A 57,379-nucleotide genomic window follows, 5' to 3' on the forward strand; every position below is an offset into this window, starting at 1 on the left:
ACACTCACGTCATACTAGGTTCCTCATGCAACGGCCGCTTGAGGACGCCGAAAGGAAATCATGGCACAAAAGATTATTGCCGCTGACGGTTCTGTCTACGTTAAGAAGAAGCCTTTTTATCTCCGTTGGTGGTTTATCACTCTCGTTATTCTTTTTCTTCTTGGTGGTTGCGCTTCGATGATGGGCGGCGGATCCAGCAAGTCGACGAGTGCGAGCGCTTCTTCACCTTCGGTAGCTGCTGATTCTTCTGCTACTACTGAGGCTTCTCAGAAAACTGGTACTGAATCCTCTCCCGTAGCTGGGGCGGAATCCAACGCAAAGCAGAATGATAACAGCGTTCCCACTGAATATAAGTCTGCTTTGAAGAAGGCGGAGTCTTATTCTCGCACTATGCACATGTCCAAGCAGCGTATCTACGACCAGCTCACCAGTGAATTCGAAAAGTTCTCTCCTGAGGCTGCTCAGTACGCTGTAGACAATGTGAAGGCTGACTGGAACGCGAATGCCCTGGAGAGTGCAAAGAGCTACCAGAAGACTATGAACATGTCTCCTGAAGCAATCCGTTCTCAGCTGACTTCTTCCATTGAAGGTTTCACCGAGGAAGAAGCGGAGTACGCTATCTCTCACCTGAGCTAATTCAATAGATGATTCATAGAAGCCGCCCGGCATGGAACACATTCCATACCGGGCGGCTTCTATATGGTCAGCTTGAACCTAATCGTTCAGGTGCAGCAGCTTCAGCGAGTGCTCATACTTGATCATGAGGCAGGTACGAGTCGGTTCCTCCAGAAGCGCCAAACGCTGCGGGTCAGTATTATCCGCAATATCGGCAAGCTTCACTAGACGAGCCAAATCATTCACACGCACCCGGCTCAGATACGACTCACGCGACTCACCCGGGCGGCGGGTCAAGGCCTCAATCGCATCCACAATACGCGCCGAGAAATAACGCGCCAGATACGCGAGGGAAACGCCGGTATCCTCCACCGTGTCATGCAGCAGCGCCACGATCTGCGCTTCAGCCTTCAGCTCCTCCAAAGACACATCGGGGTCAGTGGCGGCAGCCATTTCAGACACAAGCTTGCGCGCACCAAGAGCCACACGGCGAGGGTGGGAGATATAGGGCCAGCCGTTACGGTCAGTCTGCCCCTCATGCGCCTTATCAGCGATGCTGTCTGCCAGGCGAACCATCTCTTTGTAGTAGTTATTCGACATGAGAACCTCCGTTGGTTTGAACTCCTGCGAGTTGATGGTCCCAGCGGCGTTTTCCGTACCAACGCGGCACGGGTGGTAGCTGGTACCAACACTTTACTCCAGCAGCTACGCGGCGGCGGCAGAACTCGCCCGAAAAACCCCTAATACGTCAAATATGACGCGCCGAAGAAGAAAAGAGGGTGTTTTTCTTTCTGAAATTGTGGGTTTGGTACCCTTTCTGCCGCGTATCTGCGGTTGGTAACAGGCATTCAGGAGGCGCCCGCCACCTCCGCGAAAGTGTCCGCCGAACCCTTTGGTACCACCCGGTGTAACTCGCCCAAAATCTCATATGGTGGCGAAAAATTTCTAACTTTTTCTAGCGAAAATCGGCGCGCAAACCGCCCAACACTAAGGCAGTTTAAGCGTGTTTAGCACACACCGATACACACTCATCAAACGAAAAAATCGCGCGCCCTCCGCGCCCTGCTAAAACATCCAAAAACCCGTATTTTTGCGCGAAAATACGCGATAAACTGGGGGCAACCAAACATCGGAGAACACCATGGCAGAGCTCTATGAGCGCTTCGTCGCCTTGTATCCCTACCCACACGAGCGAATCCGCCACGGCGCCCCACGAGCCGAACTTAACCGGCGATACCTCGAACACCTTTACGAGGGCAAGAACCGGGGAACAACCCCCATCGTGGTTGCCCTCGACCCGACCCTGCTCGGGACCATTGAGAATAACGTCTCCCTGCGTACTTCAACACCCGTGCAGGACATCACCGCTGACACCGTCGAGCGGTACGCACACGACCTCATCACCGACCATCACCATTACCTGGATCAAGTCGGTGTAGAAGTTGCCGCGCACGAGGCCTTCCGGCACCTGAACGAGAGCACCTACCTGCAGACCTACCGCCTCCTCATGGAAAACGGCGAACTCGGTGAAGACGATATCGCTATGCCGCTAAAAGCGGAGTACCCCTTCGAACTGACCGCAGGCATCATCAATGAGAAGGTCAAAGCCACCGACATTGACAGCGCCGCGGAACTGCTCATCATGGACCTGCCGCTGTGGGATGCTTCCGGCGTGTTCGCCTACCTGCCTTTCGGCGGATGGGACTCCAGCCCCAGCCCCGAGGCGATGCTGTCCATTGCCCGCTACTGGTTTGAACGCGATGACGCCTACCCGGCTGTTATCGCCTCGGACTTTATCGAGTTCTACACGCCTGTACCGGTCACAACCCGCCGCGACGCAGAGATTCTGGCGGTTGAGCATACGATGGTTTCCTCGGCGATGCCGGTGCGTGTCTACCGCGGCTTCGACAAGCTCGTGGAGGCGCTCTACGGCCAGCACGACTGGTACCTGTGGTGGGAGCAGCTGCCGGCGGCGCTCCTCATTGAAACGCCCTAAACCACCCGCCTAAGCTAGGCGAGGCAAAGCGAAGGGGGCGGGATGAACCTGCACGGTTCACCCCGCCCTTCTCGCGTATCTGCGCTATTTCAGCTCGTCCACGTGTCGTGCCCGCAAAGCACGAGCGGTCGCCGTCGCGTAATCAACCGCCTGCACCACCCACGGAATCAGCAGCCGCCAATACATGCGCTTGGGCAGATTACGCGCCACCGCCGCCCGGCGCAACGCACCCCAACGGTCCATGAGCGCCGGAATCGACCGGACCATCAACGCAATCAGCAGACCCAGACGCTCGGGAGAAAGACCCACGAAACGTAGCGGCGAACACAGCTTCACAAAGCCGTCAATCAGAACCGGCAGGGGAGTGCTCACCAGCAGGGTACGGGAAGCGTAGAAAGCCGTCAGCATGGTCGCGATAGCATCCGCGCCGGAAGCGTACTGGCCCGTAAACACGTAATAGGCGACCATGATCAACAACAGCAGAGACAGCGTGCGAACCACCAGCCACAGCTGGGAGGCGGGCACACCAGCCCACAACGCGCACAGCGTGGAGGCAACCAAAGCCACCAGCGCCACCTGCCAGCCAGTCACCGCCAATAACAAGAACAACCCAAAGAAGAGCGTGCCCTTGAGCCACAGCGGCGCCCGATGCACCGGCGTGTTCAACGGCTGGTAGAAACCTACCAGCAGAGTACCGGGGTTGAAATCCGAGCCCTGGCCGGCGGGGCGAGGATTCACGCGCGGCGTGTTAGCGCCCATGCGCGCCTCCTGCCGAATCCAGACCTTCGGTAGCGCCCTCGTTGGGGAACCCTTCGGCACACCACGTGCGGTACTGCTGCACCAGCTGCGCCGCATCCCCCTGAGCGAGCAGACGGCCGTCATGAATAATGACAGCTTCATCGCAGGAGGCCGCCAAATCCAGGTCGTGCGTGCTGAGCACCAGCATCTGATCCAGCGACTCCAAATGCTTCAGTAGCCGCGCGCGATTACGCAAATCCAGCAGGGTGGTTGGCTCATCGAGCAGAAGAATCTGCGGGCGCGCCGCCAGCACACTGGTGAGAGCGACCAGCTGCTTTTCGCCTCCCGAGAGGGTGAAAACGCTCTGGTCCTCCAGACGCTCGAGGCCGCGCTCACGGAGCAATTCACGAATCCGCTCGCGGCGCTGCTCACCGCTGAGGGCACTACCTTCAACGGCTGCGGCACGGCGCAGGCTCAGGTCAATATCTTCGGCAACGGTGGGCATAATCAGCTGCGCCTCCGGCTGGGCGAAGAGCATGCCCACACCCTCAAAAGCACCCTGCGAATTACCCTGAGCGCCCGCACCCTTCGAGCCGCGACTCGGCGCCTCCAGAGTGTCAACACCGTTCACGCGCACAATACCCTCATCCGGGTGGGTGAGCCCATTGAAAAGCCCCAGCAGGGTAGACTTACCGCTACCGTTCAGACCCAGAACCGCGGTGCGCTTCGCCGTGAACCGCAGGCTCACATCCTTGAGGATACGGCGATGCCCGCCTTCGGGCAGCTCGGTGAAAACACTCACCGATTCAAGCTCAAGGGCGGGCATGCTGGTAGAGGCGCTCACCGCCTGCTCGCCCTGCACCTGCTGCGGTGCAGGCTGGCGCGTGGAGCGGCGAAAAAACATAGCTATCCTCTCGTGTGGTACATCGTGTGGCTTTAACGCTGGGCAGAAGCCAGGGACGGGAAGGCGCGGCGTACCGACAAACCAACCAGAACCGCGATCGTGGACTTCACCAAATCCCAGGGAACGAACACCATCGCCGCGCTGAACGCGGCATCAAAAGTCATGTGGGCGTTCACCATCATACCGGCGATACCGCAGGCGGTCAGAACCACAAAACCGCAGAAGTTTGCGACCAGAGCCATGAGGAAGGTTGCACCAATCGAACGGGTGTTGCGGGTGAACAGGTAGGCGAGGGTACCGGCAATAGCGGCGAAGGGCAGGAAGCCGAGCAGGTAGCCGGCACTTGGGGAGGCGAGCGTACCCAAACCGGCGCCGCCCTTAGCGAAGATGGGCAGGCCAGCGAAACCAACCAGCAGGTACAGCGCCACGGAGGCGGTGGCACGCTTGCCGCCGAGCACCTGAGCGGTGATGTAAATGCCGAGGGTCTGGAAGGTGAAGGGAACCGCAACGCCGCCCAGGCTGACGGCGGGCATGATGGCGAGCGCGGCGATGAAGCCCGCGAACACTGCGATGAGAGAGAGGTCGGTGGCGAGGGAGGTCTTTGCCGCTACGTTACGGCGCGGTGCCTGGGATGCCGGGGAAGTCTGGGTTGCCTGGGCTGATTCGCGCGCGGAATCGGTCATTGAGGTGGTACTCCTTTGATACGTATTGCTCTGCAGATTTTTCTACAGAGTTGAGGGTAGCGGTGGTTGACTGCTTGTCACAACCCAGTTTTGAACAATGTTCTATGAATGGTGTCCGGTATGTATAGTACACCGCACACCACAAAAACAAAAGGTGCCCCACATGCGCACTCGGCACGCCTGCACTAAAATTGATGAGGTGCTCTGCGCGCTCGCCGCTTCTAACCCGGTGAATCCCGCCCACCGAGCACTATCAACCCACACACCAGACCGCCATCCGGAAAGGCACCCATGATTGCTGTACAGAACCTCGAATTGCGTGCAGGCGCGCGCCTGCTCATGGAAGAGGTCACCTTCCGCATCGATAAGGGCGACAAGATCGGTCTGGTGGGCCGCAACGGTGCCGGTAAGACCACTATGACTAAGGTGCTTGCCGGTCTGACCCTGCCCGCTGACGGTACGGTGACCCGCAGCGGCACTATCGGCTACCTTCCGCAGGACCCGAAGGTGGACGACATGAGCCAGCTGGCTCGTGACCGCATCCTCTCGGCGCGTGGCCTGGACGGTGTGGCGCGCAAGATGCGTCAGGCGCAGGAGGACATGGCGAGTGAGGACCCGGCGGTGCGTGCTAAGGGTATGCGCCGCTACGACCGCCTGGAGGCTGAGTTCATTGCCGGCGGCGGCTACGCGGCGGAGTCGGAGGCGGCGGTCATCACCTCCAACCTGGACCTGCCGGAGCGTGTGCTCGCCCAGCCGCTGTCTACTCTGTCGGGCGGTCAGCGTCGCCGTGTGGAGCTGGCGCGTATTCTCTTCTCCAATGCGGACACCATGCTGCTGGATGAGCCGACCAACCACCTGGATGCCGACTCGATTCTGTGGCTGCGCGATTTCTTGAAGAACTTCTCGGGCGGCCTGATGGTCATTAGCCACGATGTTGACCTGATGGAGCTGGTCGTCAACCGCGTCTTCTACCTGGACGCGAACCGCTGCGTGATTGACCAGTACAACATGGGCTGGAAGAACTACTTGCTTCAGCGTGAGCAGGATGAGCACCGCCGCAAGCGTGAGCGTGCGAATGCGCAGAAGAAGGCGAATGCTCTGATGGAGCAGGCGAATAAGATGCGCGCGAAGGCGACGAAGGCTGTTGCCGCTCAGCAGATGATTAAGCGTGCTGAGAAGCTTCTGCGCGGCCTGGAGGAGGAGCGTCAGAGCGATAAGGTTGCGGCAATTCGCTTCCCGGATCCGGCGCCGTGCGGTAAGACGCCGCTCTCTGCGCAGGGTCTGTCGAAGTCCTACGGCTCTCTGGAGATTTTCACGGACGTTGATTTGGCGATTGACCGCGGTTCGCGCGTGGTGGTGCTGGGCCTGAACGGTGCCGGTAAGACCACTCTGTTGCGCATGCTGGCTGGTTCCACTCAGCCTGATACGGGTGAGGTCGTGTACGGTCACGGCGCGAAGCTGGGCTATTTTGCGCAGGAACACGAAATTCTTGATGGTGACCGCACTGTCTTTGAGAACATGAAGTCCGCTGCGCCGGATCTGGACGACACCCGTGTGCGCACGATTCTGGGTTCGTTCCTATTCTCCGGTGATGACGTGGATAAGCCTGCCGGTGTGCTTTCCGGTGGTGAGAAGACCCGTCTGTCCCTGGCGACCCTGGTGGCGTCGAGTGCGAACGTGCTGCTGCTCGATGAGCCGACCAACAACCTGGACCCCGCCTCGCGTGAGGAGATTCTGAACGCGTTGAAGGCGTACCAGGGTGCCATTGTGATGGTTTCCCACGATGAGGGTGCCGTGGAGGCGCTGGATCCTGAGCGTGTGCTGCTTCTGCCGGATGCGGTGGAGGATTTGTGGTCGAAGGATTACCAGGATCTGATTTCGCTGGCGTAAAGGCTGGCGTAAAGCAGTATTCACCGACATAAAAGCATGGGGGAGGCTCCGGTGCCGTGTGGCGCCGGGGCCTCTTTGCGTGTATTGCTCGTTGTTTTATTGTCCGGGGCGTATCGTCCGGGGTGTATTTCTGTGTTCTGAAGATACGTTGCGGAAGATGTTGTCGGTATTTCTCTCGTGAATAGTGCCGAAAAATGTGACCTGACCCGTGGGGTTGTATTGTTTTCTGATCATATGTGGTGTTATTGCGTTCCCGTACATGGGAACTGTGGGTTATGACACACGAAACTCGTGCCGTATTTGACGGGAAATAATGTTGCCTTGTGGGTTTTCCCGAGGGAAAGAAAAGCTCTCAGGCGATATTTCAGGGGGTCTGTGTGGGCTTTTCGAATTTTTCATGTGTCTCTACATACATTGTGGGAAAAATAGTAGAAACCCAACATGCAGGGGGCGTAGACTTATAACTGTTCCCGCCATTGCGAGGACGCAAATGCGAAACATTAGGGCTCACTACCGATGGTGAGCTAACGCGGGGGAGAAGAGATTCCCGCCCGCTCACGAAGGAGAACTGCCAATGCACAACACTGAGTTCGAGAAGTACCCCACCTCCGGTGAAGAGAACGTTGAGGTTGACGTCTTCTGGCCCATCCAGGACGCTTAATCTCTCACCCCGATAGGTCGGGATAAGGATTAGAAAAGCGCCCCGCCGCTTCCGTAGGGAAGTGACGGGGCGCTTTGCTGTCCTCTTTGATGCTGTTCTCATGGAGGATTTGTATAACGTTATGCGGCGTGAATACCCAGTCCGAACATTTGCAGGGGGTATTCGGTAAAGCCCATCATGGCTGCCGCGTACCAGGCGACGTACCCGGTCAGTGCTAGAACGAGTGCCTTCTCGCGTACGCTGCCAGCATCACCCAGGATCGGGAGCGCCATGTAGCCGCTCTTTTTCCATAGGGGGGATGCCACCAGGGGCTTGATGACAATGGGGTAGAGGGGTAGCAGTCCGCGGGTTGTCAGCAGGTCGCCGATCAGGTGAATGGTGGCGCCGACCGAAATGGCCCAGGGGAGTAGTGCTAGCGAATCGGTCGTGTAGGCAGCGTACCCGAGGGCGACGGCACCGATCCATCCACCCGGCGCACCGAGCACACGTAAGGCTAGACCGCCCGAGAATGCGGCAAGAAGTAGCGAAGCCCAGGGGATTCCGTTGTAGCTCAGGTTGGCGCTGAAATAGGCAATCGCCCAGAAGGCTACCAGGCCCAAAATAGAGTGCGTTCCCTTGCGGTGTCCACCGCTGACTGCCCCGACAATGCGGGCTACCCAGCGTGAAATGGGTGGAATGGAGTTGGCGATACTGCCGTTGTGGTGGTCAATATCCGGCAGCATGCCCGCACCGGCGCACGCCAGGGTGGTCACGATGAGGGTGGGGGTATCGGGAACCTGCACCACTCCCGTCTCGACGAGCACTAGCCAGCCAGCTGCGGCGCTGACAGTGTGCGAATAGCCCATCATGGGGAGGTGCCTCCTTGGGTGTGATTGCCTAGTGAGCGTGATTGCCCGGCGTGCCGGGATGTTCACCCGAGCTCATTAGAACAAATATAGCATATATCGAAATTACTTTCGATATTCGGGGTTACACTTCAAACGGAGCTACCTCCCACGTGGCACTACCCTTCAAACGGAAGAGTCTGCTTCCAGAACTCACGCTCACGCAGGTAATTTTCCAGCCAGCCCACGTGTTCGGAGCATGCCAACCAGATTTTGCGGCGCTCGGGGGTGTGCACCTTCGGGTTGTTCCAGAGCAGCTGAAATTCTGCCGCCTGCTGGCAGCCCTTGCGGGAGCACTTGGCGTACTCGGGCTGTGCATCCTGAGAAAGTGAACCGAGTAGATCCATGTTTTCTTATCCTTACTATTGCGCCTCTACGTGCGGTGTTATTCCGTGCCCGCGCGAGCCCGCAGAAAGGGGGCGCGGGCTGTTCCGCTTCAGCTAGTGTACGCGCCCGATGAGGTATGCAAAAGAAGGGGAGTGGGTGTTCGGTGTTCAAGAGTGGAGTGTAGCCTGCGGCACCTTTGCGCTAAAACGCGGTAAAATAAGGTTTGTCTGTCCATCCGTCCATACCCCAACCGTGGAGCCGCTGCATCGGCTCTAATCGCGAGGGGTCGACTCATCAAGGAAGCTCATGAGCGAGAACACTCCCAAGACCGTGCTGGTCACCGGCGGCAACCGAGGTATCGGCTACGAAATTGCCAAGGAATTCCAGGCAGCAGGACACAACGTCTGCATCACCTACCGTAGCGGTGAAGCCCCCGAAGAATTTTTCGCCGTCAAGGCAGATGTACGCGATGCCGACAGCATTAACGAAGCATTCAAGGAAATTGAGGCAGAATTCGGCCCTGTGGAGGTGCTGGTCGCTAACGCAGGTATCACCCGCGACATGCTGCTGATGCGCATGAAGGAATCCGACTTCACCGACGTGGTCGACACCAACCTCACCGGTTCTTTCCGTGTGGTTCAGCGCGCCATCAAGGGCATGCTGAAGCTCAAGCGCGGCCGCATCATCCTGGTTTCCTCCGTGGTGGGCCTGTACGGTTCCCCCGGCCAGGTCAACTACTCCGCATCTAAGGCGGCACTGGTCGGCATGGCACGCTCCATCACCCGCGAGCTGGGCGGCCGCAACATCACCGCTAACGTGGTGGCACCGGGCTTCATTAACACTGCAATGACCGAGGTTCTGCCCGAAGAGACCAAGAAGAACTACCTGGCATCCATCCCGGCCGGTCGTTTCGCTGAGGCGGAAGAGGTCGCTCGCGTGATTCGCTGGCTCGCATCCGATGAGGCTAGCTACATTTCTGGCGCTGTCATCCCCGTTGATGGCGGCCTGGGCATGGGTCACTAACCCCCACCCGTACGGACTGCATGAAGCGCCCGAGCGTGGGCGTACCCTTTCTAGACTTAAGGACATAAAACTATGGCACAGCTGACCGGCAAGACCATCATCATTACCGGCTCCTCCCGCGGCGTTGGCGCAGACACCGCACAGATTCTCGCCGCTGAGGGCGCGAACATCGTGGTGAACTACCGCTCTAAGGCACCGCGCGCGAACAAGATCGTCAAGGCCATTGAAGAGGCTGGCGGCAAGGCAATCGCAGTGCAGGCTGACGTGACCAACAGCGAGGACCTGCAGAACCTCGTCAACACCGCCGTGGAGACCTTCGGCTCCCTGGACTACCTGATCCTGAACGCTTCGGGCGGCATGGAAACCGGCATGGGCGAAGACTACGCAATGCGCCTGAACCGTGACGCACAGCTGAACCTGGCACGCCTGGCCGCAGAGAAGATGCCCGAAGGCGCACGCATCGTGTTCGTGACCAGCCACCAGGCGCACTTCATCCGCGAGGTTGAGACCATGGATGAGTACAAGCCCGTCGCAGAGTCCAAGCGTGCCGGTGAAGATGCACTGATCGCCGAGATCCCCGCACTCTCCGAGAAGGGTATCTCCCTGGTCGTCGTGTCCGCTGACATGATTGAAGGCACCGTCACCGCAACCCTGCTGAATCGCCTGCACCCCGGCGCTATTGAGCAGCGCCGCGAGACCGCCGGCAAGCTCTACACCGTCAACGAGTTCGCGCAGGAAATCGCAAAGATGGTCACCGCAGACGTTGAGACCGGCCACGTTGAGCTGGTCGGCGGCGCACGCGGCTTCATCGACTAATAACTCTGTAGCTATAGGTGCCGTTGCGGATGCACCCGCACCCCTGACAAGGTACATCTGACAAGGTACATTTGATGAGGCGTGCCGTCTTCGACGTGGCGGCACCTATAGCCCCTGAGCTCCCTATAGCTCCTAGATTTTGCGCGAGGAACCCAATGTGGGGTGCCCGCGTACTATGTGCGCCAACCGCTCCGATAACCCGGCACGGGTTGCGGGGTGAGGGGCGCATCCCATCCATCTAACTCACTGGAAGAAGAACCATGAGCACCGTACTCAACCTTCAGAATGTCTCCGTGATTCGCGGCGGCCGCCCCATCCTTAACAACGTTTCGTGGACTGTGAACGAAGGTGAACGCTGGGTCGTTCTGGGCCCCAACGGCGCCGGTAAGTCCACTCTGCTTTCGATTGCGGCAGCCCGCCTGCACCCGACCAGCGGCGAGGTTGAAATCCTTGACGAGACCCTCGGCGCTGTTGACGTGTTCGACCTGCGCCCGCGCATTGGTCTGTCCTCCGGTGCTTCGGCTACCCAGATTCCCGCCAATGAGAAGGTCTCTGACGTTGTCGTGACCGCAGCATACGCTGTGTCCGGCCGTTGGAAGGAAGAATACGACATCATGGACGACGAGCGTGCGACCGAGCTGCTGGCTGAGTGGGGTGTCGATACCCTCGCTGACCGCACCTTCGGCTCCCTCTCTGACGGCGAGCGCAAGCGTGCACTGATTGCCCGCGCCCTCATGACCGACCCCGAACTGCTGCTGCTGGACGAGCCCGGCGCAGGTATGGACATTTCCGGCCGTGAGGACCTGGTCGAGCGTCTGACCGCACTTGCCGCTGACCCCTACGCACCGGCTACCGTGCTCATCACCCACCACCTCGAGGAAATCCCGGCGGGCTTCACCCACGCCCTGCTGATTCGTGACGGCGGCGTGGTCGCTGCCGGCCCGATCCTGTCCACCATTACCGAGGCGAACCTCGCCGCAACCTACGACATGGATCTGGCTCTGACCGTCACCTCCGCGGGTCGTTACTCCGCGTTTAAGCGCGCATGAGCCGTGCCCCGAAGCAGCTGAGCGCCGAACAGATCGCTGAGCGTGCCGAGCGTGTCTACGCCATCGAGTCGGTCACGGCTCTGGCGCAGGCACCCGAGCAGGCTTTGCGCTACTACACGCAGCTGACCGACGTGAAGCTCCGTAGCGCCATGGAACCGCAGTGGGGTATTTACATTGCGGAGTCCTCGAAGGTGATTCGTCGTGCGCTCGCTGCCGGTCATCAGCCCGTTTCTTTCCTGATGAGTGAGAAGTGGGCTGATGATTTGGCGGATGTTTTGCGCTCGCACCCGGACACTCCCGCGTATGTGGGTAGTGAAGAGCAGCTGGAGCGGGTGACCGGTTTTCATCTGCATCGTGGTGCGTTGGCGGCGATGGCTCGTCCGGCGCCGCAGCCTCTGGAGCAGTTGCTGCAGGGTGCCTCTCGCGTGGCGATTTTGGAAGATATTGTGGACCACACGAATGTGGGAGCTATTTTCCGTTCGGCTGCCGCGCTGAACGTGGATGCGGTGCTGGTGACTCCGCGGTGCGCTGATCCGCTGTATCGCCGCTCGATTCGCGTGTCGATGGGTACTGTTTTTCAGGTGCCGTGGGCTCGCTTGGAGTCGTGGCCTGCTGACTTGCAGACCCTGCACGAGCTGGGCTTTAAGAGCGCGGCGTTGGCTCTGGAGGAGGACTCACTGACCCTGGAGGAGCTGTCTGCTCGCCGGGATGAGAAGCTTGCGCTGATTCTGGGCACGGAGGGGCACGGTCTGTCGCCCCGCACCTTGGCGGCGTGTGACGATACGGTGATGATTCCGATGTCGCACGGTGTGGATTCTTTGAACGTTGCGGCGGCGAGCGCCGTGGCGTTCTGGGAGACTCGCCCGCGTTCATAACCTGAGGTCTCACCTGGTTATTAACCCGCGTGAGTGCCTTCTTCGGGTGCCCTTGCGGCGTGTCGGTTGGTGCCTGTGAGGGAACGTACTGGGATTTAATCCGTGAAGGTGGTACCCTTAATGGGTTGTGCGCGCCCAATGCGGGCACAATGGTGATGCGCTCTGAGATTTTCTCGATAGCTGCACATCGAAAAACCTACTCCATCTATATAAGGGCTACTGGCAAAATCCAGTAGCAGAAGAAGGTAATCAATGAAGGCAGAAATCCACCCGGACTACAACCTGGTTCTGTTCCGCGACCTCGCATCCGGCAAGGTCTTCCTGACCCGTTCCACCATGACCTCGGACAAGACCGAGAAGTGGGAAGACGGCAACGAGTACCCGATCGTCGAGGTTGAAATCTCGTCCGAGTCGCACCCGTTCTACACCGGTAAGCAGCGCATCATGGACTCCGCAGGTCGCGTCGAGCGCTTCAACGCACGCTTCGGCAACTTCGGCAAGAAGTAAATCTTCTGTCCCAGTTTTGCTCTATAGCGAAATCAATGCCCCGTTCTCCTTGGCTTTCAGGGAGGCGGGGCATTGTGCGTTCTGCGGCACATAGCAAAATAAATCGCGTGAACGTGAGGAAAGTTGTAGTATAAAACCTTTCGTTCGCCGGTGCGCAGACCCGCTGACAGCGTTACAATGGGAAAGTATTTTGCGAGCTGTGCATTTTCTGTGCCCTCCAGCGCCGCCCCGTATCGGCGGGTATTCTCCGGCTCTCTGCATTCTAGAGACTTCGCTGGGTGCACTGCGCGCCTCGCGTATCACCACCTCAAACAAAGGACAACTTAATGAGCGACGCTCACTCTGAACCGTCGCAGAAGAAGAAATGGGTCAAGCGTATTCTGCTGATCCTGCTGATTCTTCTGCTGGTTATTACCCTCGGTATTGGTTTCTTTATTTGGCGTGCTGGCCACACCTGGGATAGCAAGACCGAGAAGTTTGACTCCATCACTAAGGTGGATGAAGACCTCAGCAAAATTAAGGAGCAGCTTGGCGAGGCTAAGAAGCTCAACGTGACGGAGCTGAAGGCTCCGACCGTCACCAACTCGGACACCGGCAAGAACGGCACCAACGCTAGCGGTGAGAACAGCTCCGATGCTGCTGCGGCTCTTGCAGCGAACGCCAGCGAGCACGATAAGAACGGCGACGGCATCCTGGATGACGGTTACAGCTACAATGTCGTGAAGGGTCCGGGCAAGAACATCCTGCTGCTCGGTAGCGATACTCGTTCCGGTTCTGAAGCAGCTCAGGTGAGCGGCTCCCGTGCAGATAGCATCATGCTTGCTCACATCCCTGCTGATGGTAAGGGCGTGTACCTGGTCTCGATTATGCGTGATACCTGGGTGAATATCCCCGGTTACGGTTCGGCAAAGATTAACGCGGCGCTGAACTACGGTGGTATTTCTCTGCAGGTGGCAACCGTTGAGAACCTGCTGGGCATCAAGATTGATCACGTGGCTGAGATTGAGTTCGAGGGCTTCAAGGCTCTGGTGAACTCCGTTGGTGGCGTGGACGTTCAGGTCCCCTTCAACTTTGATATCAACATTTGGTCCTTCAAGCAGGGTATGCAGCACATGGATGGTGGCGCGGCACTTGCGTTCGTGCGTGCTCGTTACCAGTTCGCTGATGGTGACTACCAGCGTGTTCGTAACCAGCGTGCGTTCCTGCGCGGCCTGTACAACACGATGAAGGCGAAGGGCGCGTTGAGCAACGTGGGTTCGTTCCAGTCTGCTGTTGAGTCTATTGCAGGTTACATGCGTGTGGACTCCGGTCTGGATGCGGCGCAGATCGCTCAGATTGCGGCTCCGGTGCTGACCAGTGGTGACACCACGATGCGTATGACCACCCTGCCGAACGCGGGTCCGGGTTGGTCTTACGACGGCCAGTCGATTGTTATCGTGAACCAGGCTGCGAACGCTAACCTGTCCTATGCTTTGCAGCATGACAGCATGGATCAGTTCATGGCAACTTATGGTCAGGACTAAGGTCTGACTCCTTGCGGGGGTGAAAGCTGATGAGGCGTTCACCCCTGCTGGTTTTTAACCGATTCCAGAAAGTCCCGGAATGCGGGCCACCCGGAGGGGCCTTCGTTAGCGTTTAGAGAGCCAGCCGTTCATAAGAGCCCGCTGGGGCGCACGAAAGGGGCGGCTACCTCACCGTGATGGTAAGGTAGCCGCCCCTTTTGTATCTTTGCGTTGTATCTTTACGCTCTGTCGTGGAGGAGTTTATGCCTTCGAGTCTGCTTCTTCTTCAGACTCGTCGGTCTCTTCGTATTCTTCTTCGTACTCGTCGTAGGCTTCGTAGTCATCGTAGTAGGGCTGACGACCAAAGTAGAAGGCAACTGCCGCGACAGCGCCACCCAGAATCGCGATGAGGATGCCGAGCATCGGGGTCCATAGCATCGAAATCAGGCCGGCGACCAGAACTGCGAGGCCTGCACCCTTGACCAGGTTCAGCAGACGTTCGCGCTCGGAGGGTTCGTGGTATTCCTCTTCCTCAATGCTGTACTCGATAACCGGCTTCTCCGCGGCAGGTTCGTTGCGGGTCGGCTCGGGTGCGGAGGAGCCACCGGTCAGGGAGCTCATGAAACCGCGACGCTTCTTCGGAGCCTGCTGTGCAGAGGACTCCAGGTAGTGGCGTTCGCCTTCAGTGGGGACGAATGCCGGGGGCACCTCGTAGTCTTCACCAACGGGCAGTAGAGCCGGAACGTTGTTGGGCAGGGTCTCGTACCATTCCTGCGGAATATCGGCGGGGCGTGCAGCCTGAACGGTCAGGGACAGTTCGAGGGTGTTACCGCGAATAGTGCCCCATGCGCTGGTGAGGCGGTCGTTCTCGAACGCGTAGCGAATCACGGGTGCGAGCTGCTCAGACATCTGGGTGCTCAGGCGGCCCACGAGCTTGCGGTCGTGGCGCACCTCCACGCTGTCAACCACGCGGCCGTCGGAGGTCTTCAGCTGGTTAGCTTCCAGGGTCAGAATGACGCGACCCTCACCGCTGGGCGGCAGGATGCTGTGCAGGTATTCGGAATGCTCCTTCTCATCCAGCACCTTCATGGACGGGCCCTGGGGGAGAAGGGTCGCGCGGGTCGGTGCGTCATTGAGGGGGAAGAGCGAGCCGGGTGCGGACAGCGAGAGCACGCCGGTGCTCTTCACGTGCATGCCGCCGCCTTCAGCGCGCACAGCAACAGCAGAAAGCTGCAGGTGCGCAATCGGCTCATAACCGGAGGCAACCACGCGGGTAATGGAATCCCAGTACGCGGCGGAGTCCTCCACGCTCATGCGGCCCACCTTGAACTCGTCAATGTAGACGGCAATGCTATTGGGTTCGTAGGGGTTATCCGGTTCGGGAACGAGGCGCGCTTCACCGTACCAGATACGTTCACGGTCGATGTGCAGTTCCTCGAAAATTTGGAGGGTTTCTGCTTCGTAGTAATCATCGGTGACGATGTTAACGCTACCGCGGTCACCGAGTGCGTAATCGACCACTGAAAACTCCTTCTGATATGTCTAAGCGAGCGGATACCTAGTCTATTCTCTCATGCTTTCAGAGCGGACAGCTCACAAAAACGGGTGACATTTATCTGTCTTTTAGCACCGGGTGCATATAGTTTTGTGTTTGGGGGAACCAGCTCCGGTAACGCTGGCCCACGTCGACGCGCTCAAGAGCAGCGAACCCTCCGCGTAGAGCCTCCCGAAACAAGAATTTCGGCTGAGAAAGCTACGAAAAAGACCGCCGCCCGACACCACCCAGTTCACAACCGGGTAAGTGCCAAGCGGCGGTCTACATCAATTAGCCTGAGAACCTCACAGGGCGGTCATAGCACCCCGCTCAGCTACTCAAACCATGCAGCTTAGTCCTGCAGGGAAGCATTGAACTTCTGAGCCACAATCGAACGGCGGCCGTGGTCCTGAGCCTCCAGAACCAGACGGCGCAGAGCCGACGGTGCCTCGGGGTTCGCCTCCAGCCACTTCTGAGCCAGCGCAACGGAGGGGTTACCCTCAACACCCAGACCCTCGGTGGAGCCGGTGTTGTACGGAGCCTTCGGGTACAGGCCACGCACAATGCGGGTCGCCATACCAATCGAACGGGACGCCCAGAGGGGCAGCAGAGCCTCGAAGTAGGAGTCGTAGTAGGACTCACGCAGCTCAACCGGACCGCGAGCAAAACCGTTAATGGTCGAAGCCAGGGCGTCGTTCGACAGCGACTCGTCTTCCATGATGGTCTTGTACGCGGCAGCCTTACGCTCAGCGTTCGGCAGGGCAGCAATCGCGTACGCGTAACCATTCGAAGAAATCGAGGAGGGGCTGTACTTCGCCGCACGGTCCAGATCCTCAACGGTGACCAGGTCGCGACTTGCGAGCGCACCCAGTGCACTCCAACCCAGGTTCTGGTCGTAAGGAATGCCAGTTGCGTCAGCAATATCGCCGGTGGTGTCTTCGAAAGCACCGCGGGCAATATCGCGGCAGAGCTCTTCACCCTTGGTCGCGTTGGTGGAGACCGAAATCAGGGCGCGCAGCAGAATCAGCTGCTCGTCGGAGCCGGGCTTAGCCTGCGCCAGTGCGGCTGCGAATGCGTCGTAGAGAGCGTCGTAGAGGCGCTCGCGGCCGGTGGGTGCGGAGAAGGTTGCGATAGCGACCTGTGCGTTGTTGACCATGGTGCCCAGCAGGGATGCGCTCGGTTCCTTGGAGACGTTGCGTACGACTGCGTCGACGTAGGTGGTGACAGGCAGGCGTGCATCGCGCACGTTCTCCCAGAGGGAGCCCCAGATGAGGCCGCGGGAGAGTGCGGATTCGAGGGTGGAGACACCTTCGATAGCTGCCTGCAGGCCGTCTTCGTCGGTCAGGGCGACCTTGGCGTAGGTGTGGTCTTCTGCGTTGAGCATGAGCAGGTCAGCTTCGCCAACGAGCTTCTTCTGCTCCTCGGTGAGCTCCACGCGGTGCTCGGAGACGGGCTCTGCCGGGTACTCGAGGGAGAGCAGGCCGGTGGAGGTGAGCTTGCCGTCGGTCAGCGCGAAGGTTTCCAGCTTTGCCACGTGAGGGCGGCCCAGACCTGCGGGCTGCTGTGCGGGCAGTTCCTGGGTGAGGATCAGGTCGGTGAGCTGGCCGTCTTTGCCGTAGACGCGCTTGGTGCCCAGTGCGGACACGCCGGAGGTCTGCAGCCATGCGTTAGCCCATGCCTGCATGTCGCGGCCGGACACCTCGTTGAGTACCTGCAGGAAGTCGTTCAGGGAGGTGTTGCCCCACTCGAAGCGCTTGAAGTACACGCGTGCTGCCTCGATGAAGGTGTCGAAGCCGACGTAGGCAACCAGCTGCTTGAGCACGGATGCGCCCTTTGCGTAGGTGATGCCGTCGAAGTTCTGCGATGCTGCTTCCAGGTGGGGGATGTCAGCGACGATGGGGTGGGTGGTGGGCAGCTGGTCCTGCATGTATGCCCATGCCTTGCGGTTGTTCGCGAAGGTGACCCATGCGTCGTTGAAGTTGTTGGCTTCCTTAGCGCCGAGGGTGCCCATGAAATCTGCGAAGGATTCCTTGAGCCACAGGTCGTCCCACCACTTCATGGTGACGAGGTCGCCGAACCACATGTGTGCCATTTCGTGGCAGATGGTGTTGGTGCGGCCTTCGAGGTCGTCCTCGGTTGCGCCGGAGACGAAGATGTAGTCTTCGGTGAAGGTGACCAGGCCGGGGTTCTCCATTGCGCCGATGTTGTATTCGGGCACGAATGCCTGCTCGTACTTGGGGTACGGGTAGGGGTAGTCGAAGAGGTCCTGGAAGAAGTCCAGGCCGTTTTCGGTGACCTTGAAGATGTGGTCGTAGTCGAAGTGCGGCTTGAGGGACTGGCGGCAGTAGACGACCAGGGGAATATCACCGCTGTTGACCTTGCTCTTGGGCTTGTAGGTGGTGGTTGCGGTGAAGTATTCGCCAGCGACGATTGCGGTGATGTAGGTGGAGATCTTTGCGGTGGGGGAGAAGACTCGCTTGGTGATGGAGTCGTCGGTGGGGTCTACGACCTGGGATTCGAGTACGCCGTTGGAGCTGACGACCCAGTCCTTGGGTGCGGTGATGCGGAAGTTGAAGACTGCCTTCAGGTCGGGCTGCTCGAAGTTCGGGAAGACTCGGCGGCAGTCGGAGGGTTCGTACTGGGTGTACAGGTAGACGCGACCGTCGGAGGGGTCGAAGTAGCGGTGCATACCTTCGCCGGAGCGGGAGTAGTAGGAGCGACCGTGGATGGTGAGCACGTTTTCTGCCTGCAGGTTGGGCAGGGTGATACGTGCGCCGTTGACGACATCTGCCAGGTTCAGTTCGGTGCCGTTGAGCTTAACGGAGTCGACGCTGTGGTGGATGTAGTCGATGAAGGTTTCTGCGCCGGGGGTGTTGCAGGAGAATCGGACAGTGGTGACGGTGGGGTAGGACTCGAATTCGGGGTCCTTGGCGTTGGTCAGGTCGACATGCACGTCGTAGGTGTCGACACTGATGAGAGCCGAACGTTCTGCGGCTTCTTCGCGGGAGAGGTTCTCATTATTCATGCTCTTTATTCTAGTCGGTATGACCGGAAATATGGCAGTTGAACGGGCGTGCCCGTCATATTAGTTGAGGTGGGAGGGGCTGCGACGCGGTTTGAAATAAACGATACTCAATATGTGACACAGAACATACTCTTTCGATTTGCGGAGTGTTCAGAAAACCCGTATAGTATTACGTGTTGCTTCGAACGGCACCGAAAGGAAAACGTTCGAAAGTCACCTGCGCGGGTGGCGGAATAGGCAGACGCGCTAGCTTGAGGTGCTAGTCCTCGTATTAGAGGGTGGGGGTTCAAGTCCCCCCTCGCGCACAGATAATCCCCGGTTCTTCGGAACCGGGGATTTTTGTGTGCTCGGTTGTATGTCCGGTAAAAAGCACGCAAAAAACAGTGGGGTGAGGCTCCTTGAAGGAACCTCACCCCACACTAGCTACGCTAAGGAAGCTAGAAGAACAGCTGCATCAGCTGAAACTGAACGAATCAGTATCGTTCGAAGAGATTACTCAGCCAGACGCTCCGGGTCGGTGGTGACCAGAATCTTCACAGCGGTCTCGTTGTGGTGGATCAGGGTGTCGAAGCCCTTGTCAATCAGGTCTTCCACAGCGATCTTGCCGGTGATGAAGGGCTTGAGGTCAATCTTGCCGGACTCAACGAGCTTGATGGTCTCCGGGTGGGAGTTCACGTATGCGATGGTGCCGCGGATATCGAGCTCCTTGAGCACAATCTTCTGAACATCCAGGGAAGCGGGCTTACCCCAAATGGAGACGATGACGACCTTACCGGTGGGCTTGAGGGCATCCAGGATTAGGTCCAGTGCGGGCTGAACGGAGGTGCACTCGAACGCGATGTCGGTGCCACGGCCGTCGGTCAGCTTGTGAATCTCAGCCAGAACGTCGGTCTCTGCGGGGGAGAAAGCGTAGTCAGCAACACCGGAGTCCAGAGCCTTCTGGCGACGCAGCGGGGACAGCTCGGAGATAATAACCTTAGCGCCCTTAGCCTTCAGAACTGCGGAGGTCAGCAGACCGATGGGGCCAGCACCGGTAACCAGTGCGAATGCGCCCTCTTCGAACTCGCCTGCACGCTCAACAGCGTGGTAGCCAACGCTCAGGGGCTCAATCAGTGCAGCCTCGTCCAGGGGAATGTTGTTAGGAATCTTGTGAACCCAGCGGCGCTTGACGGCAACCTTCTCGGACAGACCGCCACCGCGACCTGCCAGACCGATGAAGTTCATGTCCTTGGACAGGTGATAGTCCTTGGAGTCGGGGCCGGTGTAGACGTCATCGCGAATGATGTAGGGCTCGACGACAACGTGGTCGCCAACCTGCAGGTCGTCTACGCCTTCGCCCAGTGCCTCAACAACACCGGAGAATTCGTGACCGAGGGTGACGGGGGAGTCCTCACCAGAAATGGGGTGGGGATGACCGTGCTGGGGGCAGAAGATGGGGCCGTCGAGGTATTCGTGCAGGTCGGTACCGCAAATACCGCACCATGCGACCTTGACCAGAACCTCGCCCGCAGCGGCTTCGGGTGCGGGGATGTCTTCAATGCGGATGTCGTTACGGTCGTAGAAGCGTGCTGCCTTCATGGGATGGAGCTCCTTAGCGTGGTTGTGGCGCTCACAGCGGTGTGTGCTTGCCGGTACGGTTCGCATCCATGGGTCTGTCACAGCGTTGACAGAGGCCCAAACGACATGGTTTGGACCGGTTGTGAACTGTCCTGCCGGCATTCGCATCGCTAGCGCCGGATGGTGATGGGTGCGGCTGGATTGTCGCTCCCATGTGCTTAACGCTACTCCACTGAATCAAAGATTCCTAGGATATATACAAATTTTCTTTTATGTGACACAAATTTCTTTTTGGGCGTTTTCGACTCCATCACGCCCGAGCATCTAGCGCCCGGCGAGCGCAGACGGTAGCGTAGAAGCATGACTGACGCGAACGCACAGGGCACCGCCGCCCACACCCAGCCCACTTCTGACAGCTCCGGTCGAACGGCACCGAACCGACCCGCCGCAATAACCCGCCACTACGACGCGCCCGACGCTGATTGCGTGCGCGGTAGCGAGTACTCCGAAATCCTCGCCCTCGAAACCGAGCAGCGTAAGCATGCCGCTGACCACCGCCGCAAGCGCTTCCACGCGCATCCTGAGCGGGAACATGCTGACCACGGCGAGCGCCACGGTCATGGAAAGGGCCACGGCGTGCATCACGGTCACCGCCTCGACGAAGACAGCGGGCTGGCGCATATTCGCCGCGACCTCGCCGAATCCGTAGCCACCCGCGCAGACTCCCTGACCTCAATTCTCAAGGCGATTCACGCGCACCCCGAGACTGCCTACGAGGAGTATTTTGCCTCCCGCACGCTCGTTGATGCGGTCCGCGAAGCCTACCCGAACCTCAGGATTGAGCACCCCGCCTACGGTCTGGATACCGCGTTCAAAGTGGAGCTCACCAGTGCCGACTACGACCCCGCCACACACCGCACCATCGCGATTCTCTCCGAATATGACGCGCTGCCGGGAATTGGCCACGGCTGCGGCCACAACGTCATCGCGGTATCCGGGCTGGGCGCTTTCCTTGCCCTAGCGGATGCGCTCGCTACCGGCCCCGAGGCGTTCAGCGGCAGGATCCTCTACTACGGCACGCCCGCCGAGGAATCCGACGCCGGTAAGGAGCTGATGGCACGCGCCGGCGCGTTCGAGCAGGTGGATGCCGCCATCATGGTGCACCCCTACTTTATGGATGTGGCTGATCAGGCGTGGTTGGGTCGCCGTGAATGTCGCGTGACTTATACGGGCGTGAGTGCGCACGCTTCCTCGCACCCGTTTATGGGTCGTAACGCCCTGGATGCGGCGAATCTGGCGTATCAGGGTTTGGGTTTGTTGCGTCAGCAGATTCCCGGTTCTGACCGTATTCACGCGATTATTGACCACGGCGGGGACGCCCCGAATCTGATTCCTGCCTCCGCGAGCTTGCACATTAATATCCGTTCTAAGCACGCGCCGACTCTGCGTGCGCTGTCGCGACGGGTTGAGGAGGTGCTGCGCGGTGCGGCGCTCATGGCTGGCGTGAGTGCGGAGGTGACGTGGGATTCTTCGCCGATGACTATGCCGGTGCGCACGAACCGCCCGCTGTTGAAGCGGTGGGTTTCGGCTCAGCGGTCGGTGGGTCGTCACCCGTACCCGCCGGGCACGGTGAGCGATACGTTGGCGGCGTCTACTGATTTCGGTAATGTGAGCCTGCGTGTGCCCGGTATTCATCCGCTCATTCAGATTGCGCCGGAGGGAACCGGTATGCATACGGTGGAGTTCGCGCACTGTGCGGACACTCCGGCGGCGGCGGATGCTGCCCTGGATGCGGCATTCGGGTTGGCTTCTGTGGCTTTGGACTTCCTGGTTGATGACGAGTTGGCTCAGGCGGTCCGTGCCGATTTTGAGGCTTCCGGAGGTGCGGTAGATGTGGAGGGTTACTTTAGCGACATGTGACCTTGCTCAAAAGGTCAGAACGTCATTATTTGGTTTTGTGAGTGAAAAACACCCCTCATAGCCCATAAAGTCACCAGCACCCATCGAAAAAAGCAAAATAATCCAACACAAAACGCAGAATCTGCGGCATAATAGAAAGTAACGAAGCGAGCCCACCGGGGAAGAACACCCACTCTAAGGAAATTCAACTCTGAGGCACACACCCGCTTCCTTATAAACCCCGCGAGAATCCTCTCGCACCACACGGATAACTCTCACGAAAAGAGGGCATACAGCAATGAACGGTGTCAACAACCCCACCAAGCTCGGCGTCATCGGTGCAGGCGGCGTCGGTAGCGCAACCGCATACGCAGCTATGGTCCGCGGCTCCGCAGACGAAATCGTCCTGTACGACATCGACGGCAAGCGCGCACACGCTGAAGCACTGGACATCGCACACGGCGCAATGTTCGCACACGAAGCAACCGTAACCGGTGGCGACGACATCGAACTGCTGCGCGACTGCGACATGGTCATCATCACCGCTGGTGCTCGCCAGAAGCCCGGCCAGCCCCGCCTCGAACTGGCAGGCGCAAACGTCGCAATCCTCGAGAAGCTGCTGCCGAACATCCTGTCCGTAGCACCCAACGCGATTATCATGCTCGTCACCAACCCCTGTGACGTTCTCACCATCGTGGCTCAGAAGATTACCGGCCTGCCCGCAAACCGCGTGCTGTCCTCCGGTACCGTTCTGGACTCCTCCCGCCTGCGTTGGCTGATCGCTAACAAGGCTGGCGTCTCCATCAAGAGCGTTCACGCAAACGTTGTTGGTGAGCACGGTGACTCCGAGTTCCCCGTCTGGTCCGCAGCAAACATCGGTATGGTTCCCCTGACCGAGTGGGAGCAGGACGGCAAGCAGCTCTTCACTGAAGAGGTCCGTGCAGAGCTGGCAACCGAAGCTATGCGCGCAGCATACAAGGTCATCGAGGGCAAGGGTTCCACCAACTACGCAATCGGTATCTCCGGTGCACGTATCGCTGAGGCATTCCTCGGCGGCCAGAACGCAGTGCTGCCCGTCTCCACCACCATTGCAGGCGAGCTGTACGGCTTCAAGGACGTTGCACTGTCCCTGCCCACCATCGTGAACCGTGAGGGCATCCAGCGCGTGCTCGAGGTCCCCATGAACGAGGCTGAGCTGGCACAGCTGAAGGCATCCGCTGAGGCAATCCGCGCATCCGCAGCATCCCTGGGCTTCTAAAACCCCGGCTTCTCATTCTCTCGGGCTCAACCCGCAAGAAGCAAACATTCAGTAGGCGCAGCGTCAAGCTGAGCTAACCGACAGAAGAACCCGCCGCACCCGGCACCTGCTCCCTTGAGGAGTGGGGAAGCTGGGGACGGCGGGTTCGCTGTGTCTGTAAGGTTTTTATGCGGGGCTTGATGTGCCGCGTGCATGCTTGGCTTGCCCAGCCTGGCTTGACTAACCGGGCTTACCGCTCTGGATTTGGTGTTCTCTTCACGGCACCGAATTTACCTGCCGATTGACCTGCCGCGCCCGTTCATAGTTCTGCGTTTAAACCGCCGTATGACCGCCCGGCGCACACCATCGGCCTGTAGGTAGTAGAATAAATGGCATGAGCATTGATCCTCGCACCGAACTCACCCGCCTCCTTGACGCGCTGGAGGCGCACCTGACCGCCGTCGTAAACCGAACCGGCGAGCACGACCCCGCCGTCGATGAGGCGTACGTAGAAATCGCCAACGCCTTCGAAGCCTACGAAGATGCCCTCTTCGAGGCTCACAACGAGGTCACCCCCTTGAGCGTCTACGGTGATGAAGACGAGGACGACCTCGAAGAAATCCTCGACGATGAAGACGACATCGACGACGATATTGAGTACGAGGACTAAATCCTCGCCCATACGTTACGGACCGACCCCTGACCGGTACCCCCTATGCGGGGTAATACGGCAGGGGTCGAACCGTACCCGCAACACCCGCGCGGCTCTTGTTTGAGTTCCACTGAGCGGCCGCAGAAAACCTACCCACCAGATACCCACCGAGCATGTACCGAGAACGGAGATACCCGTGAGCGAACCCCGCACTTGGCGCGATGCCGCCCTCATCCTCCGCACCCAAAAACTCGGCGAAACCGACCGCATCATCATCATGCTCACCCGCGACGGAGGAATCACCCACGCAGTCGCCAAGGCTGTACGCAAACCCACCTCCAAGTTCGGTGGGCGACTCGAACCGTTCATGCACACCGACCTGTCTTTCAGCCGCGGCAGAACGAACCTGCACACTATCACCCAGGCGGCGACTCTGCACGCCTACACCGCGCCGATTATGGCGAACTACGATGCGTACACGTGCGCTTCCACCATCGCCGAACTGGCAGAAGCACTCACCAAAGACACCGATAGCACCGCCGACATTTACACCCTGACTCACGGGGCGCTTGCCGCGCTCGCGCACGGGCAGCATGTGCCGCAGAGGATTCTGACCCGGTACCTGGCGCGCAGCATGAACGCCGCCGGTTGGCCGCTCATCGGTGAGAATTGCACCCGATGCGGTAACCCGCTCGTGAACGCAGAGAGCCAGGACGCGGACGGCGCAGAAAATACCGGTGCAGACAACGTCCCCAACACTGCAGGTGGAAGCGGAAGGTACATTGCCTTCCATACCGCCCACACCTACGGGCACCACACAATCCTCTGCCCCGAATGCGCGCCCGCTACCGACACGCCCCTGACCGGCCTGCGTGCCGAAGAGCTCGGCTACGCGCTCGCCACCGCATCGGCGGATCCGCGCGCCTGGGCGACTATTGATGCGGCGCCGGTGCCGGTCGCCTCCAAAATTCTGGGTCTCTACCTGAAAACCACCCAGAACCTGCTCGAACACCCCCTCAAAACGGCGAGCGCCCTCGAGGCAGAAATTCCTGCATCGTAAAAGATGCACGCCGGTGCGGCGATTATGCGTCAGCCGTGCGTCAAACGGAGGACAAAATAAACCCCGAAGCACCCGCCCATGCGCGCTGTGTCACGGTAAAATAGCTAACAGCACGCCAGCGTTTATTTCTGGCGCATATCTAGGCAAACGACCCCGGGGGAGAACCCCGCCAGGGAAGAAAGGCACACATGGCACGCACCCAGCCCGTACCCCCGCCCGCGCACCCCACCGGGGCAACCCCTCCGCCGATTCCGAAGAAGTTCATTCCGCAGCATGTCGCCGTCGTCATGGACGGTAACGGACGCTGGGCAAACGAACGCGGCCTGCCCCGCACCGAGGGCCACCGCGCCGGCGAGGCGGCACTGCTGGACGTCGTTGCGGGCGCTATCGAGATGGGCATCCCGTACGTGACCGCCTACGCGTTCTCCACCGAAAACTGGAAGCGCTCACCCAGTGAGGTCGCGTTCATTATGCGTTTCTCTACCGAGGTGTTGCAGCGTCAGCTGGAGACCCTCAAGACCTGGGGTGTGCGCATCCGCTGGGCTGGCCGCCGACCCAAGCTGTGGAAGAACGTCATCGAAGAGCTCGAACACTGCGAGCGCGAAACCATCAATAACACCGTCTGCACCCTCACCATGTGCGTGAACTACGGCGGCCGCGCAGAAATCGCTGACGCGGCGGCAGCTATCGCAGCGGACGCTGTGGCGGGCAAGATCAAGCCCGGCAACATTACCGAAAAGACCATCCAGAAGTACCTGGACGAGCCCGACCTGCCCGACGTTGACCTGTTCCTGCGTTCCTCCGGTGAGCAGCGCATCTCGAACTTCCTGCTCTGGCAGAGCGCTTACGCCGAGATGATTTTCATGAACGTGCTCTGGCCCGACGTTGACCGCCGCACCCTCTGGGAGGCTGTCGAAGAGTACGCGCGCCGCGACCGCCGCTACGGTGGCGCAGTCGACGCTGTTGCCAACGACAAGTAGCCCCTGGTACACCCGGCTCATAGCCCCATAAACCACCCACACCCTCCAACCTTAGGGAGAACAAATGCGCATCTACCCGACCTTCTTCAACATCTTCTTCAAGGGCATGGACCCCGAGAAGGCACACCACGTCGGCTTCTGGGGCGTTCAGACCCTGCGCAACGTCGGCATCACCCGTGCGCTGCGCAAGTACTTCCAGCCTACACCGGAACTGGCAACCACCGTCATGGGTATTACTTTCCCCTCGCCGTTCGGTCTGGCTGCTGGCTTCGACAAGGGCGGTAAGGGCATTGCCGCGCTGGCTGGTATCGGCTTCGGCCACGTCGAGATCGGTACTATCACCGGTCAGGCGCAGCCCGGCAACCCGCAGCCGCGCCTCTTCCGCCTCGTGGAAGATAAGGCGGTTATCAACCGCATGGGCTTCAACAATGACGGTGCCGCAGCGGCTGGCCCGCGCGTTGCCGCCGCCCGCGCAGACCTCGAAACCGAATACCGCGGCGCCGTACGCCCGGTCATCGGCGTGAACATCGGCAAGACCAAGGTCGTCGAGCTTGAGAACGCTATCGAGGACTACCTGATTTCTACCCGCACCCTGGCACCGCAGGCAGACTACCTGGTCGTCAACGTTTCTTCCCCGAACACTCCGGGTCTGCGCACCCTGCAGGCTATCGAGTCGCTGCGCCCGCTGCTTGCCGCCGTGCGTGAAGAGGCAGACCGCGTATGCCCCAACCGCCACGTGCCCCTGACCGTGAAGATCGCACCGGACCTGGTCGATGAGGACGTTATCGAGGTGGCAGCCCTTGCTAAGGAGCTGAAGCTGGACGGCATTATCGCCACCAACACCACTATTGCCCGCGAGGGCCTGGGCCTGACCAGCGACATGACTAAGGTCAAGGAAATCGGTGCTGGCGGCCTCTCCGGCGCACCGCTGAAGCCCCGCTCCCTGGAGGTGCTGCGCCTGCTCAAGCGCGAAATCGGCGACGACCTCGCCATCATCTCGGTTGGTGGCGTGACCACCGCCGAGGATGTGCAGGAGCGCCTGGACGCTGGCGCTGACCTGGTGCAGGGCTACACTGCGTTCCTGTATGAGGGTCCGCTCTGGGCGGCACACATTAACCGCGGCCTGGTGAAGCTGCGCCGCGCTCGCCGCTAAAGGGTTTACAGGCGGGAGCTTTATGCTCCCCGTTGTGCTGAAGGGGGCACCGTTCTCTACCCGTAGGGGGTGGAGGCGGTGCCCCTTTTGTGTGCCTGCTCAACGTGTAAGAGGCGGTTGTGTTGGTATCTGGGGGAGGGGGTCTGAAGTTTTACTTGAGATTCTGTTAGCGTTTGGTGTGTTGTGGATTGCACCCTGACCTGGAGCGATAGTACTATCAGAGTGGTGCAGCACCGATGATTGCGCCACTACATTACACCTTCAAAGGAGATATAATGTCAGGAAAAGGTATTGATAGCAATATAAGAAATGTATTGGAATTTTTGGATGATGGTTATGCATATGGAATTCCAGATTTTCAAAGGTCTTACGCCTGGGGCGATGATAACCTAGACGATTTCTTTAAAGATATCAACAATATTGATATAGATGATGAAAATAGCTACCATTTTATTGGCTCAATCATTTCATATGATGATGAATATAGAGGCATTGGAGATAGGGATGCTAAGGTAAAGCGCCGTTCTATAGTTGATGGACAGCAAAGAATAACGACGACACTCATTCTACTTTGTGCTTTGCGTGACTTCGCTTTTAATGAATCCGTGAAGGAAAGCCAAGAAGATGGAGATGAAGGTGTTGAAGATTTAGAAATTTTATTTGATGACGTTGATCAGTTTCTATATCCTTCAAGCAAATTTAAGCGTAAGCACAGGTATCCTAAATTAGGGCATAACTCAGATAAAGCAAAAGACACCGTTACCCTTGAACAGCTCCTAAGGGGACCGAAGAATAACACTGCATGGAATGAATTTTACAAGGATTTAGTTTCCTTGAAGTCAAGCAATAAGAAGGTTCCTGGGTTTACCCTCAAAAACGCTTATAAAAAATTTACTTCATATATCGAAAATATTGTTAGTGATTTATCTACGCCTACTCAAAAAGCAGATGCTCTAATTTCTCTCAGGAATAAGATATATCTCCTAACCTATGTTGATATAAAATTGAATGATATATACTCTGCCTATAATATTTTCATGACTCTAAATGATAGGGGTGTCCCCCTAACTAACGCAGACCTTATCAAGAGTCATGTACTTCGTAAAATGCATGATAAATCACTGGATTCCCTGAGTATCGTCTGGAAAGAAACTATGAGTATTCTTTCTGGTATATACAGTAAGCATGCTGAAAAAAGCCCTGATGACTGGGTTTCATCTAACAAGGGGGAGATTGATGAGGATAGGTTCTTTATAGCTTACGCGCGTGTTTTTGGTTTTGCTGGAGTAGGTGATTCCAAAAAGACCCTGAACCAGAAAAATGTTTTTAGGTACTATGAGAAGGCGCTTTCTAATGAGGTAAGTGTCGATAAATTCATTAACTCTATAGAGAAAGAAGCAAAAATATATCGACTTGTTTATGATCCCAATTTTTATGTAGATAGTGACATTAGCTCTAACGATAAGAGTAAAAAGAATCAGATGGGAAAGATTGTCGATCCTCTAAGTGCTTTGAATCTTATGGGAATTAAGCAACATGCAACATTTGCTTACTTGCTACTCAGGCTATGCATTAATTCTCATAATGGAAATGGAGAGAAGCCGCTACTTGGTATCAAGGTTGCTGTTGACGTTTTTAATATGCTCGAAAAATTCCATTTCTTGTATAACGGCATTTTTAAGCTGCCAACTAATGCCATTGTGCGGATTTATGATAAGGCTGTAGATAGAATAACCATGAAAACCATGGAAGATGATGGTGGGGATATTGATCTAATCAATAAGAAGAAAAATGAAATTAGAGGTATATTGAAAGATATGGAGACTGATTTCAAGAATCTTCTTGAGAAACGCGGGGTTGACGAAGATAACTTTATTGAAAAGTTTAAGTCCCTTAAATATGTCGAGGGAAAGCGTTCTGCCGCACTAAATGGTCAAGATTACTTTGCGATGCGAAACTTTGAACCCGCAAGTGGAGATAACAGGATCGTGAAATATGTTCTTTCAAAGTATCAGCCTAATTTGCGAGGAAAGCCAGGAGACTTTGTTAACATTGAACATATATATCCCAGGAGTCTAGAAGGTGAAGTTGCTGATAATATTGGTAACTTGATGCTTCTGCATGAAAGCGTTAATCGAAAATTGGGCAATAGTGCGGTAAAGGATAAAGTTTCAACATTAATGAAATTTTATAATAATGATACTCCGGAGATTTTTGAAATATCAGATACTTGGGAGCCGAAGCTCTTTGAAGGGCGAGCTGAAAAGATGGCAAAGCGTGGCTTTAATGTAATCTGGAAAATTTAATCTTTGATTGAGGTGGGGCGTGTCTGCATGTAGACATGTCCCACCTTTTCCGTCTTAAGTATTTATTTCAAGACAATAAATGTGTCAGGTTTTAGCTTTATCGTTCATTGCTCAATATTCATATAATTATTTGATATATAAAGCATTGAATTGTCCGAATGGTGGCGATTCGTTGCTATTACACCCATTGCAAAGCAAACGACTGTAAATATGCGGTAGGGTTTTATATGTAGCCTCCCGCGGCGCATTGTTGCACCTGTCGGGTACGCTACGCGGCTGGGTTCTTCCGGCGGTCAAGTAACGACACCATTTTTACCAGCCTGATAAGTGCATACACACCATCACCGACGATAGGAGCGCACCGTCTTGGAGCCTCGTACCTTTCTTGACCGTACCCGAATTCATCGCCGTACCCTGCTGGGTAGCGGCGCATTTGTGGGCCTGGGGGCCCTGCTTGCGGCGTGTGGCCAGCAGGCAAATAATGAGGCGGCAGCTTCTTCTACTGCCGTGCCGAGCGAGACCGCTTCGGCGTCTGTAGCGGCATCTGAGTCGCCTTCGGCGAGCGCAACCCCGTCTACTGTCCGAGGCTATTCGGGCGGTTCAAAGGCACCCGATGGTGAGTATCGCCCGGCTGATAAGTACGGTCCGGCGCAGAACGTGCCCAAGCCTGCTGAGCCTGAAGACGGGTACCGTGAGAAGTCTGTTGAAGGTATGCGTAAGACTTTGGACGCTTGGGTCAAATGGGGTAATTATGGCGTGCAGACTGGTGATTATTCGATGGCTCGTCAGTTTGTGTCGCCGACTTTTAAGAGCGAGTTGGAGGCTTATGAGGGTGTCGAGAGGCTTTACCAGCATGGTGGTTGGGTGATTGATGGTATTGAAAGCTTGACTGCTGATGGCGCGCCGTGGTCTGAGGACGGGGAGACTTATTTTTGGAAGGCTTACCATGTCTGGGAAAAGGAGATTTATGTCGCGGCTGATGGTAGTTGGCGCTCTTGGACCAATGAAGATAAAACTAACGACACTTATAAACTTGAGCTAAAGCACAACGGTCAGAAATGGGAAATTATAGGCTACGAAGGCGTGGATAATTAATCGTGGAGAAATTTTTGAAGGATTCTGATGTGTTGAGTCGCCGCGCAATGTTGAGTGGCGTTACTTTCTTGGGTGCGTCCGCTCTGCTTGCGGCGTGTGGCCAGCAGGCTAGTAACGAGGCGGCAGCTACCGCAACCGCGGCGCCGAGTGATTCGGCTTCGGCATCTGAAACTGCTTCTGCATCAGCCACTCCGTCCAGTGTTCGCGGCTATTCGGGCGGCTCGAAGGCACCGGATGGTGAGTATCGCCCTGCTGATAAGTACGGCAATGCGCAGAATGTACCCAAGCCTGCTGAGCCAGAAGATGGGTACCGTGAGAAGTCTGTTGAAGGTATGCGTAAGACCCTTAAGGCGTGGGTTGAGTGGGCTAACTATGGCACCGAGACTGGTGATTATTCCGTGGCTCGTCAGTTTGTGTCGTCGGAGTTTAAAGATGAGTTGCAGGCATATGCCGATGTTGAGGATCTTTACGCTAGCGGCGGTTGGATTATTGGTGGAGTTGACTATTTTGAGGCTGATGGTGCGCCGTGGTCTGAGGGTGGGGAGACGTATTTTTGGAAGGCGTATCGTCACTGGGATCGTGAGATTTATGTTGAATCTGATGGTAGCTCGCGTAGCTGGGTGAATGAGGATAAGACCAATGACACGTTTAAGTTCGTGCTGAAGCATAATGGTGTTAAGTGGGAGATCATGAACTACGAACACGTGGAGGGCTAACCATGAACCCCAACATGCTGAACCGCCGCTCAATGCTGACCGGAGGCACACTCATCACCCTCAGCACCCTACTCGCCGCCTGCGTGCCGCACGACATCACAACTGCAGGAGACGGATCCACAGCCTCCGGCAAGCCTGCCACCAACAGCAGCCCAAGCAGTAGCGCCGGCAACAACGCCGGTAACGACGAATACCGTAAAGCAGATGCCAAAGGCCCCGCCCAGAACGTCCCCAAACCCAACGCCCCCGAAAACGGATACCGCGCCAAGACCCCCGACGGCATCCTCAAAACCATGGACGCCTGGAACCAGTGGATCAACTACGGCGTCCAAACCGGCGACTACAGCAAAGCCCGCGAATTCCTCTCCACCTCAAACGACGGAGAACTCAAAATCTATCGGGAAATAGAAGCGCTCTACCAGCGCGGTGGATGGGTCATCGACGGCATCGAACACTTCGAACCCGCCGGCATACCCCGGAGCGACGACCATCAAACCTACTACCTGAAAACCAACCACGAATGGGACAAACACACCGAAGTGGAACCCGACGGCCACCAAGAAACCTGGAGCAGCGACAAGGAAGAAGAAATCTACATCTTCGCCCTCGAACACCGCGACGGCAAATGGCAGATCCTCTACTCCCGAATCGAAGCCTAACCGTACCGGCGTCTAGCCACGGTTATACGCCCAAAAGCCACATGTGTTTCGAAAAGCCACCAAAGAAGTGGCTTCTCGAAACACATGTGGCTTCTCACGTAAGAGAGTCGCGTAAGAACATAAAAATAGGGGAGAGGCCTGAACATTCAAGACCTCTCCCCAAGCACCTATAAGGCACTAACGACTTAGTGCGGGTACTCGCCGTACTTCACCATCGGAACCGGGCGGCGCATACGACGAATCATCATCACACGGTTAAACGCATACATGCCAGAACCGCGCTGAACCTCGCCGAACTTCGCAATCAGCTTCTTCTTCAGGCTGCGCCACAAAATGAAGTAGTCAACAACCCACAGAATCATCAGCGCATACATTGCGTAGACGGAACCGTAATAAATCGGCGCCGCCGCAGAAGACGTACCAGACACACCCTGAGCAATCCAGCCACCAATGAGCAGAACCAGCAGCACAGCCAGCATAAAATCGCCAAGGTTACGGCGCGCATCCACATAATCACGGATATAACGACGCTGCGCACCACGGTCCACGGCGGGCAGGTAACGCTGATCGCCACCCATCAACGCATCATTCTGACGCTCACGAGCCTTCGCCATCGCCTCACGTTCACGAGCCTTCGCCTCCTTACGGTCATTAACAACCAGAGGCTGACGACGAGCCGCCTGCTGCTCCTTACGCGAAGGAGTAGGACGGCCCTTCTTCGGGGTGAACTTCGGATTAACCGGAGCCTGAGGCTCCTCTACAACCTGCGGCTGAACAGCTTCCGCTTCAGCCTTCTCTTTCTTACGACCAAACACCCTCCCATCATACCCGAACGGCACACACCAAACCCGCCCCCACAAGCGCACACCAGCAACTGAAACGAACCCAACCGCCCGCCAGCAGGGGTAAGGATGGGGGTAAGGTAGAAACATGACTATTGAATTCACCCACCACAGCGCCCTCAGCGACGCCGTCACCAAAAACTTCGAAGCAACCCTGCAGACCCTCACCGAGCTCGTCGCCATTCCCTCCATCGCCTGGGAATCGCACGACCTCACCCAGGTAGACCGTAGCGCCGAGGCAGTCGCCGCGCTCGCAACCAAGGCAGGCTTCGACAACGTACGCATCGAACGCGCCACCTACACCACCGCAGACGGCACCGAAAAGCAAGGCATGCCCGCCGTCATCGCCTCCCGCCCCGCCGCAGAAGGCTACCCGACCATCCTGCTCTACGCCCACCACGACGTGCAGCCCGCCGGCAACCTCGACCTGTGGGACACCGACCCCTTCGTCGCCACCCGCAAGGGCGACCGACTCTACGGCCGCGGCGCAGCAGATGACAAGGCAGGTATCCTCGTGCACCTCGCCGCGCTCGCAGCCCTCAACGAAACTCTCGGCGAGGACTTCAAACTCGGCGTAAAGCTCTTCATTGAGGGCGAAGAGGAGGCAGGCTCGCCCTCCTTCGTCTCCTTCCTCAACACCTACCGTGAGGAACTGTCCGCCGACTACATCGTGGTCGCAGACTCCGCCAACTGGCGTGCCGGCGTACCCGCACTGACCACCTGCCTGCGCGGCGTCGCATCCGGCGACATCGAGGTGCGCGTCGGCAGCCATGCCATCCACTCCGGCATGTTTGGCGGCCCCATGCTCGACGCACACACCCTCATGGCGCAGCTACTCGCCACCCTGCATGACGCCACCGGTGCCGTAGCCGTCGAAGGCCTGCACCGCGCCCCCGAACCCGAACTCGAATACGCCGAAGCAGACTTCCGCAACGACTCCGGCATCCTCGACACCGTACCCCTGGCAGGCACCGGTAGTGTTGCATCCCGCCTGTGGACCCAGCCGGCAATCTCCGTCATCGGCATGGACATCCCCTCCATCGCAACCTCCTCCAACACCCTCGCCGTCGTATCCCGCGCACGCATCAGCACCCGCCTAGCCCCCGGCGACAACCCCGAAAACGCACACCGCGCACTCACCGAACACATCAAGGCACACGCACCCCACGGCGCCCAGGCGAACTACACCGCCGTAGACTCCGGCATGCCCTTCGCCACCGAAGTCGACGCAGACGGCGCACAGACCGCCCTCGACGCAATGCGCACCGCCTGGGACGTCGAACCCGTACAGACCGGCATGGGCGGCTCCATCCCGTTCATCTCCGACCTCAAGGACCTCTTCCCGCAGGCACAGATCCTCGTCACCGGCGTAGAAGACCCCGACACCCGCGCACACAGCGCCAACGAGTCCCTCTACATCCCGGACTTCAAGAACGCAATCCTCGCGGAGGCGCTACTGCTGAGCGCACTCGGCGCTCGCTAGTCGTTCGCTAGAGACGCTAGAGATACCCGCGCTCACCAGGGGACAGCCGCGCAGAACGCGCTCGCTAAACCAACCCGCAAAAAGTGGGGGAGAAGGGCCACCAAACCCCAACCCCCACTTTTTCGGTATCCTAGAAGCAGAATTACTTATAAAGCCCCCACGCAAACGCTCACGCCCCCGGCGAACTATGCACACCCTAGGTTGTGCTCAGCTCTCCCCGGCGCGTATCGTGAAGGCTAAAACGCCCACACGCACCCACAGTGGCGCACCCGGGCAACCAACAAAACAAAAGGACAACACCAATGAGTGAAACCACCACCGAACTGCCGACCCACGGCGTCAACCTCACCGAAGTAGCACAGACCAAGGTCCGCGCCCTCCTCGAACAGGAAGGCCGCACCGACCTGCGCCTGCGCATCGCCGTCCAGCCCGGCGGCTGCTCCGGCCTCATCTACCAGCTCTACTTCGACGAGCGCGTCCTCGACGGCGACGCAGTCCGCGACTTCGACGGCGTAGAAGTCATTGTCGACAAGATGAGCGCACCCTACCTCGACGGCTCCACCATCGACTTCGAAGACACCATCGAAAAGCAGGGCTTCTCCATCGACAACCCCAACGCAGCAGGCTCCTGCGCATGCGGTGACTCCTTCCACTAAACCGAAGACACCCCAGCGCTAAGCACCCCACGGTGCAACACGCCTAACAAACCCCCGTCTCGCATACTGCACCCAACCATGCAGATACGCGGCGGGGGTTTTACACTTAACACATGACTACGCACGAAATCACCTGGAAATACATCCTCAACCAGCTCGTCAAACACCAAAACCTCACCGACACCGAAGTCGCCTGGGCAATGGACCAAATCATGACCGGCCAAACCGAACAGCCGATCCTCGCATCCTTCCTCACCGCCCTCCACTCCAAAGGCGAAACCCCCGAAGAACTCGGCGCACTCGCAGCCGGCATGATCGCCAAAGCCGAAACCGTCGACATCGACCCCCACGCCGTAGACATCGTCGGCACCGGCGGCGACCAGCAAAACACCGTCAACATCTCCACCATGGCAGCCCTCGTCATCGCAGGCACCGGCGCCACCGTCGTCAAACACGGCAACCGCGCCTCCACCTCCAAATCCGGCTCCGCAGACGTCCTCGAAGCCCTCGGAATCCGCCTCGACATGCCCATTCCCGCAGTCGCCGAATGCGCTCGCGAGACCGGCATCACGTTCCTGTTTGCGATGACCTTCCACCCGGCAATGCGCCACGTGGGCCCGACCCGCCGCCTGCTGGGCATTCCGACCGCGTTCAACTACCTGGGCCCCATGACGAACCCGGCTCGCGTGAAGTCCTCGGCTATCGGCGTTGCGAACCCGGTCATGGCTGAGAAGATGGCTCACGTCTTCGCGGAGCGCGGCGATCACGCCCTGATTTTCCGCGGCGATGACGGCCTGGATGAGCTGACCATCGCCACCACGAGCCGCCTGTGGGAGGCTGTAGACGGCGAACTGACCGAGTACCGTTTTGACCCGACCGAGTACGGTCTGCAGAACGCACCGCTGGAGCAGTTGCGTGGCGGCGACGCCGAGTACAACGCGGGCGTTTTCCGTGCAATTTTGGCGGGGGAGGGCGAGGCCCCGAAGAGCCCGCTGCGCGCCATTCACGACGCTGTGGTGATGAACGCTGCCGCTGGCCTGGTCGCGTACCGCCCGACCAACGGCGAAAGCTTTGAAGCCCGCTTCACTCAGGCGTTGGCTGATGCACGCGAATCTATTGCATCCGGTGCAGCAGAGCGCGTGCTCAACGCATGGGTAGAGTTCAGCTCCAAGCACGCAGAATAGAGAAGCCCAGTAGCTGATGATAGGCACCCGAGATGGGGCGCACCGGATGGTGTGAGCTCGTCTCGGGTGCTTGTCGTTTAACGGGAGGCGTTGAGGAACCCGAAGGTTCGGGGCATGCGAGCGTACTGCTAGCTGAGGTGCGCGGAGCGCAGAGAAAGGTGCGAGGCTCACGGAGCTCAGAACCGCGGACGGAAGAGCGTAGTCGCAACAGTCGCATTACGGGGACCGCAGTTCGACCCGTGCCAGCTAGAGCGTAGAAAGCACCGGTGAGCAGCCGGTGGGGTAGTGAAAAATAGGTCTACTTTACATAATGTATATTATCGGCTTTTTAGGGAGGTCTGGAATGAACCCAAGATTCCCCGTATCTAAATAAAGTCTTAACAGTTCATGTATTAACCTCACCCGGTCGCCAGAACTGTCGCCAGCACTCAATCCACCTGAAATAATGGATATACCCCGCATCACGAAGGTGCTGTCGCCTCGTGTGCAGATTCAACGTCAACCACGCCGGTTGATGTACACCAAAGGAGAAAACTCGTGGATTGGCTCTTTGAGACACCCTGGACACTCTGGGTTGCACTCGCCCTCGTTTTCGCCGTCATAGAAATGCTCAGCCTCGACCTGTTCTTTCTCATGCTGGCGATTAGCGCAGGCATCACCGCAGCAATATCGCCCTTCGTGGATAACATGCTGATTCGAACCGTTATTTTCGTGGTGATCTGCCTGATTCTGGTTCTTGGTCTGCGCCCGCCGCTGCTGAAAAAGCTCAATAAATCAGCCACCGGAGCTGTCACTAATGCTGAAGCACTCGTTGGCGCTGAGGTGCGCGTCACTCAAGATGTGACTAGTGAAACTGGTTTGGTTGTACTAGCTGGCGACACCTGGACGGCGCGCACCGCCTCCGGAACGCTCGTAGCAGGATCACACGCGAGGGTACGAGCCATTGAGGGTGCTACCGCAATCGTAGAGCCTCTCCCCCATGACTAAGATCATCTGACTAAGACCCATCTGAATACCGGCTCCAAAAGCAGGTTCAGATACCCCAAAAAACACACCATATAATTCACCGATAAGGAGAAACAATGCCTATCAGCCTTATTCTGACGGTCCTACTCATCCTCTTCGTGCTGACGATGCTCGCCAAGACCGTGCGCGTCATCCCGCAGGGACGAGCCGGCATCGTCGAACGACTGGGCAAGTTCCACGCCGTTCTCAACCCCGGCCTGCACATCGTCATCCCCGTAGTTGACCGCGTGCTGCCCCTCATCGACCTGCGCGAACAGGTCGTTTCCTTCCCCTCGCAGTCCGTGATTACCGAAGATAACCTCGTGGTCGGCATCGACACCGTCGTGTACTTCCAGGTCACCGACCCCCGCTCGGCAACTTACGAAATCACCAACTACATTCGCGCCGTGGACGAGCTGACCAGCGCAACCCTGCGTAACGTCGTCGGTGGCCTGAACCTGGAGCAGACCCTCACCTCCCGCGACCAGATCAACGCGGAACTGCGAGGAGTACTCGACTCCACCACCGGCCGCTGGGGCCTGCGCGTCTCCCGCGTGGACATCAAGGAAATCCAGCCCCCGGTGTCCATCCAGGACTCCATGGAGAAGCAGATGCGTGCAGAGCGTGACCGCCGCGCCGCAATCCTCACCGCAGAAGGCCAGAAGCAGTCCGACATTCTGACCGCAGAAGGTGAATCCCGCGCAGCCATCCTGCGTGCAGAGGGCGAAAAGCAGGCACAGATCCTTCGTGCGGAAGGTGACGCACAGTCCGCAATCCTGCGCGCAAACGGTGAAGCCGAAGCCGTGCAGAAGGTCTTCGCCGCAATCCACGAATCCAACCCCAGCCAGCAGTTGCTCACCTACCAGTACCTGCAGACCCTGCCCAAGCTCGCCGAAGGCGACGCCAACAAGCTCTGGTTCATCCCGACCGAACTCGGCGATGCACTGCGCGGCCTGGGCAACGCGTTCGGCACCCTGCCCGCATCCGACCTTGCGGACGCACCCAAGAAGCCCGCAGCAGAGGCACCCAAGAGCGCACCGCAGGCACCCGGAAGCTACGGCATCAACGGCTAAACGCGAAATCTAACGCATAAAAAGGCGTGAATCACCAAAAATCACGCCGAATAAACACCACCACGCTGGGCGGGTGGAGACTATTACCGATATAATGGATGTTTTGTAAACGTTCGAGGGAATAGCTCTCCCCCGCCCAACGTTATGCCTAAAGCGCCAAAGAGCGCACCCGACGACACTGGAGGAAAAATGAGCGATCGTAGCCTGCGCGGTATGCGCCTGGGTTCCCAGTCGATGGAAACCGAATCGAACGTACAGCCCGCGCCCCGCCAGCGCGTCGAATACCGTACCGCAGACGGTGACCGCGTTTTCGTGACCTTCGCGGCAGAAGCCGAAATCCCCTCGGTCTGGACCGCAAAGTCCGGCAAGGAAGCATACCTCGTCAACGGCGACTCCACCGCAGACGCCGAAGAAGAGAAGCCCGCACGTACCCACTGGGACATGCTCATGGAACGCCGCAGCATCGAAGAGCTGGAAAAGACCCTGGAAGACCGCCTGGAATACTACCGCAAGCACTACGCGCTCTAAAAGCACCGTAGACACGCCGTAGAAAGGCTATAGAAGCCCGCTAGGAGCCGCTTGCGCTCTGAGAGCGGGCTTCTTTTGTTGGTGGTGGTTCGCGTCGGTACGTGAGCCAGGAAAGAGCGCCAGAGAAAACAGAAAAAGACCGGGGCAGATACGTTATGTATCTGCCCCGGTCTTTTGTATAAGTCTCAGAACGAGTTACTTGCCCAGAGCTTTCTTCAGCTTCTGAACGCGGTTGGTCAGACCCCAGCGAGTCACCTTAGACATCGAGTCAAAGATGATGTTGCCGTCCATCTTCGAAGCGCCAATCTCACGCTCAACGAAGGTAATCGGAACCTCAACAATCTTCAGACCAGCCTGCTCGGAACGCCACGCCAGATCAACCTGGAACACGTAACCCTTCGAGTCAATACCGTCCAGGTTCAGACGCTGCAGAGCCTCACGGCGGTACGCGCGGAAACCAGCGGTAATGTCCTTGATGGAGGTGCCCAGAATCAGGCGGGTGTACAGGTTAGCGCCGCGAGAGAGAATCTGGCGGTGGGCCGGCCAGTTCTTGGTCTTGCCGCCGGGAACGTAACGCGAACCAATAGCCAGGTCAGCGCCCGCCTCCACGGCACGAACCAGAGAAGGAAGCTGCTCAGGCTGGTGCGAGCAGTCAGCGTCCATCTCAATCAGAACGTCGTAGCCTGCCTCAAGGCCCCAATCGAAGCCAGCAAGGTACGCGCCACCCAGGCCGTCCTTAACGGTGCGGTGCAGAACGTGAATCTGGGGGTCCTTAGCCGACAGCTCATCAGCAATCTGGCCGGTGCCGTCGGGGCTGTTATCATCCACCACGAGAATGTCCACCTCGGGAGCTGCCTTGCGAAGACGCTCTACCACGATGGGCAGGTTCTCCTTCTCGTTATACGTCGGGATGACAGTTAGAACGCGCATATTACTCCCTCACAGGTGTATATAAAATAGGCCGGTAGATGTCCAGTATACCGGGTAAACATCTAGATCAATGAATTATTGAGGGGTTTTAACCCCTTAAAAAGCCTCTGACAAGCTAAAAATTAGTTACTTTCAGTGTAAATAGATTCCAGGATGGGCAGAGGAGACTCTTCATCCAACACCGGCAACAACGGAATACGAGCGCGGGGGTCCGTGCTCCAGGATGCGACGCGGGAGTCGGGTGCTTGGACCATGAGGGCTTCGACGCGCCATTGTGCGACGTATGCGGGGGTGTCGGGGGTGAGCTGGCCGGTGAAGGGGTTTTCTTCGTGTGCGAGGCGGTATACGCCGCGGGTGAGGGCGGCGAAGGCGCTGCGTGCGGAGATGCCGTGTTCGTCGTTGACGAGTTCGCGGATGAGGGACCATGCGCCGGGTGCGTACAGCTGAGCATCAGAACCCAGTGCGATGGAGGTGCCGGCTGCGTTTGCGCGGCGGGCTACGGAGGCTACCGACTCGCGTGCTTCTCCCCCGGCGTGTGCGAGGAGTGCCTGGACGGTGTCGTTGGCGGTTTCGTCTTCTTCGGGTTCGCAGACGCTGAGGCCGAGGTTGATGCGTGCTTCTGCCAGTTTAGTGAGGTATTCGTCGGTGATGGGGTCCTGCGGGGTGCTGATTGCGGCGTCGAGGCGGATGGAGAGCCAGGGGCGGGTTCCGCGTACGGCGAGCGCGGCGTCGGCGGCGTCGGCAAAGCTGGTGGATGCGTCGATGGAGAGCAGGAGTGCGGCGTCTTCGGCTACCTGTGCGGCTGCGGGTGCCTCGTCGGGTGCGACGAAGATGCCGACCAGTTGCAGGCCTTTGACGGCGCGTTCGCCTTCGGTGAGGGGGCGCAGTGCCTTGATGGCGCTGATGAGTTCGTCGGTTTCAATGCCGGTGGCGTTGAGGATGAGGCGAATGTCGGGGGTGCCGTGTTCGGCGCTGTAGTAGCTGAGTGCGGAGACGAGGTCGGGTACGTCTTCCATGCCGGCGAGTACGGTGTGGGTGTGGTAGCCGGCTGCGCGGTATGCCTGCAGGTAGTCGAGGATTTCGGGTGCTTCTTTGCCTGCGACCGGTGCGAGGGCGCGCGCAAAGGCGGGGGTCAGCAGGGCGCCGTCAAGTTCGGTGATGGTGGCGGACTCGTCGGCAATGGAACGTGCCCCGGAGTCGGAGCCAACCCAGCGGACGAAGCCGTCCTCAACCAGCATTGCGGTTGCGTACGGGTCGACGGGGCTGTACACGCTACCATCTACGAAAATACGGGTAGACATTAGAATCCTTTCACCATTGAGGCACGCCGGAGCGCACATGAAGGCGGGCACTTCGATTGTGCTCGCGTAGCTCAGCTGAGCGTCTCTTTCGAGTATAGAAGCACCCCCGCTGCCTGCGGTAGTTCGTTCGTCCTTAGATGACGTGGAACAACTTAGGCGCGGGGGTGGTAGCCCGAACCGTTCGGGCGGGATGTATCGCTAGGCGCGGGTTAGACGTCCAGTGCGACAACGCCGCGGCGTACCGCCTCGATGGCCTCTTCACAGCGGGCACGAATGACCGGGTCCAGGGAGCGGATGTGCGCGATCTGGTCCAGGGCGTCCAGTACCTGCTTTGCCCAGCGCACGAAGTCGCCGGCAGCAAGGCCGGTGTCCTCGATTGCCTTAGCGAGGTGCGCGCCGTTCGCCCAGGCGTACATGGGCTCGACCAGCCCGAAGTCGCAGGCGGGGGTCGGGTTGACCTTGAACTGTTCCTCGGCGGCGTTCAGGTCGGCGAGGCGCTGCGTAATCGTCGCAATGGGTGCGCGCAGGGACGGGTGCGGGTAGTGCGCCAGGTACTCCACCGCGTCGCGCTTACCCTGGTAGGTCAGCGCGGCAACGGTTGCAGCGATGGCGGCGGGTTCCAGCCCGTCGAGGAAGTGCGCGTCCAGGCACAGGGCGGTCAGCAGGTCGCGCTCGCCGTAGATGCGACGTAGCGCCTGTCCGCCGGTGGTCAGCGACAGCTCGCCGTCCTCGGTGCGTTCCACGTAGCCGTAGCTCTCCAGAAGGCGCGAAATGCGGTTGAAGACCTGCGCAATCGTATTGGTGCGGCGCGCAATCTGACGGCGCAAACCTTCCGTCTCAGAATTGAGCTTCTGCCAGCGCTCAGCCCAACGCATGTGGTTCGCGCGGTCGGAACAGCCGTGGCACGGGTGGTTACGCAGCTGAGCCTGCAGAGCCTCCAGCTGCGCGTCAATACTGTTCTGACGAGCCGGAATGTTCTGCTGCGCGAGCGCACGCGGGGCGCGGCCGTCGTAGAGCGCCTGGCGCATGCGGCTTGCGGTGTCGCGGCGTTCCTTGGGGGTCTTCAGGCTCAGGCGCTTGGGGATTTTGATGCGCGAGACCGGTTCGATTGCGCCCTCGAAGTCGCGGGTTGAGGCGGTGCGCTGGTGCGCCTCCTCGGTGACGATGCCGATGCGCGGGTCGGCGTGCGAATCGGAGCGGGTGACTACGACCGCGTAGCCGCGGGAGCGGCCGTGCGGAATGTAGATGATGTCGCCGGGCAACAGCTGCTGGATGCTGTGGTGCGCCTGGGCGCGTGCGTGGCGTTCGTTGCTCTTGGATGCCTTCTTTTCCAGCTCGGCGATTTGGCGGCTGAGCTGTACGTATTCGGTGAAGTCGCCCAGGTGGCATGCCATGGCTTCGCGGTAGCCTTCGAGGGCGCTTTCGTTTTTGCGTACGCGGGAGGCGACGCCCACGACCGACTTGTCTGCCTGGAACTGCGCGAAGGAGGACTCCAGGATTTTGCGGGTGCGTTCGGCGCCGTAGGAGGCGATGAGGTTCGCCGCCATGTTGTAGGTGGGGCGGAATGAAGAGTTCAGCGGGTAGGTGCGGGTGGAGGCGAGGGTTGCCACGTGCTCCGGGGACATGCCGGGGCGCCACATGACGACCGCGTGGCCTTCGATGTCAATGCCGCGGCGGCCTGCGCGTCCGGTCAGCTGGGTGTACTCGCCGGGGGTGATGTCTACGTGGGATTCGCCGTTGTACTTGGTGAGCTTCTCCAGGATGACGGTGCGTGCGGGCATGTTGATGCCCAGCGCGAGGGTTTCGGTGGCGAAGACCAGCTTGATTAGGCCCTGTGCGAAGAGAGTTTCTACAACCTCCTTGAACAGGGGCAGCAGACCCGCGTGGTGCGCGGCGATACCGCGAATGAGGCCGTCACGCCACTCGTAGTAGCCGAGGGTGTTCAGGTCGCGGGTGTCCAGGTGAGCGGTCGCCTCCGCAATGTAGGCGCGGATAGTCTGCTGCTGCTCGGGGGTGGTCAGCGTAATATCGGCGGATACGCAGTGGCTGACCGCACCGTCACAACCGGCACGGGAGAAAATGAAGCAGATTGCGGGTAACAGGCCCTGCTTGTCGAGGGCGCGCACCATCTCCGGGCGGGTAATACGCTGCGGACGCAGAGGCTTCTGCTCGCCGCGCGCATCAAACTCCCGGTCGTTACTGAAACGATCATTGCTGAAACGGTCACGACGGTTCGAGCCGCCGCGCTCGCCGCTACTGAACGTCTCATTGAGCCAGCCCTCACGGCGGTGGCGGAAGCGTTCACGCTTGCCGCCGTAACGACCGCGACCCGGACCGGAACGGAAGCCGGGACGTAGCGCCTTCAGCTGCGGGTTCAGGCGCAGACCGGCAAGCAACGGGTTAGCGTCCGCCTCCACGGATGCGCCGCGCTGCTTAGCCTTCTGTGCCTTCTTCGCCTGCTTGCGGGAGAGCTTCTCCTCCGGCTCCTGGTTCTTGCCATGTGCCGAGTTGTCTTCGGGTACGAACAGGTCCACCACACGGTGACCAACCATCATGTGCTGCCACAGGGGTACCGGGCGGTGCTCAGAAACAATAATGTCCGTGCCGCCGCGCACCGTATCCAGCCACGCGCCGAACTCCTCAACGTTCGACACCGTCGCCGACAGGGAAATAACGTTCACATGCTCGGGAAGGTGAATAATCGCCTCTTCCCACACCGCGCCGCGGAAACGGTCCGCCAGGTAGTGCACCTCGTCCATCACCACGTAGCCCAGACCGGTCAGCGTAGTCGAGTTAGCGTAGAGCATGTTGCGCAGCACCTCGGTGGTCATCACGACCACGGGTGCCTCCGTGTTAATGCTCGTATCGCCGGTCAGCAGACCCACATAATCTTCACCGTACGCGCGCACAAAGTCGTGGTACTTCTGGTTGCTCAGCGCCTTAATGGGGGTCGTGTAGAACGCCTTCATGCCGCGGCGCAACGCCAGGTAAATACCGAACTCACCCACGATGGTCTTACCCGCACCCGTAGGCGCGGCAACCAGGACGGAGCGGTCCGCCTCCACGGCGGCACACGCCTGACGCTGAAAATCATCCAGCGGGAAATCAAGGGACGCCTCAAACGCGCCCAGAGCGCTCTTAGCGTACGCGGCGCGCTCTCGGGATGCGGCGTATGCGGCAGCGTAGTCGGTGCCGGAGGAATCGTCAGGGGTGTGTGCGTCAGAAGTGTGCTGTGCGTGGTGCTTGCTCATAGTATGTCCAGTGTAACCGCTTGCCCGCCGCGCACCTTCCGAAAGCGTCACGGACGGGCACTAATCCGGTATGGGCGAACAGCGAGCGCATCCGGCGCGGTATAACGCTCCCTGTGAATCTCGCTATGGAGGTGCCGCGCGAGCCGGCATTGGAAGCTTTCCCGGCATGCGAATCTGGGCATGCGAATCTGGGCATGCGAAAGGGGCGGGGCACAGAACCTTTCTGTACCCCGCCCCTCGGCGATATCACTCAACGCGAGCTATTGAATTAGGAAGTCTTCTCGTCCTCGAAGTAACCCATCTTCGCCAGGTCCTCGGCGCTGGTTGCAGTGTTCAGGCTTGCTTCATCCGAACCCTGCGCCAGCTTGGCAAGCTTGCGGTCGCGGCGCTTGTCGTTAATCATGCAGATGCCGATTGCTGCGAAGAAGAAAATCAGCAACGGCGCCATGAGCACGAACATCATCATGATGTCGCTACCGGGTGCGGTCAGTGCCGCAATCACTGCGACCAGGACGACAACCCAACGCCAAGCCTTCAGAATGGTCGTGCCGCGAATCAGGCCCAGCATGTTAATGCCAACCAGAATCACCGGGATGATGAAGGCGCAAGAGAAGGTGACGACGAACTTCAAGATGAAGGAGATGTACAAGCCCGCGTCAATGTAGTTACTGTCGTTGAGGGGGGTGAACTTCAGCAGTGCGTAAACCACGCCGGGGAGAGTGAAGTACGAAATCGCCACGCCGCAGCCGAACGCAAAAATGGATGCGGTGAGGAAGCCGAAGAGATACTTCTTCTCCTTGGTGTGCAGTGCCGGCAGCAGGAATCGCAATGCCTGGTACAGCCAGACGGGGGACGCGATCACCAAGCCGATGTACATACCGACCTTCAGCAACTGGTCGAAGGGGGATGCGACGGAACCGTAGTTCAGGTTTGCGTTGCGGCCGGTTTCTGCGTTGATCTGCTGCAGGGGCGCAGAAATCATGTCAATGAAAGGCTGGTAGAGGAAGACCGTACCGATGATGGCGGCGATGATAGTTGCGATAGCCGCCTTGATGAGGCGGTCGCGGAATTCGCGCAGGTGTTCCTTGAGTTCCATGCGTGCTTCAGGATTAAGTTTGCGGTTGCGCACGTCCTGGTCAGGTGTTGCCACGTGGTGTCCTCTGGGTGTCGGTGCCGTGTGTGATTCGGCTGAGGGGGTCTGGTGGGGTGTTTATGGGGTGGTGCCGCAAAACCCGTGCCGGCCGGTGGGCTGGCACGGGTTTGGTGCGTTGGGGCGGGACCGTTACTTGGTTTCGGTCTTGCCGTCCTTGCCGTTGTCTACGACCTCAGCGGTGACGACCTCTTCGCCGTCCTTCTCGCGGGGGTCCTTCTTGGAGTCGTTCTTCAGACCCTCAACTTCGGTCTTGAAGATGCGCATGGACTGACCGAGGCTACGTGCCATACCGGGCAGCTTGGGTGCGCCGAAGAGCAGGACGATGAGGAGGATAACGACGATGATGGTCGCGGGGTGGCTGAAAATCTGGCCCATGGTGGTGTGCCTTTCTAGTTAGAGCAGGTCTCCGATGTTTTGAGGTTGGCCGAGTCGATCTCGTCGGGAGACCCGTCGCTTGATCCGCTCAGACCTGCGTGTCTGCTTACCTTGTTCGTAGTTATTGTATGCCTCGGTGATGGGTGTGAATACCCCGAGGGTGGTGTCTCGCGGGAGTTTTCGGCTTGCGTTCGCTTGCGCGGCGTCGAATTGTCCCTCGATTGACTCGACCCAGGTTACGGTTTCGTCAAGGAGTGTGAAACCGCGAGTGAGTGCTTTGTAGGTGAACCATGCCAAATAGAGGAGCGAGCAGATGATGAGCGCGCCCCATAGCAAAATCCAGAACCACCAAGACATGAGCACCATTATACAAGTTTTAGGTTAATGTTTTGGCCCCTTGGACGGGTTTTTAGGGCGTTTTTGCTTGTGGGTGAAGTTCTATTTTTCTGCGGGCACACCTGCAGGCACATCTACAGACGCACCCCTGCGGCTACTCGCGTTGAGGATGCGCAACTGCTCAAGCAACGCCGCGCGCAGATGCGCCGGGCCGACGAGCTCCAGGGCGCCTCGGTGCGCGATAACGGTATCGAGGATGTTCTTATCGCCGGCACCGGCGATGTTGTTGTAGTGCACGCGGACGTGGGTGGTTTTGGTGCCTTTTCGGGCGTGCTCGGCGCTGCGGCGCTTGTAGGTTGCGGTGAGGTTTTCGAGGGTTTCGCCGCTGGGGGTGTGGTCGGTGGGGTGGATGCGCAGCTCGACACTGGGGTTGGTGGTGGTTTTGTGCTGCTTGGCATGCCAGTCGTTGACGGTGCTGTCGTGGTTGGGGCCGATGTAGTGGGCTTGTGCTTCGCCTGCGGGCGCGTAGCTGCTGATGCGGGTGAGGCGGAAGTTGCGCCAGAAGACGGGTTCGACGGGGGTGGGCTCAGCGCCGGCGGAAGCGGCCTTCTCCCCCGCCGCGCTCGCGGGCCTCACGTTCTCAGCGGCAGGGCTCTCAGACAGCGTGGCGAGGTGGCGTGCCTCGCTGGCGCAGCACCACGCGTGCAGGTAGAGGCGGTCGCGGTGCAGGGTGAGCGCCACCGGGTCGACGACGCGTTCCGCATCGCGGGTGCTGTTGCCGTAGGTGATGGTGAGGGCGCGTCCGCTGACGAGGGCGGCGCGCGCATCCTGCAACAGGGGGTCCTCGGGCGCGAAGAGCAGGTGCTTCGCGTAGTCGGCGGTGCGCGGGTAGGCCTCCGCGAGCGCGGCGAGAATCGCGGCCGGTCGCGGGTCGCCGGGGTACATGAGGTCGGCTGCGGAGAGCGTGAAGACGAGGATGGCCAGCTCGGTATCGGTGAGGCGGGCGTAGTTGAGCAGGGTGAGGGACGCGGCGCCGTCGCCGAATTCGGGGAGCAGGTTGGTGCGGGCGGGGGTAGGCGCGTCGGGGTTCTTAGCCTCGGAGTAGAAGGGCACCTCGTCGAAGTCTTCGTAGATGGCGTTGATGATTTTGTCGAGCTTGGCTGCGTTGTCGTTGTCGACGCGGTAGAGGGGGTTGAGCTTGTTGAGGGGCATGGGCGCCTCGTCGTGGACGTCGGCCCAGCGGTCGGCGCGGTGCAACGCGAGGATGAGGTCGTCGAGGGCGTCGAGGGCGTCGTTGCGGGAACGCTGGGTTGTGGGGAACCACTTGGTGGGGGTTTCGGGTTCGCCGGTGTGTAGGGCGATGAGGTCGCGCAAAAGTTCCTGCTGGGCGGCGTGGCTGTCCTGCTGGCGGCCGGTCACGGACGCACCGGATGCGGAGTTGCCGGTGTTGTGGCGCGGCTGGATGAGCCATCCGGCGCAGGTGGCGTCGATGGCGCTGTCTACGGCGCCGTAGGAGGGCACGGTGAAGGGTGCGGCAGGGTCCCCGGTGCCGGGGTTGGGGTCGAGTACAGCGAGAGTCTCTTCGTAGCCGCTGATTTTCTTGAGGCGGGTGCGGGCCTCGTAGGCGGGGTTGATGGGTGCGGGGTCGGTGCTTGAGAACACGTCGAGGCTTCGGATGCGGTCGGTGCGGTAGGTGTAGGTCTTGCGCTCTTCGGGGGTTTTGTTGCCGAGGGGGAAGTGCGCGACGAGGTACCAAGACCCGTAGCTGTAGATGAGGCCGGCGACGCTGACCTTCTCGTAGGTTTTGATGTCTCCATCGCTGCCCTGATAGGTGAAATTGAGGGTCTTGCGCTGGGCGTAGGCGGTGAAGAGTTCGTAGAGGTGCGGGTTGTCGCTGAAGTGCAGGCGCTGGATGTGTTCGCGGTAGGCGTGCAGGTCGCGGGCGCGCTGTTTGACGGTTTTGATGAGGGGCGGCTGGTTGTCCCGTTTGATCTCTTCGATTCGGGTGACGTTAGCCGCGGTGAGCGCCTCGTCGGTGAGGTGCTCGCTGGTCAGCGCAATCTTGCGCAGGATGCGGTAGGCCTCGTCCTGCAGTTCGGTACCTTCCCAGCCGCGCAGCTCGGCGTTGAGGAGGCGGAATTCTTCGGCGGTGGGGTTCCACGCGGTCAGCGAGTCGGGGGCTTCTGCGTTGAGGCGGTAGCGTCCGGAGGTGTCGGTGGTGAAGTGGGTGATGCGCGCGCCGGCGTCACGCAGGGTCTGCTTAGCGCGTTCGAAGGCGCGTTCGCTCGCCTCGGAGAGCGCGGCCCCCGGGGCGGAAGTCTTGATGCCCAGGAGGCTGAGGAATTCGTCGCGGCTGATACCGTTGCGGCGGGTGGCTTCGTCGGGGGCTTCGGCGACGGTGGCGAGGCGGTTCAGGGTCATGAAAAGCTGAGCTGCGGTGGACATGATTCCATCATACCGTGTGTGTTCCGCGGCACTTACTCAGCGTGTGGGTACGCAAAAGCCCGGCGCCCCTCCCACAAACGGGAGGAGGCACCGGGCTACATGTCTCTAACGCAAGATGCGTGAGAACCTGGCTAGTCCTTAGCGGACGTCCAGCAGGTCCACCACGAAAATCAGGGACTCGCCGGGCTTAATGACCGAGCCAGCGCCGCGGTCACCGTACGCCATGTCGGCGGGAATCTCCAGGCGACGACGGCCGCCGACCTTCATGCCGAGCAGGCCCTCATCCCAGCCGCGGATAACCTGGCCAACGCCCACCTGGAACGGCAGCGGCTCGCCGCGGTTCCAAGAAGCGTCGAACTCTTCACCGGTGGAGAATGCAACACCAACGTAGTGGGTGAGCACGCGGGAGCCGGGAACAACCTCAGCGCCTGCGCCCTCGATCAGGTCGGTGATGACCAGCTCGGTGGGGGCGTCGCCCTCGGGGAAATCGATTTCGGGCTTTTCGCGGTCGAGGTTACGCTGACCGAAAGACATGGGTGTCTCCTTTGATTGGTTCGAAATGAATCGAAATAGTGGGTGCGCCCGCCGCCCATACAGGATAGGCGGCGAGCGCGGTATAAAACCGTGAAGTAAAACTACGGTAAAAACGTGGGTGCCGGGTTACTGTGCGGTAGCCGAAGCGGTGGCCGCCGGGGTTGCGGTCGCAGAAGCATCAGCGGTTGCCGAGGCGGACGCCTCCGCAGCAGCCGCGCTAGAAGCCGCCTGAGCACGCTGCAGGGTCTGCGGGTTCTCCTCCGCGCCCAGAATATCAACCACGAACACGAGGGGGCCCGAAGGCTTGGAGCCGCCGGTGTCGTTACCGTACGCCAGGTCCGCCGGGATGACCAGCTCAACGCGGGAGCCGACCTTCTTGCCCTTCAGACCCTGAGTCCAGCCCTTGATAACGCCCTGCAGGGAGATACCCATCGGGGTGGCGGCGTTGTAGTTGCCGTCAACGACCTTACCGTCGGAGTACTGCACGCCAATGTAGCGCACGTACACGGTGTCGGTTTCCTTGACCTCGGCGCCCTCGCCCTCGATGAGGGTCTTAGCGGTCAGCTCGGTGACCTCCGGCTTGTTATCGGGCAGCTTAATTTCAGCCTTGCCGGTGGACTCATCCAGGGTGAAGGACGGCAGCGACGGGTCAGCCTCAACAGCCTTACCGGTTGCGTACTTGGGCAGCTTTGTCTTCACGGTGTACACCTCAACGTTGGTTGCGGCGCCGGGCGAAGCGGTCGTAGTGGTCACGCCCGCGGTGCTACGCTGCTGCAGAACGTTGGTGGTGTACGAGAAAGAACCGCCAACCTTAATCTTCTTCAAGGTTTCGTACACCTGCGGTGCAGCCTGCTTCAGCTGGTCGTTAATGGGCAGCAGAATCGGCTCGCTGGAGTATGTGGAACCGTTAAGCTTGCCGTCGGTGCCGTTGAACACGGCAGCCTCAACGAGCACGTAGTCACCATCGTTGATGGAGTCGCCGTTACCCTCCTCAATCACGTATGCGGAGGGGCTAGAAGCGGCGAAGGGAGTCGCGAAAGACGCCTCAGGCTCAGCGGTTGCGTGCTTCAAGGTGTACTGCACCTTGGACAGGTCGCCGTTGCTGGACTGTGCGCCACATGCGGACAGTGCGAGCGCGAGAGCTGCCGCGCTGGCGCCAAAGATAGTGAGCTTAGAGCGTTTGGTCATGGTTATCCTCTGGGGTTTTCTGTGAGAGTGGGGCGTGTGAGTGCCCGTGTGCCACAGAACAGTTTACAGGTATAGGTTTAGCTGTTTTATGCTACGGCACGTAGCTGTGTTCAGGCTGTGTAGCGGCCGGGGTGTTCCCGAAGGCCCAAGAACCCCGACCGCTGGCGGGTTTCCCCTCATCAGGGCGTTTCTAGCGGTGCTGTTTAGGGGGCCGTCTAGCAGGGCTGTTTAGCAGGGCGGCGGGAATGCCGCCTCCTGATGCTGACGCGCCTTAGACTCCAGCAGGCTCAGCACCTCTTCCAGCTCCTCGCTGCCGGTAGCGAACGGGTCCTTGCACACCAGCGTGTGCTGCGGGTACGCGTTGAGCTTCAAATGCACCCAATCCACGGTGAACTGCTCCCCCGCCGCAACCGCCGCATTAATGAAACGCGAACGCTGCAGGGCGCGAGTATTCGGCGGCTGAGTCTTCGCCGCCTCCGCGGCACCCTCGGGCAGGATGCGCTTGACCGCACCGCGACGAACCAGCGCATGGAAGACGCTACGCTCCGGGTCGATATCGTGGTACGCCAAATCCAGCTGACGGATGCGGGCGCTCGCATAATCGGCGGGCTGACCAGCCGCGCGGGCGCGGGCAATATACGCGTCCAGGAGCTTCTTCTTAATCGCCCAGTCAATCTCCGTGTCAATGCTGCTGTAGTCGCCGGACTCAATAGCGTCCAGGGTGCGTTGCCACAGGTCCAGGGCGTATTCCACGTGACGGTGGTGCGCGCCGTACTGCTGCACGTACTGGCGTGCCGCATCCAGGTAGTGACGCTGAACGCTCAACGCCGTGTAGTGCTTACCGTCGGTGGTTTCGAAGGTTGCGGTGCCGGTCAGATCGTGGCTGATAGCGCGCAGAGCCGCCGGAACAGACACAATATCCAGGCTCGTAACCGGGAAGCGATCCTCCAACATACGCAACACCAGGTCGGTACTGGCAATCTTCAGCAGGGTCGTCGGCTCCGCCATATTCGAGTCGCCATTAATGACGTGCATGCGGCGGAACTTCGAAGCGTCGGCGTGCGGCTCGTCGCGGGTGTTAATGAGCGGACGAGCGCGGGAGGTCGAGGTGGATGCCGCCTCCCAAATGTGGTCGGCACGCTGCGAGAACGAGTACGACGGCACACCCGTGCTGGATGCCGGGTCGGTCGAACCGGGCACCGGGCCGCCCTTCGGGTGGGTCTTACCGGCACCAACCAGAATCTGGCGGGTCACCAGGAACGGCACGAGCTGGGCAATTAGGTCGTTGAACTGCAGTTTGCGGCTGATCAGGTAGTTCTCGTGGCTGCCGTACGAGTTGCCCGCCGAATCCACATTGTTCTTGAACAGGTACAGTTCACCGTCGAGGGGGCGGCCCTCCGAACCGGCGAGCAGACGCTTGCGGGCGGTACGCGCCAGGTCAGCAAACAGCAACTCACCGGCACGTTCCTGCGCGAGCAGCTCATCAATGCTGCCGCACTCGGCGGAGGCGTACTCGGGGTGCGAACCCACGTCAAGGTAGAGCCTACCGCCGTTGGGCAGGAAGACGTTCGTTGAACGCCACTGATCCAGGACGGGCTTGAAAAGGGCGGCGGCGGATTCTTCGATGCTCAGCCGACCGATTCCGTGCGGGACGTAGCTGAGCCCGAATTCGCTTTCAATGCCGAAAATACGGTGTTCCATGATGCTGACCCGGCGCAGGTGCGTCGGTTACTCGCCGCCCTTCTGGACGAAGCCGGTGACGAAGTCTTCAGCATTCTCAGCCAGCAGGCCGTCGATTTCGTCGAGCAGCTCGTCGACCTCGCTCACGTCAGAAACCACGTGAGAGGCGGCGAGGGTCAGTTCCTGCTCCTGCTCGGTTGCGGTGGTTTCGGTCTGCTGTGCGCTGATGCGTTCGCGGCTCATGGTTCTCTCCTTCAAGGGTTTTGTTCAGGCCGGTTAGGGGGCGGTCTGAACGTCAAGTGATGGGGTCAGGCGGGGTGCTTAGACGTACTGCTGGAGGCGGTACCGGGCTGATATCGGGGCGCTGCGCGCCGACTGTCACAACCTAGATACTGCACCCTACCTGTGGGTTATGTGGTTTTTACTCTTCCGAATGGGGGTATCCACCCCAGGGAAGAATATGAGTTTATGTGGGTTTGCGGCTGCGAGGCGTTACTAGCGCAGGCGGTTCAGCAGCGCATCCGAATGGTTCACCTCATCCAGCAGCGGCTCCACCTCGGCGGCACCGTAGCGGGTCGGCTCCATCATCGTAAAACGAGTCAAATCCTTCGAATACCTGCCACGGCACGAGACCGTATCCCAGTTAATACCCAGAATCTCCTCGGGCCAACGCGCCATCAAAGTGCCACGCAAAAACGCACGAGTCTCACGCGGCGGCTCGGTCGTCGCACGCTCGACCTGCTCGGCAGAGAACAGCGTGCGCATGCGCCCGCGCGCCACCAGACGGTGATACAGGCTCTTCGACGGGTCAATATCAGCGTACTGCAAATCCAGAGCCTTCAACTTCGGATTCGCATAATCTACGCCCTGAGCGACATAACCGCGCACCAGCGCATACTTCGCCACCCAGTCCAGACGATCCGCCAGCGAGAGCGGGTTGGTCTCCAGGGCATCCAGAACCTCGCCCCACAGGTCGAGAATCTGCGCGGTCGCAGCATCCACGCCCGCCGGGTTCGACTCTTCGTGCGCACGGGAGGCCTCATAGTAGGCGCGCTGAATCTGCAGGGCGCTCGCCGAACCGCTCGTCGACACCGGGTTCGGCAGGGTCGCCGAAGACGGCGCCAACGGCAGCTGAACCGACAGCGACAGGTCGTGGCTGACCGCGTGCATCGCCGCTACCGGATCGGACAGGCGCACACCCGGCAGCACAGGGTGCTGCTCGCTGTGCGACTCAATCAGGTTCATCACCAGCGCCGCCGTACCGAACTTCAACAGGTTCGAATAGTGCGACATGTTCGCGTCCGCCGGAATCACGTGCAGGCGGCGGTACTTCGACTCATCCGCATGCGGCTCATCGCGCGTGTTCACAATCGGGCGGCGAATCGTGGTCTCCAGACCAATCGTGCGCTCAAAGAAATCAGCACGCGAACTAATCTGAAAACCCGGAACCTCACCGTGCGTACCAATACCCACACGGCCCGCACCCGTGAAAATCGCGCGGGTCGCAAAGAACGGCAGGAGCGCATCCGCCACCTGCTCAAACGGAACCTCGCGGCTGATTAGGTAGTTCTCATGCGCGCCGTAGGACTGGCCCTTCGAGTCGGTGTTGTTCTTGTACAGCTTCACCTGCGGCAAATCCTGCGCGTGGTTGCCCAGCTCCACCAGCGACTCGTACGCCAGCGCGTCACCGGCAGCGTCATAGAGCACTGCGTCGGCGGGGGTCAGAACCTCCGGCGAGGAATACTCCGGATGCGCGTGATCCACATACAGGCGCGCACCATTAGGCAGGATCGCGTTCATGGTCACGCGGTCCCAGTCCAGACGCTCCGGGAAACCACCGCGACCGTGCACACCGGCGAGCGCATCTAGAGCGCTCCGCGGCTCGGCGGGTTCACCCGGTGCCTGAACGCCCGCCTCGCGCATAATCTCCAGGGCGATATCTTCGCTGGTCAGCTCGGTGCGGGTGTGCGTCATCTGGCTCGAGTGGGCGGTGGATGCGTCCTGAACCTGACCGAACGCATCACGCAGCGGCGATTCGGACTCGCCCAGCCACTGACCCTCGGGGGTAGCGGTCGAGTAGTTCTCTGCCTGGCGTGCCTGCTCGGCGGTCAGCTCATCCGCCAGGGCGCGGCGCTGCAGCTCCTCGCGGAAGGCGGCGCCGCGGCGGAACGCCAACTTGGCGTAGGTGTTGACCACCAGTGCGGACAGCACGGTCGGGTTGGTGCCCGGCGCGGAGGGGGCGATGACGCCGTACTCGGTTTCGGCACCCATAATGCGGTGCACGCCGTAGCTGGGGGTGGAGTTCATGGGGTTCTCCTGAAAAAATCTATACCATCTAAAGGCTTTGGACCTGCGGTAATGCTGGGGTTGATGCGGGATAAGCGCGGTGTGTGGGCTGAGCGCACGGTTGAGTGGGCGCGGGTTTAGCGCGGCGGCTCCACCGACACCAAGCGGCCACGCACACCGGCAACGGTAAGCGCATCCTCAATATCGGGCAGCGGCGGCAAGTCCACCTGATCCTCAAACTCGGCGCGTACCGCCTCCAGCAGGTGGCGGGTACCAATACCCACACCCGTTGCGTCCTCACCGGCGGTCAGCGCCTGTAGCTGCTCCTTAATCGCCGCCTTCTTCGCGCGGTCCACAATATTGCGAATCACCGCACCCGACGCGAAATCGCCGCGGTACAGCGTGTGCGTGGAGAGGTTCGCGCTCGCGCCAGAACCAACGACCATGGAAGAATCCACGGTCGCCACAGCGTACGCGGTGGAGGGGGTGCGTGCGTACAGCTGGCCTGCCGCCGCCGCAATCATCGAGGTCAGGGCAGCCTGCACGGATCCGGCGGCAGTCACCTCCGCAGCGTCCAGGGGCAGGTCCTCGGTCAGGTACAGACCGAAAATCTCTGCCGCACCGGCGGCATCCGGGCGGTTGATACGAATCTTCAGGTCGAGTCGACCCGGGCGCATCACGGCGGCATCAATCAGGTCTTCACGGTTGGTCGCACCAATCACGATGACGTTCTGCAGGGACTCCACGCCGTCAATTTCGGCAAGCAGCTGCGGCACGATGGTCGTCTCAATATCGGAGGAACGACCCGAACCGCGCATACGGAACAGCGACTCCATCTCGTCAAAGAACACGACGACCGGATGGCCCGCCTCCGCCTTCTCACGGGCGGCAACGAAAATATCGCGAATCTGGCGCTCGGTCTCACCCACGAACTTATCGAGCAACTCCGGGCCCTTAATGTTCAAGAAGTAGCCGCGGGTATTCGAACCCGGGTTCAGCGCAGCCGCACGCGCCGCCAGGGAGTTCGCCACAGCCTTAGCGATCATGGTCTTACCGTTACCGGGAGGGCCGTAGAGCAGAATACCCTTGGGCGGTGCCAGGTGGTAGCGCTCGAAAATCTCGGGGTGCAGGTACGGCAGCTCCACGGCGTCGCGAATCTGCTCAATCTGCGCGCCCAGGCCACCAATCTGCTCATAGGTGACGTCCGGAATCTCCTCAAGCACGAGCTCCTGCGAGCGGGATGCGGGCACCTGCGAAGTAATCATGCGGGTGCGGGTGTCGAGGGTAACCGCGTCGCCGGTGCGCAGCTGCTCAATATCCAGGGAGCCAGCCACGCGCGCCACCTGCTGAGCACCCGAAGAGGTATCAACCAGCACGCGCTGCTCATCCAGTACCTCGCGCACGGTCACCACGTCACCGAAGGGCTCGGTGTCCAGGGCAACGACCGCCTCGGTCTTGTCGTTGAGCAGCACGGTCATGCCGGGGGTCAGCGTTGACAGGTCAATGAGCGGGGACACGGGAATACGCATCATACGGCCGCCAACCTGCACGTCCAGGTACGTATCAATCTCGGCGGGGGTCTTATCATCAGCGACCTGCTCGTAGGTCATGGTCTGACCCTCATGTACCGCCAGCACAATCGCCGAGTTCAGCGGCGGCATGACGTTCTGTGACAGGGACGCGCGCAGGCGCTCCACCTGGTAGCGCATGCTGGTGATCGCCTCAACGAGCTTGCGGTTCTTCTCCCCCGCACCACGAATCTGTCGGCTCATATTGTCGCGGGTTGCCTCCGCCGCGGAGAGTCGACGCAGCACGGCGTCATACTCCTGCGCGCTGACCGGCTGGGAACCGGGCAGGGAGGTTGAACCGAACGCGGCGGAGTAGTGCGGCGCGGCGGATGCGGCACTGTGCGCGGTGCCGTGCTGCGGGGTTCCGTTGCGGTCTGCGGATTCGTGGGGGGTCACGGTCTCTCCTATGCGTGTCCGGGCGGGTCGGGCTGTTGCGGGCGGGCCCTTCGGATTGCCTCGATGCGCGGGCTCCGTCAGGGCCGCACCGAGGACGGGGTTGGTACTTTCAGTCTATCGAGAACGCGCGGCTCGGCTGGGGTTCGGGGCGCCAAATTCTCTGCGGGTTCACATGCTGACCCCGCAGTTCGCAACTGTTCCCCGCTCATCCCGTCGGTTTTAGATTTTTCCAGCGGTTCGGGGCTCATGTCCCGGCGTTTCAATGTTCAGAGGGGTTGGCCGGGGGCGGCGTGTGCGGAGCTTGAGAACAAAACCTGCGGGCGCGCCGCGGGGGCACCGGCTGATACCCGTGCCCCCGCGTGCCCGTATGAGTTATTCAGCCGCTTCGACGTCCTGAGCGGTCTCAGTATCCTGCGCAGCCTCGGCGGTCTTCTCAGGCTCCAGGCCGTTCTGCTCCAGCGCAATCTCGTTCGCGCGTGCGGCGTGAGCGGCGAGGTTCTTCGCATCGCGGGCTGCGCGGCGAATCTTCTTATCGGTCACCTCACGCTCACCCACGTTCATGGGGATCCACGCGTTCATATCCTCTTCAGAGAAGTCAGTCTTGGATGCGCGACGCTTCGGTGCCAGGCGTACCGCACCGTCAGCGAGGCGGCGGGCCACGACCAGGAACGCGGTGTGTGCCACCATGCGGTGGTCGGGGCGGACCGCCAGGCCCTCCACGTGCCAGCCGCGCACAATGGTTTCGTCGCATTCGGGTTCGGTGAAGCGGCCGTCCAGGCGCATGCCCTCAACCAGGCGGGACATCTGGGTTACGGTCGCAAC

The 57,379-nt window shown here is 59.5% G+C and carries 47 protein-coding genes, 1 tRNA gene and 1 pseudogene; 26 read left to right on the forward strand and 23 right to left on the reverse strand.

All coding sequences use genetic code 11. The features are described from left to right. The first annotated feature begins 60 nt into the window (after nt 1-60). A complete protein-coding gene (locus AB8C10_RS05750; protein ID WP_368867131.1) occupies nt 61-636 on the forward strand; it encodes an Ltp family lipoprotein in 576 nt (191 codons plus the stop codon). Nucleotides 637-714: 78 nt separating this feature from the next. On the opposite strand, the gene AB8C10_RS05755 is transcribed toward AB8C10_RS05750, so the two are convergent. Beyond that, nucleotides 715-1,215, reverse strand: a complete 501-nt coding sequence (locus AB8C10_RS05755; RefSeq protein WP_368867132.1) for an HD domain-containing protein — start codon at nt 1,213-1,215, stop codon at nt 715-717. 541 nt (nt 1,216-1,756) lie between these two features. Here AB8C10_RS05755 and AB8C10_RS05760 point away from each other — a divergent pair. After that, nucleotides 1,757-2,611 carry a DUF4253 domain-containing protein gene (locus tag AB8C10_RS05760; RefSeq protein ID WP_368867133.1) on the forward strand — a complete coding sequence of 285 codons (855 nt, stop codon included), beginning with the start codon at nt 1,757-1,759 and terminating at the stop codon, nt 2,609-2,611. An 84-nt stretch (nt 2,612-2,695) separates the two neighbouring features. On the opposite strand, the gene AB8C10_RS05765 is transcribed toward AB8C10_RS05760, so the two are convergent. Genes AB8C10_RS05765 through AB8C10_RS05775 form a run of 3 tightly spaced genes read right to left on the reverse strand, consistent with a single transcriptional unit; the run spans nt 2,696 to nt 4,936 of the window. After that, nucleotides 2,696-3,370, reverse strand: coding sequence for an energy-coupling factor transporter transmembrane protein EcfT (locus tag AB8C10_RS05765; protein WP_368867134.1), 675 nt, complete (start codon nt 3,368-3,370; stop codon nt 2,696-2,698). Next, complete coding sequence (locus AB8C10_RS05770) at nt 3,360-4,253, reverse strand: energy-coupling factor ABC transporter ATP-binding protein (RefSeq protein WP_368867135.1); 894 nt, start codon at nt 4,251-4,253, stop codon at nt 3,360-3,362. Before AB8C10_RS05770 ends, AB8C10_RS05765 begins: the two co-directional genes overlap by 11 nt. A 32-nt stretch (nt 4,254-4,285) precedes the next feature. After that, on the reverse strand, nt 4,286-4,936 hold the full coding sequence (locus AB8C10_RS05775; protein WP_368867136.1) for a biotin transporter BioY: 651 nt from the start codon (nt 4,934-4,936) through the stop codon (nt 4,286-4,288). 291 nt (nt 4,937-5,227) lie between these two features. On the opposite strand from AB8C10_RS05775, the gene AB8C10_RS05780 reads away from it, so the two are divergent. Next, entirely contained in the window at nt 5,228-6,826 is a 1,599-nt protein-coding gene (locus AB8C10_RS05780; protein WP_311445954.1) for an ABC-F family ATP-binding cassette domain-containing protein, read from the forward strand. A gap of 780 nt (nt 6,827-7,606) precedes the next feature. On the opposite strand, the gene AB8C10_RS05785 is transcribed toward AB8C10_RS05780, so the two are convergent. Then, the gene (locus AB8C10_RS05785; RefSeq protein WP_049354628.1) at nt 7,607-8,335 is read right to left on the reverse strand and encodes a metal-dependent hydrolase; all 729 of its coding nucleotides are present in this window, start codon (nt 8,333-8,335) and stop codon (nt 7,607-7,609) included. Between the two features lie 155 nt (nt 8,336-8,490). Then, nucleotides 8,491-8,718 carry a hypothetical protein gene (locus tag AB8C10_RS05790; RefSeq protein WP_005506080.1) on the reverse strand — a complete coding sequence of 76 codons (228 nt, stop codon included), beginning with the start codon at nt 8,716-8,718 and terminating at the stop codon, nt 8,491-8,493. A 286-nt stretch (nt 8,719-9,004) separates the two neighbouring features. On the opposite strand from AB8C10_RS05790, the gene AB8C10_RS05795 reads away from it, so the two are divergent. The 6 genes from AB8C10_RS05795 to AB8C10_RS05820 all read left to right on the forward strand — a co-directional run bounded on the left by AB8C10_RS05795 (nt 9,005) and on the right by AB8C10_RS05820 (nt 14,491). After that, the gene (locus AB8C10_RS05795) at nt 9,005-9,721 is read left to right on the forward strand and encodes a beta-ketoacyl-ACP reductase (protein ID WP_005509097.1); all 717 of its coding nucleotides are present in this window, start codon (nt 9,005-9,007) and stop codon (nt 9,719-9,721) included. 72 nt (nt 9,722-9,793) lie between these two features. Continuing rightward, nucleotides 9,794-10,537 (forward strand): SDR family oxidoreductase, encoded by a 744-nt coding sequence (locus AB8C10_RS05800; protein ID WP_060824810.1) that lies wholly within the window; start codon nt 9,794-9,796, stop codon nt 10,535-10,537. Between the two features lie 260 nt (nt 10,538-10,797). Then, nucleotides 10,798-11,586, forward strand: coding sequence for an ABC transporter ATP-binding protein (locus AB8C10_RS05805; RefSeq protein WP_368867137.1), 789 nt, complete (start codon nt 10,798-10,800; stop codon nt 11,584-11,586). Continuing rightward, on the forward strand, nt 11,583-12,461 hold the full coding sequence (locus AB8C10_RS05810; RefSeq protein WP_304193641.1) for a TrmH family RNA methyltransferase: 879 nt from the start codon (nt 11,583-11,585) through the stop codon (nt 12,459-12,461). The genes AB8C10_RS05805 and AB8C10_RS05810 overlap by 4 nt, the downstream gene beginning before the upstream one ends. Before the next feature lie 252 nt (nt 12,462-12,713). Further along, nucleotides 12,714-12,968 (forward strand): type B 50S ribosomal protein L31, encoded by a 255-nt coding sequence (locus AB8C10_RS05815; protein ID WP_005506069.1) that lies wholly within the window; start codon nt 12,714-12,716, stop codon nt 12,966-12,968. Between the two features lie 326 nt (nt 12,969-13,294). Next, entirely contained in the window at nt 13,295-14,491 is a 1,197-nt protein-coding gene (locus AB8C10_RS05820) for an LCP family protein (RefSeq protein WP_368867138.1), read from the forward strand. 240 nt (nt 14,492-14,731) lie between these two features. Here the strand turns inward: AB8C10_RS05820 and AB8C10_RS05825 are convergent, their stop codons facing one another. Further along, entirely contained in the window at nt 14,732-15,991 is a 1,260-nt protein-coding gene (locus AB8C10_RS05825; protein ID WP_368867139.1) for a hypothetical protein, read from the reverse strand. 365 nt (nt 15,992-16,356) lie between these two features. After that, nucleotides 16,357-19,029: an aminopeptidase N gene (pepN, locus tag AB8C10_RS05830; RefSeq protein ID WP_368867140.1), complete on the reverse strand. Its 2,673-nt coding sequence runs from the start codon at nt 19,027-19,029 to the stop codon at nt 16,357-16,359. 219 nt (nt 19,030-19,248) lie between these two features. On the opposite strand from pepN, the gene AB8C10_RS05835 reads away from it, so the two are divergent. Then, nucleotides 19,249-19,334, forward strand: a tRNA-Leu gene (locus AB8C10_RS05835). A gap of 187 nt (nt 19,335-19,521) precedes the next feature. Here the strand turns inward: AB8C10_RS05835 and AB8C10_RS05840 are convergent. Next, nucleotides 19,522-20,607 carry a 2,3-butanediol dehydrogenase gene (locus AB8C10_RS05840; protein WP_049349640.1) on the reverse strand — a complete coding sequence of 362 codons (1,086 nt, stop codon included), beginning with the start codon at nt 20,605-20,607 and terminating at the stop codon, nt 19,522-19,524. A 339-nt stretch (nt 20,608-20,946) separates the two neighbouring features. Between AB8C10_RS05840 and AB8C10_RS05845 the strand changes: the two genes are divergently transcribed. The 10 genes from AB8C10_RS05845 (at nt 20,947) to AB8C10_RS05890 (ending at nt 32,343) form a co-directional block, all read left to right on the forward strand. Next, nucleotides 20,947-22,506 carry an amidohydrolase gene (locus AB8C10_RS05845; RefSeq protein ID WP_368867141.1) on the forward strand — a complete coding sequence of 520 codons (1,560 nt, stop codon included), beginning with the start codon at nt 20,947-20,949 and terminating at the stop codon, nt 22,504-22,506. A gap of 277 nt (nt 22,507-22,783) precedes the next feature. Continuing rightward, nucleotides 22,784-23,743, forward strand: coding sequence for an L-lactate dehydrogenase (locus tag AB8C10_RS05850; RefSeq protein WP_368867142.1), 960 nt, complete (start codon nt 22,784-22,786; stop codon nt 23,741-23,743). Between the two features lie 373 nt (nt 23,744-24,116). Then, nucleotides 24,117-24,392: a hypothetical protein gene (locus AB8C10_RS05855; protein WP_049353093.1), complete on the forward strand. Its 276-nt coding sequence runs from the start codon at nt 24,117-24,119 to the stop codon at nt 24,390-24,392. A 178-nt stretch (nt 24,393-24,570) separates the two neighbouring features. After that, on the forward strand, nt 24,571-25,434 hold the full coding sequence (gene recO / locus AB8C10_RS05860) for a DNA repair protein RecO (protein WP_070847645.1): 864 nt from the start codon (nt 24,571-24,573) through the stop codon (nt 25,432-25,434). A gap of 188 nt (nt 25,435-25,622) precedes the next feature. Beyond that, nucleotides 25,623-26,414, forward strand: a complete 792-nt coding sequence (locus AB8C10_RS05865) for an isoprenyl transferase (protein WP_368867143.1) — start codon at nt 25,623-25,625, stop codon at nt 26,412-26,414. A gap of 64 nt (nt 26,415-26,478) precedes the next feature. Then, nucleotides 26,479-27,567 (forward strand): quinone-dependent dihydroorotate dehydrogenase, encoded by a 1,089-nt coding sequence (locus AB8C10_RS05870; protein WP_368867144.1) that lies wholly within the window; start codon nt 26,479-26,481, stop codon nt 27,565-27,567. A 275-nt stretch (nt 27,568-27,842) separates the two neighbouring features. Continuing rightward, nucleotides 27,843-29,873: a DUF262 domain-containing protein gene (locus AB8C10_RS05875; RefSeq protein WP_368867145.1), complete on the forward strand. Its 2,031-nt coding sequence runs from the start codon at nt 27,843-27,845 to the stop codon at nt 29,871-29,873. 366 nt (nt 29,874-30,239) lie between these two features. Beyond that, nucleotides 30,240-30,968 (forward strand): DUF6318 family protein, encoded by a 729-nt coding sequence (locus AB8C10_RS05880; RefSeq protein WP_368867146.1) that lies wholly within the window; start codon nt 30,240-30,242, stop codon nt 30,966-30,968. Between the two features lie 2 nt (nt 30,969-30,970). Then, the gene (locus tag AB8C10_RS05885) at nt 30,971-31,684 is read left to right on the forward strand and encodes a DUF6318 family protein (protein ID WP_368867147.1); all 714 of its coding nucleotides are present in this window, start codon (nt 30,971-30,973) and stop codon (nt 31,682-31,684) included. A gap of 2 nt (nt 31,685-31,686) precedes the next feature. Then, complete coding sequence (locus AB8C10_RS05890) at nt 31,687-32,343, forward strand: DUF6318 family protein (RefSeq protein WP_368867148.1); 657 nt, start codon at nt 31,687-31,689, stop codon at nt 32,341-32,343. A 185-nt stretch (nt 32,344-32,528) separates the two neighbouring features. Here AB8C10_RS05890 and AB8C10_RS05895 read toward each other — a convergent pair whose 3' ends face one another. Then, a complete protein-coding gene (locus AB8C10_RS05895; RefSeq protein WP_049353087.1) occupies nt 32,529-33,158 on the reverse strand; it encodes a DUF3043 domain-containing protein in 630 nt (209 codons plus the stop codon). A gap of 115 nt (nt 33,159-33,273) precedes the next feature. Here AB8C10_RS05895 and AB8C10_RS05900 point away from each other — a divergent pair, with 115 nt between their 5' ends. The 6 genes from AB8C10_RS05900 (at nt 33,274) to AB8C10_RS05925 (ending at nt 39,114) form a co-directional block, all read left to right on the forward strand. Beyond that, nucleotides 33,274-34,668 carry a M20/M25/M40 family metallo-hydrolase gene (locus tag AB8C10_RS05900; protein ID WP_368867149.1) on the forward strand — a complete coding sequence of 465 codons (1,395 nt, stop codon included), beginning with the start codon at nt 33,274-33,276 and terminating at the stop codon, nt 34,666-34,668. A gap of 302 nt (nt 34,669-34,970) precedes the next feature. Continuing rightward, the gene (locus tag AB8C10_RS05905; protein ID WP_314074628.1) at nt 34,971-35,324 is read left to right on the forward strand and encodes a HesB/IscA family protein; all 354 of its coding nucleotides are present in this window, start codon (nt 34,971-34,973) and stop codon (nt 35,322-35,324) included. A gap of 113 nt (nt 35,325-35,437) precedes the next feature. Next, complete coding sequence (gene trpD / locus AB8C10_RS05910; protein ID WP_368867150.1) at nt 35,438-36,508, forward strand: anthranilate phosphoribosyltransferase; 1,071 nt, start codon at nt 35,438-35,440, stop codon at nt 36,506-36,508. A 537-nt stretch (nt 36,509-37,045) separates the two neighbouring features. Then, a complete protein-coding gene (locus AB8C10_RS05915) occupies nt 37,046-37,495 on the forward strand; it encodes an NfeD family protein (protein WP_070616350.1) in 450 nt (149 codons plus the stop codon). A 95-nt stretch (nt 37,496-37,590) separates the two neighbouring features. Then, nucleotides 37,591-38,586, forward strand: a complete 996-nt coding sequence (locus AB8C10_RS05920) for an SPFH domain-containing protein (RefSeq protein ID WP_005506035.1) — start codon at nt 37,591-37,593, stop codon at nt 38,584-38,586. A gap of 189 nt (nt 38,587-38,775) precedes the next feature. Then, complete coding sequence (locus AB8C10_RS05925; protein ID WP_005506034.1) at nt 38,776-39,114, forward strand: RNA polymerase-binding protein RbpA; 339 nt, start codon at nt 38,776-38,778, stop codon at nt 39,112-39,114. Between the two features lie 195 nt (nt 39,115-39,309). Here the strand turns inward: AB8C10_RS05925 and AB8C10_RS05930 are convergent, their stop codons facing one another. From AB8C10_RS05930 to AB8C10_RS05990, 13 genes and pseudogenes are all read right to left on the reverse strand, one after another. Then, nucleotides 39,310-40,044, reverse strand: coding sequence for a polyprenol monophosphomannose synthase (locus AB8C10_RS05930; RefSeq protein WP_294628704.1), 735 nt, complete (start codon nt 40,042-40,044; stop codon nt 39,310-39,312). A gap of 122 nt (nt 40,045-40,166) precedes the next feature. Continuing rightward, nucleotides 40,167-41,345 (reverse strand): amidohydrolase, encoded by a 1,179-nt coding sequence (locus tag AB8C10_RS05935; RefSeq protein ID WP_368867151.1) that lies wholly within the window; start codon nt 41,343-41,345, stop codon nt 40,167-40,169. Between the two features lie 209 nt (nt 41,346-41,554). After that, a complete protein-coding gene (locus AB8C10_RS05940; protein WP_368867152.1) occupies nt 41,555-44,596 on the reverse strand; it encodes a DEAD/DEAH box helicase in 3,042 nt (1,013 codons plus the stop codon). Between the two features lie 268 nt (nt 44,597-44,864). Continuing rightward, the gene (gene tatC, locus AB8C10_RS05945) at nt 44,865-45,746 is read right to left on the reverse strand and encodes a twin-arginine translocase subunit TatC (RefSeq protein ID WP_368867153.1); all 882 of its coding nucleotides are present in this window, start codon (nt 45,744-45,746) and stop codon (nt 44,865-44,867) included. A 132-nt stretch (nt 45,747-45,878) separates the two neighbouring features. Continuing rightward, the gene (gene tatA, locus AB8C10_RS05950) at nt 45,879-46,124 is read right to left on the reverse strand and encodes a Sec-independent protein translocase subunit TatA (RefSeq protein ID WP_005506024.1); all 246 of its coding nucleotides are present in this window, start codon (nt 46,122-46,124) and stop codon (nt 45,879-45,881) included. A 438-nt stretch (nt 46,125-46,562) separates the two neighbouring features. Continuing rightward, complete coding sequence (locus tag AB8C10_RS05955) at nt 46,563-48,905, reverse strand: helix-turn-helix transcriptional regulator (protein ID WP_368867154.1); 2,343 nt, start codon at nt 48,903-48,905, stop codon at nt 46,563-46,565. A 138-nt stretch (nt 48,906-49,043) separates the two neighbouring features. Further along, nucleotides 49,044-49,439 (reverse strand): FKBP-type peptidyl-prolyl cis-trans isomerase, encoded by a 396-nt coding sequence (locus AB8C10_RS05960; RefSeq protein ID WP_005508667.1) that lies wholly within the window; start codon nt 49,437-49,439, stop codon nt 49,044-49,046. A 126-nt stretch (nt 49,440-49,565) separates the two neighbouring features. Continuing rightward, the gene (locus AB8C10_RS05965) at nt 49,566-50,627 is read right to left on the reverse strand and encodes an FKBP-type peptidyl-prolyl cis-trans isomerase (protein ID WP_368867155.1); all 1,062 of its coding nucleotides are present in this window, start codon (nt 50,625-50,627) and stop codon (nt 49,566-49,568) included. Nucleotides 50,628-50,855: 228 nt separating this feature from the next. Continuing rightward, nucleotides 50,856-52,328 (reverse strand): Pup--protein ligase, encoded by a 1,473-nt coding sequence (gene pafA, locus AB8C10_RS05970; RefSeq protein WP_368867156.1) that lies wholly within the window; start codon nt 52,326-52,328, stop codon nt 50,856-50,858. A gap of 27 nt (nt 52,329-52,355) precedes the next feature. Further along, the gene (locus tag AB8C10_RS05975) at nt 52,356-52,550 is read right to left on the reverse strand and encodes a ubiquitin-like protein Pup (RefSeq protein WP_368867157.1); all 195 of its coding nucleotides are present in this window, start codon (nt 52,548-52,550) and stop codon (nt 52,356-52,358) included. 252 nt (nt 52,551-52,802) lie between these two features. Next, nucleotides 52,803-54,614, reverse strand: a complete 1,812-nt coding sequence (gene dop, locus AB8C10_RS05980; RefSeq protein WP_368867158.1) for a depupylase/deamidase Dop — start codon at nt 54,612-54,614, stop codon at nt 52,803-52,805. A 116-nt stretch (nt 54,615-54,730) separates the two neighbouring features. Next, nucleotides 54,731-56,557: a proteasome ATPase gene (arc, locus tag AB8C10_RS05985; RefSeq protein WP_368867159.1), complete on the reverse strand. Its 1,827-nt coding sequence runs from the start codon at nt 56,555-56,557 to the stop codon at nt 54,731-54,733. Between the two features lie 372 nt (nt 56,558-56,929). Beyond that, a pseudogene (locus tag AB8C10_RS05990) lies at nt 56,930-57,379 on the reverse strand (tRNA (adenine-N1)-methyltransferase); the annotation flags it as partial.

The sequence above is a fragment of the Rothia mucilaginosa genome, from assembly GCF_964210535.1.
Lineage (GTDB): Bacteria > Actinomycetota > Actinomycetes > Actinomycetales > Micrococcaceae > Rothia > Rothia mucilaginosa_F.

Coding starts and splice junctions, on each gene's coding strand:
- AB8C10_RS05805 (WP_368867137.1), top strand. CDS start 10,798: ATGAGCACCGTACTCAACCTTCAGAATGTCTCCGTGATTCGCGGCGGC.
- AB8C10_RS05905 (WP_314074628.1), top strand. CDS start 34,971: ATGAGTGAAACCACCACCGAACTGCCGACCCACGGCGTCAACCTCACC.
- AB8C10_RS05930 (WP_294628704.1), bottom strand. CDS start 40,044: ATGCGCGTTCTAACTGTCATCCCGACGTATAACGAGAAGGAGAACCTG.
- AB8C10_RS05925 (WP_005506034.1), top strand. CDS start 38,776: ATGAGCGATCGTAGCCTGCGCGGTATGCGCCTGGGTTCCCAGTCGATG.
- AB8C10_RS05810 (WP_304193641.1), top strand. CDS start 11,583: ATGAGCCGTGCCCCGAAGCAGCTGAGCGCCGAACAGATCGCTGAGCGT.
- AB8C10_RS05960 (WP_005508667.1), bottom strand. CDS start 49,439: ATGTCTTTCGGTCAGCGTAACCTCGACCGCGAAAAGCCCGAAATCGAT.
- AB8C10_RS05975 (WP_368867157.1), bottom strand. CDS start 52,550: ATGAGCCGCGAACGCATCAGCGCACAGCAGACCGAAACCACCGCAACC.
- AB8C10_RS05800 (WP_060824810.1), top strand. CDS start 9,794: ATGGCACAGCTGACCGGCAAGACCATCATCATTACCGGCTCCTCCCGC.
- AB8C10_RS05775 (WP_368867136.1), bottom strand. CDS start 4,936: ATGACCGATTCCGCGCGCGAATCAGCCCAGGCAACCCAGACTTCCCCG.
- AB8C10_RS05750 (WP_368867131.1), top strand. CDS start 61: ATGGCACAAAAGATTATTGCCGCTGACGGTTCTGTCTACGTTAAGAAG.
- AB8C10_RS05795 (WP_005509097.1), top strand. CDS start 9,005: ATGAGCGAGAACACTCCCAAGACCGTGCTGGTCACCGGCGGCAACCGA.
- AB8C10_RS05865 (WP_368867143.1), top strand. CDS start 25,623: ATGGCACGCACCCAGCCCGTACCCCCGCCCGCGCACCCCACCGGGGCA.
- AB8C10_RS05940 (WP_368867152.1), bottom strand. CDS start 44,596: ATGAGCAAGCACCACGCACAGCACACTTCTGACGCACACACCCCTGAC.
- AB8C10_RS05875 (WP_368867145.1), top strand. CDS start 27,843: ATGTCAGGAAAAGGTATTGATAGCAATATAAGAAATGTATTGGAATTT.
- AB8C10_RS05770 (WP_368867135.1), bottom strand. CDS start 4,253: ATGTTTTTTCGCCGCTCCACGCGCCAGCCTGCACCGCAGCAGGTGCAG.
- tatA (WP_005506024.1), bottom strand. CDS start 46,124: ATGGGCCAGATTTTCAGCCACCCCGCGACCATCATCGTCGTTATCCTC.
- AB8C10_RS05855 (WP_049353093.1), top strand. CDS start 24,117: ATGAGCATTGATCCTCGCACCGAACTCACCCGCCTCCTTGACGCGCTG.
- dop (WP_368867158.1), bottom strand. CDS start 54,614: ATGAACTCCACCCCCAGCTACGGCGTGCACCGCATTATGGGTGCCGAA.
- AB8C10_RS05790 (WP_005506080.1), bottom strand. CDS start 8,718: ATGGATCTACTCGGTTCACTTTCTCAGGATGCACAGCCCGAGTACGCC.
- AB8C10_RS05935 (WP_368867151.1), bottom strand. CDS start 41,345: ATGTCTACCCGTATTTTCGTAGATGGTAGCGTGTACAGCCCCGTCGAC.
- AB8C10_RS05850 (WP_368867142.1), top strand. CDS start 22,784: ATGAACGGTGTCAACAACCCCACCAAGCTCGGCGTCATCGGTGCAGGC.
- AB8C10_RS05840 (WP_049349640.1), bottom strand. CDS start 20,607: ATGAAGGCAGCACGCTTCTACGACCGTAACGACATCCGCATTGAAGAC.
- AB8C10_RS05890 (WP_368867148.1), top strand. CDS start 31,687: ATGAACCCCAACATGCTGAACCGCCGCTCAATGCTGACCGGAGGCACA.
- AB8C10_RS05965 (WP_368867155.1), bottom strand. CDS start 50,627: ATGACCAAACGCTCTAAGCTCACTATCTTTGGCGCCAGCGCGGCAGCT.
- AB8C10_RS05920 (WP_005506035.1), top strand. CDS start 37,591: ATGCCTATCAGCCTTATTCTGACGGTCCTACTCATCCTCTTCGTGCTG.
- AB8C10_RS05820 (WP_368867138.1), top strand. CDS start 13,295: ATGAGCGACGCTCACTCTGAACCGTCGCAGAAGAAGAAATGGGTCAAG.
- AB8C10_RS05755 (WP_368867132.1), bottom strand. CDS start 1,215: ATGTCGAATAACTACTACAAAGAGATGGTTCGCCTGGCAGACAGCATC.
- trpD (WP_368867150.1), top strand. CDS start 35,438: ATGACTACGCACGAAATCACCTGGAAATACATCCTCAACCAGCTCGTC.
- AB8C10_RS05955 (WP_368867154.1), bottom strand. CDS start 48,905: ATGTCCACCGCAGCTCAGCTTTTCATGACCCTGAACCGCCTCGCCACC.
- AB8C10_RS05870 (WP_368867144.1), top strand. CDS start 26,479: ATGCGCATCTACCCGACCTTCTTCAACATCTTCTTCAAGGGCATGGAC.
- AB8C10_RS05900 (WP_368867149.1), top strand. CDS start 33,274: ATGACTATTGAATTCACCCACCACAGCGCCCTCAGCGACGCCGTCACC.
- AB8C10_RS05765 (WP_368867134.1), bottom strand. CDS start 3,370: ATGGGCGCTAACACGCCGCGCGTGAATCCTCGCCCCGCCGGCCAGGGC.
- AB8C10_RS05785 (WP_049354628.1), bottom strand. CDS start 8,335: ATGATGGGCTATTCGCACACTGTCAGCGCCGCAGCTGGCTGGCTAGTG.
- AB8C10_RS05815 (WP_005506069.1), top strand. CDS start 12,714: ATGAAGGCAGAAATCCACCCGGACTACAACCTGGTTCTGTTCCGCGAC.
- pafA (WP_368867156.1), bottom strand. CDS start 52,328: ATGGAACACCGTATTTTCGGCATTGAAAGCGAATTCGGGCTCAGCTAC.
- AB8C10_RS05760 (WP_368867133.1), top strand. CDS start 1,757: ATGGCAGAGCTCTATGAGCGCTTCGTCGCCTTGTATCCCTACCCACAC.
- pepN (WP_368867140.1), bottom strand. CDS start 19,029: ATGAATAATGAGAACCTCTCCCGCGAAGAAGCCGCAGAACGTTCGGCT.
- AB8C10_RS05845 (WP_368867141.1), top strand. CDS start 20,947: ATGACTGACGCGAACGCACAGGGCACCGCCGCCCACACCCAGCCCACT.
- AB8C10_RS05780 (WP_311445954.1), top strand. CDS start 5,228: ATGATTGCTGTACAGAACCTCGAATTGCGTGCAGGCGCGCGCCTGCTC.